60 protein-coding genes, 1 tRNA gene and 1 other RNA gene (1 of these 62 cut by a window edge) are annotated in these 53989 nt (G+C 65.0%); 18 read left to right on the forward strand and 44 right to left on the reverse strand.

Translation table 11 applies throughout. The features are described from left to right. From RSW2DRAFT_RS02830 to RSW2DRAFT_RS02850, 5 genes are all read right to left on the reverse strand, one after another. On the reverse strand, positions 1-900 hold a 900-nt coding region (locus RSW2DRAFT_RS02830; protein WP_008027865.1), incomplete at its 3' end, for an SPFH domain-containing protein. Between the two features lie 27 nt (positions 901-927). Further along, positions 928-1881 carry a DUF2927 domain-containing protein gene (locus RSW2DRAFT_RS02835; RefSeq protein WP_008027866.1) on the reverse strand — a complete coding sequence of 318 codons (954 nt, stop codon included), beginning with the start codon at positions 1879-1881 and terminating at the stop codon, positions 928-930. 14 nt (positions 1882-1895) lie between these two features. Beyond that, the gene (locus RSW2DRAFT_RS02840) at positions 1896-3137 is read right to left on the reverse strand and encodes a toxic anion resistance protein (protein ID WP_008027868.1); all 1242 of its coding nucleotides are present in this window, start codon (positions 3135-3137) and stop codon (positions 1896-1898) included. 37 nt (positions 3138-3174) lie between these two features. Beyond that, positions 3175-4086: a 5-bromo-4-chloroindolyl phosphate hydrolysis family protein gene (locus RSW2DRAFT_RS02845; RefSeq protein ID WP_008027870.1), complete on the reverse strand. Its 912-nt coding sequence runs from the start codon at positions 4084-4086 to the stop codon at positions 3175-3177. A gap of 176 nt (positions 4087-4262) precedes the next feature. Next, the gene (locus RSW2DRAFT_RS02850; RefSeq protein WP_008027871.1) at positions 4263-5339 is read right to left on the reverse strand and encodes a pseudouridine synthase; all 1077 of its coding nucleotides are present in this window, start codon (positions 5337-5339) and stop codon (positions 4263-4265) included. 143 nt (positions 5340-5482) lie between these two features. Between RSW2DRAFT_RS02850 and RSW2DRAFT_RS02855 the strand changes: the two genes are divergently transcribed. Then, positions 5483-5938, forward strand: coding sequence for a nucleoside deaminase (locus tag RSW2DRAFT_RS02855; RefSeq protein WP_040671497.1), 456 nt, complete (start codon positions 5483-5485; stop codon positions 5936-5938). A 3-nt stretch (positions 5939-5941) separates the two neighbouring features. Here RSW2DRAFT_RS02855 and RSW2DRAFT_RS02860 read toward each other — a convergent pair whose 3' ends face one another. Then, a complete protein-coding gene (locus RSW2DRAFT_RS02860; RefSeq protein ID WP_008027876.1) occupies positions 5942-6805 on the reverse strand; it encodes a LysR family transcriptional regulator in 864 nt (287 codons plus the stop codon). 146 nt (positions 6806-6951) lie between these two features. On the opposite strand from RSW2DRAFT_RS02860, the gene RSW2DRAFT_RS02865 reads away from it, so the two are divergent. Next, on the forward strand, positions 6952-7191 hold the full coding sequence (locus tag RSW2DRAFT_RS02865) for a DUF1127 domain-containing protein (RefSeq protein WP_008027878.1): 240 nt from the start codon (positions 6952-6954) through the stop codon (positions 7189-7191). Between the two features lie 129 nt (positions 7192-7320). Next, a complete protein-coding gene (locus RSW2DRAFT_RS02870; protein ID WP_008027880.1) occupies positions 7321-8061 on the forward strand; it encodes a Bax inhibitor-1/YccA family protein in 741 nt (246 codons plus the stop codon). A 156-nt stretch (positions 8062-8217) separates the two neighbouring features. Here the strand turns inward: RSW2DRAFT_RS02870 and rpmG are convergent, their stop codons facing one another. The 7 genes from rpmG to gatC form a co-directional block, all read right to left on the reverse strand. Continuing rightward, positions 8218-8385, reverse strand: a complete 168-nt coding sequence (rpmG, locus tag RSW2DRAFT_RS02875) for a 50S ribosomal protein L33 (RefSeq protein ID WP_008027883.1) — start codon at positions 8383-8385, stop codon at positions 8218-8220. A gap of 121 nt (positions 8386-8506) precedes the next feature. Beyond that, the gene (locus RSW2DRAFT_RS17765; RefSeq protein WP_198008065.1) at positions 8507-9376 is read right to left on the reverse strand and encodes a class I SAM-dependent methyltransferase; all 870 of its coding nucleotides are present in this window, start codon (positions 9374-9376) and stop codon (positions 8507-8509) included. A 139-nt stretch (positions 9377-9515) separates the two neighbouring features. Then, positions 9516-9925: RNase P RNA component class A (gene rnpB, locus RSW2DRAFT_RS17105), an RNA gene on the reverse strand. Positions 9926-9937: 12 nt separating this feature from the next. After that, a complete protein-coding gene (locus tag RSW2DRAFT_RS02885) occupies positions 9938-10582 on the reverse strand; it encodes an N-acetylmuramoyl-L-alanine amidase (protein ID WP_008027886.1) in 645 nt (214 codons plus the stop codon). A 63-nt stretch (positions 10583-10645) separates the two neighbouring features. Beyond that, positions 10646-11389: a hypothetical protein gene (locus RSW2DRAFT_RS02890; protein WP_008027888.1), complete on the reverse strand. Its 744-nt coding sequence runs from the start codon at positions 11387-11389 to the stop codon at positions 10646-10648. Between the two features lie 33 nt (positions 11390-11422). Then, complete coding sequence (gene gatA, locus RSW2DRAFT_RS02895; protein WP_156790620.1) at positions 11423-12901, reverse strand: Asp-tRNA(Asn)/Glu-tRNA(Gln) amidotransferase subunit GatA; 1479 nt, start codon at positions 12899-12901, stop codon at positions 11423-11425. Next, positions 12901-13188 carry an Asp-tRNA(Asn)/Glu-tRNA(Gln) amidotransferase subunit GatC gene (gatC, locus tag RSW2DRAFT_RS02900; protein ID WP_008027892.1) on the reverse strand — a complete coding sequence of 96 codons (288 nt, stop codon included), beginning with the start codon at positions 13186-13188 and terminating at the stop codon, positions 12901-12903. Before gatC ends, gatA begins: the two co-directional genes overlap by 1 nt. 251 nt (positions 13189-13439) lie before the next feature. On the opposite strand from gatC, the gene RSW2DRAFT_RS02905 reads away from it, so the two are divergent. Continuing rightward, entirely contained in the window at positions 13440-14135 is a 696-nt protein-coding gene (locus RSW2DRAFT_RS02905; protein ID WP_008027895.1) for a metal-dependent hydrolase, read from the forward strand. Positions 14136-14274: 139 nt separating this feature from the next. Here the strand turns inward: RSW2DRAFT_RS02905 and RSW2DRAFT_RS02910 are convergent, their stop codons facing one another. Further along, positions 14275-15237: an NADPH:quinone oxidoreductase family protein gene (locus RSW2DRAFT_RS02910; RefSeq protein WP_008027896.1), complete on the reverse strand. Its 963-nt coding sequence runs from the start codon at positions 15235-15237 to the stop codon at positions 14275-14277. Here RSW2DRAFT_RS02910 and RSW2DRAFT_RS17770 point away from each other — a divergent pair. The 5 genes from RSW2DRAFT_RS17770 (at position 15223) to RSW2DRAFT_RS02930 (ending at position 18666) form a co-directional block, all read left to right on the forward strand. Further along, entirely contained in the window at positions 15223-15612 is a 390-nt protein-coding gene (locus RSW2DRAFT_RS17770; protein ID WP_198008066.1) for a hypothetical protein, read from the forward strand. The genes RSW2DRAFT_RS02910 and RSW2DRAFT_RS17770 overlap by 15 nt on opposite strands. Continuing rightward, positions 15609-15971, forward strand: coding sequence for a helix-turn-helix domain-containing protein (locus RSW2DRAFT_RS02915; RefSeq protein ID WP_008027899.1), 363 nt, complete (start codon positions 15609-15611; stop codon positions 15969-15971). Before RSW2DRAFT_RS17770 ends, RSW2DRAFT_RS02915 begins: the two co-directional genes overlap by 4 nt. Before the next feature lie 59 nt (positions 15972-16030). Further along, positions 16031-16831, forward strand: coding sequence for an inositol monophosphatase family protein (locus tag RSW2DRAFT_RS02920; protein WP_008027901.1), 801 nt, complete (start codon positions 16031-16033; stop codon positions 16829-16831). A 104-nt stretch (positions 16832-16935) separates the two neighbouring features. Beyond that, entirely contained in the window at positions 16936-18273 is a 1338-nt protein-coding gene (locus RSW2DRAFT_RS02925) for an 8-oxoguanine deaminase (RefSeq protein WP_040671516.1), read from the forward strand. Between the two features lie 69 nt (positions 18274-18342). Next, the gene (locus RSW2DRAFT_RS02930) at positions 18343-18666 is read left to right on the forward strand and encodes a ribonuclease E inhibitor RraB (protein WP_008027905.1); all 324 of its coding nucleotides are present in this window, start codon (positions 18343-18345) and stop codon (positions 18664-18666) included. Between the two features lie 42 nt (positions 18667-18708). On the opposite strand, the gene RSW2DRAFT_RS02935 is transcribed toward RSW2DRAFT_RS02930, so the two are convergent. The 5 genes from RSW2DRAFT_RS02935 to guaD form a co-directional block, all read right to left on the reverse strand. Beyond that, positions 18709-19266, reverse strand: coding sequence for an outer membrane beta-barrel protein (locus tag RSW2DRAFT_RS02935; RefSeq protein ID WP_008027907.1), 558 nt, complete (start codon positions 19264-19266; stop codon positions 18709-18711). 158 nt (positions 19267-19424) lie between these two features. After that, a complete protein-coding gene (locus tag RSW2DRAFT_RS02940) occupies positions 19425-19991 on the reverse strand; it encodes an outer membrane beta-barrel protein (RefSeq protein WP_008027909.1) in 567 nt (188 codons plus the stop codon). A 158-nt stretch (positions 19992-20149) separates the two neighbouring features. Then, a complete protein-coding gene (locus tag RSW2DRAFT_RS02945) occupies positions 20150-20716 on the reverse strand; it encodes an outer membrane beta-barrel protein (RefSeq protein WP_008027911.1) in 567 nt (188 codons plus the stop codon). A 136-nt stretch (positions 20717-20852) separates the two neighbouring features. Continuing rightward, positions 20853-21311, reverse strand: coding sequence for a hypothetical protein (locus RSW2DRAFT_RS02950; RefSeq protein WP_008027913.1), 459 nt, complete (start codon positions 21309-21311; stop codon positions 20853-20855). An 86-nt stretch (positions 21312-21397) separates the two neighbouring features. Beyond that, positions 21398-22675: a guanine deaminase gene (gene guaD / locus RSW2DRAFT_RS02955; protein WP_008027915.1), complete on the reverse strand. Its 1278-nt coding sequence runs from the start codon at positions 22673-22675 to the stop codon at positions 21398-21400. 124 nt (positions 22676-22799) lie between these two features. Here guaD and mgtE point away from each other — a divergent pair, with 124 nt between their 5' ends. Next, on the forward strand, positions 22800-24179 hold the full coding sequence (gene mgtE / locus RSW2DRAFT_RS02960) for a magnesium transporter (protein WP_008027918.1): 1380 nt from the start codon (positions 22800-22802) through the stop codon (positions 24177-24179). Next, positions 24176-24736 carry a 5-formyltetrahydrofolate cyclo-ligase gene (locus tag RSW2DRAFT_RS02965; RefSeq protein WP_008027920.1) on the forward strand — a complete coding sequence of 187 codons (561 nt, stop codon included), beginning with the start codon at positions 24176-24178 and terminating at the stop codon, positions 24734-24736. Before mgtE ends, RSW2DRAFT_RS02965 begins: the two co-directional genes overlap by 4 nt. 38 nt (positions 24737-24774) lie before the next feature. Here RSW2DRAFT_RS02965 and RSW2DRAFT_RS02970 read toward each other — a convergent pair whose 3' ends face one another. From RSW2DRAFT_RS02970 to RSW2DRAFT_RS03040, 15 genes are all read right to left on the reverse strand, one after another. Further along, a complete protein-coding gene (locus RSW2DRAFT_RS02970; protein WP_008027922.1) occupies positions 24775-26103 on the reverse strand; it encodes a hypothetical protein in 1329 nt (442 codons plus the stop codon). Positions 26104-26178: 75 nt separating this feature from the next. Then, entirely contained in the window at positions 26179-26679 is a 501-nt protein-coding gene (locus RSW2DRAFT_RS02975) for a prepilin peptidase (protein WP_008027924.1), read from the reverse strand. 1 nt (position 26680) lies between these two features. Beyond that, positions 26681-27538, reverse strand: coding sequence for a tetratricopeptide repeat protein (locus tag RSW2DRAFT_RS02980; protein WP_008027925.1), 858 nt, complete (start codon positions 27536-27538; stop codon positions 26681-26683). Positions 27539-27574: 36 nt separating this feature from the next. After that, entirely contained in the window at positions 27575-28141 is a 567-nt protein-coding gene (locus RSW2DRAFT_RS02985) for a tetratricopeptide repeat protein (protein WP_008027927.1), read from the reverse strand. A gap of 12 nt (positions 28142-28153) precedes the next feature. After that, positions 28154-29134 carry a type II secretion system F family protein gene (locus RSW2DRAFT_RS02990; protein WP_008027929.1) on the reverse strand — a complete coding sequence of 327 codons (981 nt, stop codon included), beginning with the start codon at positions 29132-29134 and terminating at the stop codon, positions 28154-28156. A gap of 7 nt (positions 29135-29141) precedes the next feature. Then, entirely contained in the window at positions 29142-30110 is a 969-nt protein-coding gene (locus RSW2DRAFT_RS02995; protein ID WP_008027930.1) for a type II secretion system F family protein, read from the reverse strand. Positions 30111-30118: 8 nt separating this feature from the next. Then, a complete protein-coding gene (locus RSW2DRAFT_RS03000; RefSeq protein ID WP_008027931.1) occupies positions 30119-31576 on the reverse strand; it encodes a CpaF family protein in 1458 nt (485 codons plus the stop codon). A gap of 20 nt (positions 31577-31596) precedes the next feature. Beyond that, entirely contained in the window at positions 31597-32880 is a 1284-nt protein-coding gene (locus RSW2DRAFT_RS03005; RefSeq protein ID WP_008027932.1) for an AAA family ATPase, read from the reverse strand. A gap of 252 nt (positions 32881-33132) precedes the next feature. Further along, positions 33133-33762 (reverse strand): OmpA family protein, encoded by a 630-nt coding sequence (locus tag RSW2DRAFT_RS03010; RefSeq protein WP_232209640.1) that lies wholly within the window; start codon positions 33760-33762, stop codon positions 33133-33135. Between the two features lie 15 nt (positions 33763-33777). Next, positions 33778-35190, reverse strand: a complete 1413-nt coding sequence (locus tag RSW2DRAFT_RS03015) for a type II and III secretion system protein family protein (RefSeq protein ID WP_008027934.1) — start codon at positions 35188-35190, stop codon at positions 33778-33780. Between the two features lie 210 nt (positions 35191-35400). Beyond that, positions 35401-36255 carry a Flp pilus assembly protein CpaB gene (gene cpaB / locus RSW2DRAFT_RS03020; protein WP_008027936.1) on the reverse strand — a complete coding sequence of 285 codons (855 nt, stop codon included), beginning with the start codon at positions 36253-36255 and terminating at the stop codon, positions 35401-35403. 177 nt (positions 36256-36432) lie between these two features. Further along, on the reverse strand, positions 36433-36612 hold the full coding sequence (locus RSW2DRAFT_RS03025) for a hypothetical protein (RefSeq protein ID WP_008027937.1): 180 nt from the start codon (positions 36610-36612) through the stop codon (positions 36433-36435). A gap of 127 nt (positions 36613-36739) precedes the next feature. Beyond that, positions 36740-36934, reverse strand: a complete 195-nt coding sequence (locus RSW2DRAFT_RS03030; protein WP_008027939.1) for a Flp family type IVb pilin — start codon at positions 36932-36934, stop codon at positions 36740-36742. A 322-nt stretch (positions 36935-37256) separates the two neighbouring features. Beyond that, complete coding sequence (locus tag RSW2DRAFT_RS03035) at positions 37257-37451, reverse strand: Flp family type IVb pilin (protein ID WP_008027940.1); 195 nt, start codon at positions 37449-37451, stop codon at positions 37257-37259. 346 nt (positions 37452-37797) lie between these two features. Further along, entirely contained in the window at positions 37798-37998 is a 201-nt protein-coding gene (locus RSW2DRAFT_RS03040; protein ID WP_040671500.1) for a Flp family type IVb pilin, read from the reverse strand. 364 nt (positions 37999-38362) lie between these two features. On the opposite strand from RSW2DRAFT_RS03040, the gene RSW2DRAFT_RS03045 reads away from it, so the two are divergent. Then, the gene (locus RSW2DRAFT_RS03045; protein ID WP_008027942.1) at positions 38363-39226 is read left to right on the forward strand and encodes a lytic transglycosylase domain-containing protein; all 864 of its coding nucleotides are present in this window, start codon (positions 38363-38365) and stop codon (positions 39224-39226) included. Between the two features lie 143 nt (positions 39227-39369). Here RSW2DRAFT_RS03045 and RSW2DRAFT_RS03050 read toward each other — a convergent pair whose 3' ends face one another. The 4 genes from RSW2DRAFT_RS03050 to RSW2DRAFT_RS03065 are packed head-to-tail and all read right to left on the reverse strand — an operon-like array spanning position 39370 to position 42575. Further along, on the reverse strand, positions 39370-39999 hold the full coding sequence (locus RSW2DRAFT_RS03050) for a 3-oxoacid CoA-transferase subunit B (RefSeq protein WP_008027943.1): 630 nt from the start codon (positions 39997-39999) through the stop codon (positions 39370-39372). A 2-nt stretch (positions 40000-40001) separates the two neighbouring features. Further along, a complete protein-coding gene (locus RSW2DRAFT_RS03055; RefSeq protein WP_008027944.1) occupies positions 40002-40814 on the reverse strand; it encodes a hypothetical protein in 813 nt (270 codons plus the stop codon). Beyond that, on the reverse strand, positions 40811-41839 hold the full coding sequence (locus tag RSW2DRAFT_RS03060) for a GSCFA domain-containing protein (RefSeq protein WP_008027945.1): 1029 nt from the start codon (positions 41837-41839) through the stop codon (positions 40811-40813). The genes RSW2DRAFT_RS03055 and RSW2DRAFT_RS03060 overlap by 4 nt, the downstream gene beginning before the upstream one ends. Before the next feature lie 37 nt (positions 41840-41876). After that, entirely contained in the window at positions 41877-42575 is a 699-nt protein-coding gene (locus RSW2DRAFT_RS03065) for a CoA transferase subunit A (protein ID WP_008027946.1), read from the reverse strand. A 134-nt stretch (positions 42576-42709) separates the two neighbouring features. Here RSW2DRAFT_RS03065 and RSW2DRAFT_RS03070 point away from each other — a divergent pair. Then, a tRNA-Leu gene (locus RSW2DRAFT_RS03070) sits at positions 42710-42794 on the forward strand. A 12-nt stretch (positions 42795-42806) separates the two neighbouring features. Here RSW2DRAFT_RS03070 and RSW2DRAFT_RS03075 read toward each other — a convergent pair. The 4 genes from RSW2DRAFT_RS03075 to RSW2DRAFT_RS03085 all read right to left on the reverse strand — a co-directional run bounded on the left by RSW2DRAFT_RS03075 (position 42807) and on the right by RSW2DRAFT_RS03085 (position 45977). After that, positions 42807-44204, reverse strand: a complete 1398-nt coding sequence (locus RSW2DRAFT_RS03075; RefSeq protein ID WP_008027947.1) for a PucC family protein — start codon at positions 44202-44204, stop codon at positions 42807-42809. Between the two features lie 226 nt (positions 44205-44430). Then, positions 44431-44634 carry a light-harvesting protein gene (locus RSW2DRAFT_RS03080; RefSeq protein WP_008027954.1) on the reverse strand — a complete coding sequence of 68 codons (204 nt, stop codon included), beginning with the start codon at positions 44632-44634 and terminating at the stop codon, positions 44431-44433. A 12-nt stretch (positions 44635-44646) separates the two neighbouring features. Continuing rightward, positions 44647-44802 carry a light-harvesting antenna LH1, beta subunit gene (pufB, locus tag RSW2DRAFT_RS17355; RefSeq protein WP_083800638.1) on the reverse strand — a complete coding sequence of 52 codons (156 nt, stop codon included), beginning with the start codon at positions 44800-44802 and terminating at the stop codon, positions 44647-44649. A 698-nt stretch (positions 44803-45500) separates the two neighbouring features. Next, on the reverse strand, positions 45501-45977 hold the full coding sequence (locus RSW2DRAFT_RS03085) for an Lrp/AsnC family transcriptional regulator (RefSeq protein WP_008027956.1): 477 nt from the start codon (positions 45975-45977) through the stop codon (positions 45501-45503). Between the two features lie 105 nt (positions 45978-46082). Between RSW2DRAFT_RS03085 and putA the strand changes: the two genes are divergently transcribed. Both putA and RSW2DRAFT_RS03095 read left to right on the forward strand, forming a co-directional pair. Then, positions 46083-49526, forward strand: a complete 3444-nt coding sequence (gene putA / locus RSW2DRAFT_RS03090) for a bifunctional proline dehydrogenase/L-glutamate gamma-semialdehyde dehydrogenase PutA (protein ID WP_008027957.1) — start codon at positions 46083-46085, stop codon at positions 49524-49526. 42 nt (positions 49527-49568) lie between these two features. Then, positions 49569-50312: a rhomboid family intramembrane serine protease gene (locus RSW2DRAFT_RS03095; RefSeq protein ID WP_008027958.1), complete on the forward strand. Its 744-nt coding sequence runs from the start codon at positions 49569-49571 to the stop codon at positions 50310-50312. 53 nt (positions 50313-50365) lie between these two features. Here the strand turns inward: RSW2DRAFT_RS03095 and RSW2DRAFT_RS03100 are convergent, their stop codons facing one another. Both RSW2DRAFT_RS03100 and RSW2DRAFT_RS03105 read right to left on the reverse strand, forming a co-directional pair. After that, positions 50366-51151, reverse strand: coding sequence for an inositol monophosphatase family protein (locus RSW2DRAFT_RS03100; RefSeq protein ID WP_008027959.1), 786 nt, complete (start codon positions 51149-51151; stop codon positions 50366-50368). Positions 51152-51220: 69 nt separating this feature from the next. Beyond that, the gene (locus RSW2DRAFT_RS03105) at positions 51221-52126 is read right to left on the reverse strand and encodes a LysR family transcriptional regulator (RefSeq protein ID WP_008027960.1); all 906 of its coding nucleotides are present in this window, start codon (positions 52124-52126) and stop codon (positions 51221-51223) included. An 89-nt stretch (positions 52127-52215) separates the two neighbouring features. Between RSW2DRAFT_RS03105 and metF the strand changes: the two genes are divergently transcribed. From metF to RSW2DRAFT_RS03120, 3 genes are all read left to right on the forward strand, one after another. Then, on the forward strand, positions 52216-53082 hold the full coding sequence (gene metF / locus RSW2DRAFT_RS03110) for a methylenetetrahydrofolate reductase [NAD(P)H] (protein WP_008027962.1): 867 nt from the start codon (positions 52216-52218) through the stop codon (positions 53080-53082). Between the two features lie 152 nt (positions 53083-53234). Next, entirely contained in the window at positions 53235-53681 is a 447-nt protein-coding gene (aroQ, locus tag RSW2DRAFT_RS03115) for a type II 3-dehydroquinate dehydratase (RefSeq protein WP_008027963.1), read from the forward strand. Further along, positions 53678-53989: the beginning of an aldolase/citrate lyase family protein gene (locus RSW2DRAFT_RS03120; RefSeq protein WP_008027965.1), read on the forward strand. Its footprint extends 456 nt past the window's final position; only the first 312 of its 768 coding nucleotides appear in the window; the start codon lies at positions 53678-53680; its stop codon lies beyond the right edge, outside the window. Before aroQ ends, RSW2DRAFT_RS03120 begins: the two co-directional genes overlap by 4 nt.

Below are 53989 nucleotides of genomic sequence, written 5' to 3' on the forward strand. Positions count from 1 at the left end.
GGCGGCAGGGGCTGCGGCGGCGGGGGCTGCGGCGGCGGGGGCGGCGCCCCAGGGCCCGACCTGCATCTGCTGCGCCATGCCCAGCCCGACCGCGGCGCCGATGCCCGCACTCATCGCCCCGCCCGCGCCCGAGGCCGGATTGCCCAGCGCCTCGGCAGCGTTGAACTGGGTGTATTTGGTCAGATCGCCCGCCAGCCCGACCGAGGTGCGCTTGTCCAGCACCTTTTCGACCTCTTCGGGCAGCGAGATGTTCTCGATGTAGAATTCCGGCAGCGTCAGGCCGTAGTCGGCAATCTTCGGCGCAATCGCCGTGGTGACGATCTTGCCCAGATCGGCGGTGTTTGCCGCCATGTCCAGCACCGGGATGCCCGAGGAGGCCAGCACCCGGCTAAGCTCCTGCATGATCACGTTGCGGATCTGGAAGCTGATCTCGTCGGCGGTGAACTCGCCATCGGTGCCGACGATCTCGCGCATGAATACTGCCGGATCGGTGACGCGCATCGAATAGGTGCCAAAGGCGCGCAGCCGCACCGGGCCGAATTCCGGGTCGCGGCAGATGATCGGGTTCTTGGTGCCCCATTTCAGATCGTTGAAGCGGGTGGTGTTGATGAAATAAATCTCGGACTTGAAGGGCGACTGAAAGCCGTGGTCCCAGTGCTGCAGGCTGGTCATGATCGGCAGGTTGTTGGTTTCCAGCAGATACAGGCCGGGGCCGAACACGTCGGCCAACTGGCCTTCATGCACGAACACCGCCGACTGGCCCTCGCGCACCGTCAGCTTGGCGCCGTATTTGATCTCGTGGCCCTCGCGTTCGAAACGCCAGACCATGGTGTCGCGGGTGTCATCGACCCAATGGATGACGTCGATGAACTGGCCGGTGAGGAAATCGAGGATACCCATGAAAGACTCCTGTGCGGAATTGTGGCCTTAACTTGCCCCGGCCATCAGCATCGAGGCAAGCGAGAAGATGATCGGGCGCGCTTCGGGTTCGGACATGCCGGGGCGCAGCGACGGGCTGTAAAGCAGGCGCAGCATCAGCTCGTCCTGCCGGGTCAGCAAGGCATATTCCTCGTCGTCGTTGAAGATCGAGGGCCGGGCGGTCGGGCTGTCGTTGGCCAGACCCAGGCCTTGGGCGATTTCCTCGTGCATGCACGAAAGCCGCAGCAGATCGGGGTGTTCGGCGCGGATCACCGCGAAGGCGCGGGTGTAGGCGGCAGAGTTGCCCTTGGACAGCGCATAGACGATGCAATAGGTCGAGCGCGGCAGATTGGTCAGCCCGGCCACATCCATCGGTGCCAGATCGGGCAGGGTGGCGGCAATCACCGGGCCAAGGGCGCGGCGTTCATCCTCGTTGACGATGTAGATCTGGAAATTGCTGGCACTGTCGGCCAGCGCGATCGGGTGGCCGGTCAGCCGCGCCATCCGCGCCAGATAGGAGGACACCTGGGCGGTGTCGATCGCCCGGCGTTCCGGCGGCACCGAGGCGCCGAAATGCAGACCGACCCGCACCGGCACCTCCCAGCGGCGCAGGCGGCTGACGGTTTCGCGCGCCACCAGCCCGGCACCGCTGTGCTGGTATTCGTCGAACAGCGCCACGCGGATGAAGTTTTCCGCCAGCATCCGGTCGGTGAACGGCGCATCCTGCCCGCCGCCATCGGTGCGCATCAAGCCCTGCGCCAGCAGGTCGGATTGCACATTGGCATAGTAAGCCCGCATCGCCTGACTTTCCGCCGAGGCCACCGGTGGCGGCGCGTCGATGCGCGGCGGCGGTGCCATCGGGCGTTGCATCACCGGCGTCGGCGCGCAGGCCGCCAGGGCCATCAGCGCCAGCGCAACCATGTGACCCTTGCGGGCAGAGATGCGGCGCTGGCAGTGGCTCATGCGGTGGTCTTTCCTCAGTTTGTCGTGGCCTCTGCAGCCTCGTCCGCCATTTCGGGGCGGGCCCGGGCCGCGGCCAGGGTGTCGCGCAGTTCGGTCTCCATCTTCTGCAACTCGATCTCGGCGGCTGCCCGCTTGGCCTTGCCCGCATCGGCAATCGCCAGGCTTTCATTGATGGTGGCCACCAGCGTGGCGTTGGCCTTCTTCACCGCTTCGATATCAAACACGCCGCGTTCCATTTCGGCGCGCACGATGCGGTTGCTTTGTTGCAGGTTCTCGGCGTTGGCAGTCAGCAGTTCGTTGGTCAGATCGTTTGCGGCCTTGATCGATTCCGCCGCCTCGCGCGACCGCTGGATGGTGACGGCCTGCGCCAGTTGGGTTTCCCACAACGGCACGGTGTTGACCAGAGTGGAGTTGATCTTGGTGACCAGGCTCTTGTCGTTTTCCTGCACCAGCCGGATCGAGGGCAGGGATTGCATCGTCACCTGCCGCGTCAGCTTTAGGTCATGCACCCGGCGCTCCAGATCGTCGCGGGCCGAGCGCAGGTCGCGCAGGGCCTGCGCCCGCATTACCTGCTGGGCGGCGGCGGTGCGGGCCAGATTGCGTTCCTCGGCCGGGATGACGTTGGTATCCAGATCGGCCAGCTTGGCCTCGCCCGCCGCGATGTAAAGCGCCAGTTCATCGTAGAACGCCAGGGTCTTGCCATAGAGGTTGTCCAGCGACTTGATGTCGATCAGCAGCTTGTGCTGGTGCATGTCCAGTTCGGCGGTGACCTTGTCGATCTGGGTCTGCACCTGTTCGAACCGGGCGATGAACTTGGCGATCGGCGCGGGCGAGCCCATGAACTTTTCCCACCAGCTTTGCTGGCGCCGCACGTCCAGTTCGGTGATCGAGAAGCCGCGGATGGTGGTCACGATATCGCGCAGGCTGTCGCCTGCGGGGCCGACATCCTTGTTCTGCACGCCTTGCAGCATTTCCTGGCTGATCACCTGCAATTCGGCCTGTGCCGAAGAGCCGAAAGAGATGATCGACTGGGTGTTGGCCATGTCGATCTCGGCCATGCGCTTGCGGATATCGTCGGCCAGCGGCTTGGGCGCCTCGGCCAGCGGCACGATCTCGGACACCGGCTCGGGCAGGAGGGTGTCGGTGACTTGCTGCAATTCGGCCAAGGTGGCGCTGGCCGCGGTTTCAACGGCGGCGACGGTTTCGGCGGCAGCTTCGGCAACGGTTTCAGCGACGGGTTGGGTGACTTCGGTCATGGCATTCACTCTCAATTGGGCGTCATGGCAGGACGCGTTATGCGGAGGTTTTGTCTTGCGGGTTTTCGAACTGCAGGCGCTCGCGCAGCACCTGAATTTCCACGTCCAGATTGGCGTGGTTGTTGCTCAGCAACGCTTTGGTGCGGCTGGCGAAATTGGTTTCAAGGTCGATCAGCAGCGCCTCGAAATCGGCGCGGGTGGTCGGGTTGCGGGTCTGGGAATAAAGCGTCGCGAACTTCTCGGTCGCGTCGCGCGCGCCCATCAGATAGACCGACAGATACTTGCGCGCCGCCGTCAGGTCGCCGGGGTCGTTCTCGACGGTGCGGAACAGGTTGCGGGCGATGGCGGCAAACCGCTCGACGCTGGTCTCCAGCCCACGGTCGCCGGCGCGCTTGATCGCGTCTTTCATGGCGGAAAGGTATTTCTCGGCCTCGTCCACCGCACGGGCCACCCGCTCGGTCTGAAAGCTGTCGATGCCCGCCATGCCCTTGTTGGCCAGCGGGTCGGGGCCGAAGGCGAAAAGATGCAGCGCCCCGCCGATCAGGCCAAACAGGATCGGGTAGATCAGGCCCTGCGCCGCCATCAGCCCGCCCAGCGCCAGCGCCACGCCGGTCAGGATCGAGCCCACGATCTTGCGCGGCATCGCCGGGCGGCGGGCAACGGCGCGGGAGTCGTAGGCCTCATGTGCCAGTATGCCCTCGCGGGTCAGCCAGGCCGCCAGCATCAGCAGGGCGGCGGCAGCAAGGCCCAGCACCAGACCGGCAGGTTCGCCGCTGAAGGCCTTGAACAGAAACACGAAAGGCGCTGCAAACAGCAGGTTCGATTTCGCCCCCGCCTTGGTGGGCCGGGCGCCGTCAAAGGCGTTGCGGCCCGATTTCGGGGTCTGCTGCGGCTGATCCTTGCCGACCGAGCCGTCCGGGCTGTGCTTGCCGCCGTAACGCTGCGCCATCATGCGCCTCCCAGGGTGGCGACATAGAGGATCAGCGCCAGAAGCAGGAAGAACGCCAGATTTTGCAGGCTGGTTCCGGACATGCGGCCTCTGACTTAGCTCTGTTCAACTCGAGGAAGACTATAAGCCAAGGGCTTGGCTGTGGCCAGAGGCAGGGTCGGTGGAAATTGCCGCAGTCATTCCCCCTTGCGCGGACCGGCGGGGGGCCGCCTGCCGGGGCTGCGCGGGGCGGGTTTGGCGCCCTCGTTGCGGCTGGTGGCTTTGGGGCCGGGGCCGGATTTGCCGCCCGGTTGCGCCTTGGCCCAGCCGGGGCCGGGTTTCACCGGCTTGGCGCGGGCCACCGGGGCTTCGGCAGCAGGTTTGGCCACGCCGCGCGAGGGTTTGGCGCCGGGTTTGGCGCCGGGTTTGGCTGGTGTGCGGGGGGCCAGCGTCCGTGTGGCGGGTTTCTTCGGCGCGGGCTTGCCCGAGGTGCTCAATTCCTCGTCCTCGGCGCGCGGATCGAAGCCCAACTGGTCGCGCAGCACCTTGCCGCGCACTTCCGCCACCTCGCCCGGTTGCAGATCGCCCAGCCGGAACGGGCCATAGGAGATGCGGATCAGCCGGTTCACCGTCAGGTTCAGCGCGAACATCGCCCGCCTGATCTCGCGGTTCTTGCCTTCGCGCAACCCGACGGTCAGCCAGGCATTGGCGCCCTGTATCCGGTCGATCACCACCAGCATCGGCTGGAACCGCTCGCCTTCGACGGTGATCCCGGCGCGCAAGGGTTCCAGGTCGGGGTCGGTCGGGTTGCCCTTGATCCGCACGCGGTATTTGCGCAGCCAGCCGGTCGAGGGCAGTTCCAGCCGCCGTTTCAACTCGCCATCGTTGGTCAGCAGCAGCAGACCTTCGGAGTTCAGGTCAAGCCGCCCCACCGCCATCACCCGCGGCAGGTCTTCGGGCATCTGGTCATAGATGGTCTCGCGGCCCTTTTCGTCATTGTCCGAGGTCACCAGACCCTCGGGCTTGTAGTAAAGCCACAGCCGCGCCGGTTCGGGGGCGGCGACGGGTTTGCCATCGACGGTGATGCGGTCCTTTGCGGTGACGTTCAGCGCCGGGCTGGTGATGACCTTGCCGTTGACGGCAACTTGCCCCAGTTCGATCATCCGCTCGGCCTCGCGCCGCGAGGCGATGCCGGCGCGGGACAGCACCTTGGCGATGCGGTCGCCTTCGGGCAGTGCGGGTTTCGGGGCTGGTTTTTTCGGGCTCTCGGTCATGGCGCATCCCTGCGGCTGAAGGGTCGGCGCGGGGGCGGCGACCGCCGGGGGCTTTGCACCCCCGGACCCCCGCAGGATATTTGAGCAAAGGTGAAGGAGCAAGGAGGCTTGTTTTGGCTGATGTTGCGGGGCATCACCGGGGCATGAGCGGGTTTCGCAGTCATATGGCGGCGGCGCTAGGGGAAGCGCGGGCGGCGGGTTTGCGGGGCGAGGTTCCCGTGGGCGCGGTGGTGGTGTCGCCTTCAGGCGTGGTGGTGGCCGTGGCGGGCAACCGGGTGCGCGAGTTGTGCGACCCGACGGCCCATGCCGAGGTGCTGGCGATCCGGGCGGCCTGTGCGGCGGCGGGCAGCGAGCGGCTGGTCGGGCATGATCTTTATGTGACGCTGGAGCCGTGCCCGATGTGTGCCGCGGCCATCTCGCTGGCGCGGATCGGGCGGCTTTACTATGGCGCCGCCGATCCGAAATCGGGCGGGGTGGCGCAGGGGACGCGGGTTTTCAGCCATCCGCAATGCCACCATGTGCCCGAGATTTACGACGGAATTGGTGCAGAACAGGCGGCAGACCTGCTGCGGGACTTCTTTGCCGACCGGCGTGGCTGAGGGTCAGACGGCACTCTGTCGGGCATAGGCGCCCCGGATCAACCCGGCCAGCGCCGTCACCGCCGGGCTGTGCGCCGGATCGGCCACATAAAGATTGACCTTCTGCCGCGCCAGATCGGGCAGGCTGCCGCCGTGCTGCACCCGCTCGACATAGGGCGGCTCGGACCCCGCCAGCACGGTATGCACCGCAAGGTCGGCACTGACGCAGGCCTCGATGGCGCGGGTGCTGTCGCTTTCCACCGCCATTTCCCAGCCGATGCCGGCAGCATCCAGCGCCGCCTGCACCCCCTGGCGAAAGATGCAGTCGCGCGCGAAGGCCAGCCGCAGCGGCCGGGTTTTCCAGGCATGGCCGCCCGCCGCCCCGATCCAGACCAGCGGCAGTTCCACCAGCGTCTCGCCGCCCATACCGACCCCGTCTTCGGTGGTCAGGATGATGTCACATTCACCCCGCCCGAACTGTGCAAGCAAGGTCTTGGTGAAGGACGACAGCAGCGTCACCTTCATCTTGGGGTAATCGACGTTGAATCGGTGCAGCACCTGCGGGATCACCGGATAGACGATGTCATGCGGCACGCCCAGCACCACCTCGCCCTCGAAAGCGTCATGGGTCAGCCGCCCGAAAGCCTCGTCGTTCAGGGCCAGCATCCGCCGGGCATAGCCCAGAAGTTGCTCGCCCGCCGCCGTCAGCGCCATCCGCCGACCCGATCGGTCCAGCACCTCAAGCTGCAGGGAATCCTCCAACCGCTTGATCTGCATGGAAACCGCCGATTGCGTCAGGTTCAGGAACCCCGCCGCCCGCGTCACCCCGCCGGCATCGGCCACCGCCACGAAAGACCGCAGCGTCGTCAGATCAAGATTGCGCGTCATATCACTTTCCTTGATGCCAGAGGTCAAAACCATTCACTTTCCAAATGTCTCCGATTCGGGCAGTATGATCAAGCAAATTGATGGCAACACGCCACCAGATCACCATGGTTAATGCCTCCGGGCTGATACCTCCGAAAGGAAAGCCGATGTTCGCCTCGCTTCACACCGCACACCGGGTTACCGACCGGCTGCAAACCACCACCCATGCCGGGATGCTCGGCCACCTGATGCAGAACCTGCGCCAGGCCGCCGCCCTGCGCCACCAACGCCACACTCTGGCCGAACTGGACGACGCCACGCTGGCCGACATCGGCCTGACCCGCGACCAGGCGCTGGCCGAGGCGGCGCGGCCGCTGTGGGACGTGCCCGCCACCTGGCGGCGCTGAGACAGTTTGCCCTCTTCAAGCTTTTCCGCCGGAAATCCTTGAAATCGGCAGCCATGCCCCCGATATTGGCAGCACAGGGCGGGTCTGAGCTTCAGGTCCGCCCAACGCAACACCAACGGAGGCTTACTGATGGCTGAATATGACACGATCCGTTCGGTCGGCGCAGGCGCCCGTGCTGCCCAGATCGACGCGGGGCTTCGCGCCCACATGAACAAGGTCTATGGGCTGATGTCCGTGGGCATGCTGCTGACCGGCGGCGTGGCTTGGGCCGTCGGCACCAGTGACACGCTGCTGTCGATCCTGCGCAACCCGGAAACGATGCAGCCCAACCTGCTGGGCTGGATCGTGATGTTCGCGCCGCTGATCATGGTCTTTGCCTTTGGCGCGCTGATCAACCGGCTGTCGGTGGCGGCGGCGCAGCTGTTCTTCTACGCCTATGCCGCGGTGATGGGCCTGTCGCTGGCCTGGATTTTCGCGGTGTTCACCGGCGTGTCGATCGCGCAGACCTTCCTTGTGACCTCGATCGCCTTCGCGGGGCTGTCGCTTTATGGCTACACCACCAAGCGCAACCTGTCCGCGATGGGCACCTTCCTGATGATGGGCCTGATCGGGCTCTTGGTGGCGATGGTGGTCAACATCTTCGTCGCCTCGTCGGCGCTGGCTTTTGCCATCTCGGTGATCGGCGTGCTGATCTTTGCGGCGTTGACCGCCTATGACACCCAGACCATCAAGAACACCTACCTGCAACACGCGCAGGCCGGCGATCAGGAATGGCTGGGCAAGGCCGCGATCATGGGTGCCTTGCAGCTGTACCTCGACTTCATCAACATGTTCATGTTCCTGCTGCAATTCATGGGCAACCGCGAATAACCGACAGCTTCGGAACAGATGCAAAGGGCCGGTGGCAACACCGGCCCTTTTGCTTTGCGCCGCTCCTCCGCCCCGCCGGGGCGTCCTCGCTGACCCCCATAATGCAAAAGGCCGCCCCCGAGGGTGCGGCCCGTCTGGTCGGCGTGGAGGCAGATCCTACTTGATCTTGCCTTCCTTGTATTCGACATGCTCGCGCTTGACGGGGTCGTATTTCTTCACGACCATCTTTTCGGTCATGGTGCGGGCGTTCTTCTTGGTGACATAGAAGTGCCCGGTGCCTGCCGTCGAGTTCAGACGGATCTTGATCGTCGCCGGTTTGGCCATGGTCGTATCTCCTGAAGCCGGGAAACCAGCGTTCCCCGCGAAATCCTTGAAGCCCGCGTTTTACCCATGCGGCCGCCCGAGTCAACAGCAAAAGCACCGCACGGGGGCTGCGGTGATCAGGTCATCCGGTGGAGGTGCCGGCCTTTGCGGTCGCGGCCTTGGCCTTGGGCGCGGCTTTGGCCTTGACCGTGGCTTTGGGGGCCGGTTTGGCCTTGGCTTCTGCCTTTGGTCTGGCTTCTGCCTTCGGTGCCGGGGCGGGCTTCGGCTTGGCGGCGGCCTTTGGTCTGGCCGTTTTGGCGGCTGCGGGAACCTGCGCTTCGGCTGTCACGGCGCTGCGGGTAAAGACCACGACGCGGCAGGGGTAGTCGGCTTCGGTGCTGCGGTCCAGCACGCCGCTGACCTGCCCCAGATCGCCGCAGGATTCCGCCAGTATCCGCATCAGCCCGGCTTCGGTGGCGCCAAAGGGGTCCAGCGCATTGGTGGTGCGCGGCTGGTGCCCGGCCGAGTGGTCCAGCAGCAAGACCCCGCCCGGCTTCAGGCTCTCGACCCAGGCGCGAAACGCCTTGCCGGGGTCATAGGCATGGTCCCACGAGTTGGAATAGACGAAATCGGCCTTGCCAGCCCAGGCGGGATTGGGCTCGTGGAAATCCCATTGCACGGTGTTGGGAAACTGCGTGGCGGTTTCGGAAATATCGGTGCCGATCACCTCGGCGCCTTTCAGCACGCGGCGAAACCACGCCTGTTCCTTGCCGCGCCGCACCCCGTGGCACAGCCCGAAGCCGACCTGCCCAAGCGCCTCGGTCAGGTGGCGGGCCAGAAAGAAGATATGGCTTTTCTTGACATATTGCGCGCCGAGCTTGGCCTTGTTGCCCGCCTCTTGCACTTTGCGATAGGTGTCATAGTCGGGGTAGGAGAACAGCACGTAATCCTCGCCCTCCTGCCGACTGGCGGTTGCCAGTTGCTCGGCGTCGCTGACAGCGCGCCTGAACATGCCTTTTGCCATGGAAATCTGCCCCTTTTGCCCGCCATTGCGGGTTTTGGCGAAACGATACCGCATCCGCGCGGCGATGCAACCGGGATCGCCGGGCTTGGGCTGTGAAACCGGGCTGGTGGACAAAGCGGCGGGCCAGATGCGCGGATGGCCTGTAAGCCGGATTTTGTTCCAGGACTTGCGTCCCTTCGATGACCATTCCTCTGGCCCCGCCGTTACCGGCGGGATCTAGCTGCCAACCCGGGCCTCTGGGCTGAAGCGTCCCTGTGGCGGTATCTTCGGGCTTGCACCCGATGACCAGCCCACGCGAGGCCCCTATTCGGCATTGCTCCGGGTGGGGCTTGCCGTGCCAGTTCTGTTGCCAGACCTGCGGTGGGCTCTTACCCCGCCGTTTCACCATCACCCCGGACCTTGCGGCCGATGGGGCAGACTGTTCTCTGTGGCGCTTTCCCTCGGGTTGCCCCGGCCGGGCGTTACCCGGCACCCTTGCCTCATGGAGTCCGGACTTTCCTCGCAGGGTTGCCCCCACGCGGTCATCCGGCCATCCGCGCGAGCCGGGGCTTACGCCGGGCGGGGGGTCACGTCAACGGGAAAGCGGTCGGCCAGATCGGTGGCCATCGCCAGATCGACGCTGTCCAGCGGCCCACGCGCCCAGGGGCGGAACCGCAGCCGGAAGGCGGCCAGCAGGGTTTCGGGGGCCAGATCAGGGTAGCCAAAGCCGCGCAGGGCGGCATGGAAGGCCGCCGTATCCACCATGGAGGGCAAGTCTTCCAGATCGACCTGCGGCCAGACCGACAGCCCGGCCCGTGCCAGCCGGTGCCAGTCGAACCGCGGCCCCGGATCACCCTTGCGCCCCGGCGCCATGTCGGAATGGCCGATCAGCCGCTGTGGCGCGATCTGCCAGCGGCCCATCACATCGGCCAGCAAGGCCTCCAGCGCCAGCATCTGCGGCGCGGCAAAGGGTTGGCTGCCGGAATTGGCCAGCTCGATGCCGATGGAGCGCGAGTTCACGTCGCTGACGCTGCCCCAGGCCCCGGCCCCGGCGTGCCAGGCCCGCAACTCCTCGGGAACCAGTGCCAGCACCTCACCGTTTTCGGCAATCAGGTAATGCGCCGAGACCTCGGTGGCCGCGTCGCAAAGCCGGTCGCGGGCTTCGGCGCAACTTGGCATCGCGGTGTAGTGCAGCACCACCAGATCGGGCAGCACCCCATCCCGCCTTGGCCCGCAATTGGGCGAGGGGTATTCAGCGTAAAGCGGCACCGCCCGGCCTTAGTTCAACGCGGCGCGGAACGGTCGCGGATCCCATGAGCAGGCATAACCGTCGCCATCCGGGTCGATGCCCTTGCGGTCCTTTTCCGGCCCGCCTGAGGCCAGGAATTCCTCTTGCGCCTTGTCGGGCGATCCGAATCGGGCACAGGTCTTTTCGGGGTTGTTCAGTTGCAGCGCCGAGCGCTTGTACATCGGCGTGCCAACCGGATGGCTGGTGGACAGCGCGAATTGCACGATGCTGGGGCCAGTATCGCCCACCCGTTCGGGCAGGGCGGTGGGCTGGATCACCTGATACTGGGCGCGGTTGCGCGCCAGCCGCTCGGCATCGGACTGGATGGTTTCGCGCGAGGAAACGGCGCTGAAATCCTGCTCGTCAGAGATCGCCGCCGAACCTGGCGTCACCTCGCCGGACTGTTGCTGGATGCCCATCGGTGCATCGCCGCGCGGCCGGTCTGCCGCCAGCGGTCCGGCCCCGGGTTGCGCGATGGCGCCATAACCGGCGGCCGGTTGTGCCGGAAGGGGCGTGCCCATCGGGCTGCCTTCCGCCGCATTGATCGCCTCGCCCATGCGTTGGGTGGAAAACTCCGGCGTCGCCGGCGCGACCGAGGTGCCATTGGCCAAAGCCGCCTCGCGCTGGCGCAGGTAGGTCGGGTAATCCTGGAACCCGGCACCGGAATCCGGCACCGTGGTGGGGCCGCAGGCGGCAAGGCCAAGGGCCACGAGCATGACAGAGGGCAGACGCATCAAGGTTATCCTGCAAAGCATTTCAGTGGCGCCTTACCACCATTTTTCCGGCTTGGCCACAAAGCCCGCCGCCCGCTCCAGCACATAGGCGTGATTGAGCAAATCCCCTTCCTCCCACGGCCGCCCGATCAGTTGCAGCCCCAGGGGCAGCCCCTGCGCGTCCAGCCCCACCGGCACCGCGATGCCCGGCAGCCCCGCGAGGTTCACCGTCACGGTGAACACATCGTTCAGATACATCTCGACCGGGCTGGCATTGGCCATCTCGCCCAGCCCGAAGGCGGCAGACGGCGTGGCGGGGGTCAGGATCGCATCGACGCCCGCCGCAAAGGCCTGCTCGAAATCGCGCTTGATCAGGGCACGCACCTTGCGGGCGCGGTTGTAATAGGCGTCATAGAACCCCGCCGACAGCACATAGGTGCCGATCATCACCCGGCGCTGCACTTCGGCGCCAAAGCCCTCGGCGCGGGTCTTTTCATACATCTCGGTAATGCCGTCACCCGCCGCCAGCTTGGCGCGGTGGCCATAGCGCACCCCGTCATAGCGCGCGAGGTTGGAAGACGCCTCGGCAGGCGCCACCACATAGTAGGTCGGCAGCGCATACTTGGTATGCGGCAGCGAGATATCGACGATCTCGGCCCCGGCATCGCGCAGCATCGCCGTCCCCGCCGCCCACAGCTTTTCGATCTCGGCAGGCATGCCGTCCATACGGTATTCGCGCGGGATGCCGATCCGTCTGCCACGAATGTCGCCGGTCAGCGCCGCCTCGAAATCCGGCACCGCCAGATCGGCGCTGGTGCTGTCCTTGGGGTCATGCCCCGCCATGCAGCCCAGCATGATCGCGGCATCGCGCACCGTCTTGGTCATCGGCCCGGCCTGATCCAGGCTGGAGGCAAAGGCCACGATACCCCAGCGGCTGACGCGCCCGTAAGTCGGCTTGATCCCGACAATGCCGGTAAAGGCCGCAGGCTGGCGGATCGAGCCGCCGGTATCGGTGCCGGTCGCCGCCAGACACAGGTCTGCCGCCACCGCCGCCGCCGAGCCGCCCGAAGACCCGCCCGGCGTCAACTCGCGGTCATCGCAGCGCCAGGGGTTGACCACCGGGCCATAGCACGAGGTCTCGTTACTGGACCCCATGGCAAACTCGTCCATGTTCAGCTTGCCCAGCATCACCGCGCCCGCACCGAAAAGTTGCGCGGTCACGGTAGATTCGTATTCCGGCTTGAAGCCCTTCAGGATGTTCGAAGCCGCCTGCGACGCAACCCCTTTGGTGCAGAACAGATCCTTGATCCCCAGCGGAATGCCACAGAGCGACGGCGCATTCCCCGCCGCCAGCCGCGCATCCGCCGCCCGCGCCTGTTCCAGCGCAATCTCGGGCGTCTTGTGCACAAAGGCCCCCAGCCCGTCGCCCGCGTCGATGGCGGTCAGACAGGCCATGGTCAGATCGACCGCCGTCAGATCGCCCTTGCGCAAGGCATCGCGGGCCGCCGCAATCGTCAGCTTGTTCGCGCCCATCATTCCACCACCTTCGGCACCGCAAAGAACCCCTCGCGCGCATCCGGCGCATTGGCCAGAATCTGCGCCTGGATATTGCCATCCGTCACCACATCGGCCCGCCGCACCAGCCGCATCGGCGTGACTGATGTCATCGGCTCGATGCCGGTCACATCGACCTCACCCAACTGCTCCATGAAGTTCAGTATCCCCGACAACTCGCCGGCAAGGGCGGCCAGATCGTCCTCCTCCACCCGGATGCGCGCCAGATGCGCCACCCGCCGCGCGGTATCAATGTCGATGGCCATGGCCAAACCCTTTCAGGACTGTTTCGCCCCGTTTAGCCGCGCGCCCAAGCCTGTGCAAGCATCTGCCCGGGCAAAGCTTCTACATTGATCCCGGCGCTCCGCGCGTTCGGGCCTGAAACGCTCCACTGGAGCATTTCCGGGACGGCCCTCACCCCCGCCGGAGGCCCGATCGGCGGTCCCTTGCCCAGCCGGTTAGCGATTGCGCCCATTCCGGTGTAGCCTGCCCCGAACCCGACCCGAAGGAGACCGCAATGCTCATCACCTGGCTCGGCCATTCCGGCTTTCGCATCGAGATCGAACAGGCCACCCTGCTGATCGACCCCTGGCTGACCGGCAACCCGATGTTCCCCGCCGCCCGCCGCGCCGAGGCCTTGCAGGGCGCCACCCACATCCTGCTGACCCACGGCCACGGCGACCATGCCGGTGACGCGCTGGCATTGGCTAAGGAACTGAACATCCCGCTGGTCGGCATTTACGACCTGATCACCTGGTATGAAACCCGCGACGGCGTGCAGGGCATCGGCTTCAACAAGGGCGGCACCGTCACCTTAAACGGCGCGCAGGTCACCATGGTCAACGCCAGCCACTCCTCCTCGGTCAGCAGCGATGCCGGCCCGGTCTATGCCGGGCACGAGGCGGGCTACATGATCGCGGGCGAGGGGCATACGCTGTATCTGTCGGGCGATACCGACATCATGGCCGACATGGGCTGGATGGCCGAGTATCACCAGCCCGACATCGGCATCCTGTCGGCAGGCGGGCATTTCACCATGGACATGAAACGCGCCGCTTACGCTGCCAACAGATATTTCAACTTCAAGACCGTGATCCCCTGCCACTACCGCACCTTCCCGCTGCTGGCGCAGGATGCATCCGAGTTGCGTGCAGGCCTGCCGCCCGGCGTGGCGCTGATCGAGCCGCAGGTGCTGGAGCCGATCCGGTTCTGAGGCGAAAAAGCCGGGGGGCTGTCTGCCCCCCCCAGCCCGGCCACGGGCCGGGCGTTCGTCGCTGAAAACCTTCCACGGATCGGTTTTCCGGGCGCGCCTCACCCCCGAGGATATTTTCACAAAGGTGAATAAAAGGGGGTCAGGGCATGGTCACCACCACCTTGCCGGTGGTCTGGCGGCTGCGCAAAAGCTCCAGCGCCTCGGGGGCACGGGCGAAGGGCAGGGTGGCGCCGATATGCGGGGCCAGGCTGCCCTCGGCAAACCATTGAAACAAGGTGGCGAGGCTTTGGGTCAGCACCTCGGGGCGGAACTTCAGATAGCCGCCCCAATAGAGGCCGATCACCGACAGGTTTTTCACCAGCAGCAGATTGGCCGGGATCTGCGGCACCTTGCCCGAGGCAAAGCCGATGCTCAGCAACCGGCCTTCGGGCTTGCAGGCGCGCAGGGCGTCCAGGAACGCATCGCCGCCTACCGCATCATAGACCACATCGACGCCGCCCAGTGATTTCAGGGCGGCGCGCAGGTCGGGGGCGCCGCTGTCGATCAGCAGATCGGCGCCTGCGGCCTTGGCCACCGCCAGCCGGTCGGCACCACGGGCACTGGCGATCACCCGCGCGCCCATCCGCTTGCCGATCTCGACCGCCGTCAGGCCGACGCCACCGGCCGCGCCCAGCACCAAGAGCGTCTCGCCCGGTTGCAGGCGGGCGCGGTGGTCCAGCGCCAGATGGCTGGTGCCATAGGCGATCTGAAAGGCGGCGGCCTGGGCAAAGCTCATGGCCTCGGGCAGCGGGATGCAGCGGTCGGCGGCAAAGCAGCCATGCGTCGCCAGCCCCCCCTGACCAGCAAACACCGCGACCCGCGTGCCGATGGCGGGGCCTGGGGTGTCGGGGCCAAGCGCCTCGACCGTGCCCGCAAGCTCCATGCCCAGGGTGAAGGGCAGGGCGGGGCAATCCTGATATTTGCCCTCCAGCATCAACAGATCGGCGAAATTCAGCCCACAGGCGGCGATCCGCAAGGCCACCTCGCCCGGTCCGGGTTGCCGTAACGGCAGGTTGCGCAATCGCGGCGGTTGATCAAAGGCATCAAGTTGCAGGGCGTCCATCGGCTTCCTCGACAGTGGGTTTCACCGGGTTTATACACGGACCAGCGCAAAAAATATTTGCTTTTGTGGCCGGAATGGTGGAAAATCTTTTCAAAATGGGAATTTGATTGCATAAACGTTGCAAAACGCAATGCAAAGTGCAAAACCCTTTTTACGCGAGTCCACGTTTACCAAAGCGCCCTTGGGGCGAAAATCGCCCGCCTGCGTGGAATACTTGTTCGCCTGTATAATTGGACATATCCAAAAAGACAGGTTTTGGTGGCAAAAACCCGCCCCATGAAAAAAACTTCATTAACAAAGGAAAAATGCGATTTTGGCATGGAAATTGCTTATGTAAAGGCAAGACACGATGTAACCGAGTGGAGATTTGAATGAAACACCCCGTGGACGCGCATGTTGGCAAGCGTATCCGTCACCGCCGCTGGATGGTGGGCATGACGCAGCAGCAACTGGCCGACCGTGTCGGTATCAAGTTCCAGCAGATTCAGAAGTATGAGACGGGCATGAACCGCGTCAGCGCCTCGCGGCTGTGGGACATTGCCGAAACGCTGGGTGTGGCGATCAGTTTCTTCTTCGAGGGCATCGACGAATCCCGCGAAGCCAGCAAGACCATGGACGGCGATTTTCTGGCCGACAAGGAAGCGCTGGAACTGGTGCGGTCGTATTATTCGATCCCCGAAGCCCAACGTCGCCGCCTGTTTGATCTGGCGCGGGTGCTGAGCGACGCCGCCTGACCTGACTTGACCGGGGCGCTGCGATTGGGTAGCGCCCGAGGGGCAGGCAGGGGGCAATGATGGCAGCAATTTCTGAAGCAGAGCAGCGCGAGCTGATCGCGGTGGCGGCCGAACTGGCCGATGCCGCACGGCAGGCGACGCTGCTGCATTTCCGCGCGCCGGGGCTGGATGCCGAGAACAAGGAAACCGACCGCTTCGATCCGGTGACGGTGGCGGACCGGCTGTCCGAACAGCGCATGCGCGAGATTCTGGCGCGACGTCGGCCGCAGGATGGCATCCTGGGCGAAGAAATGGGCCGCACGGCGGGCAGCAGCGGTCTGACCTGGGTGCTGGACCCGATCGACGGCACCCGCTCCTATCTGGCGGGCACGCCGACCTGGGGGGTGCTGATCTCGGTCGCTGACGAAACCGGGCCGGTCTATGGCCTGATCGACCAGCCCTATATTGGTGAACGGTTCGAGGGCGGCTTTGGCCGGGCCGAAATGGTCGGGCCGCATTGGCGCCGCGCGCTGAAGACCCGGTCGGCGCGGCCGCTGTCCGAATGTATTCTGATGAGCACATTTCCCGAAGTCGGCACGCCGGAAGAAGGTGCCGCCTTTCGCCGTCTGGTGCCGCAGTGCCGCCTGACCCGCTATGGCACCGACTGCTATGCCTACGCGCTGATCGCCGCGGGCCATATTGATCTGGTGGTCGAGGCGGGCTTGCAGGCCTATGACGTGCAGGCGCCGATTGCGGTGATCGAGGCGGCGGGCGGCATTGTCACCGACTGGCAGGGCAGGCCTGCGCCGCAGGGCGGGCGGATTCTGGCGGCGGCCAATGCTGCGGTGCATGCGGCGGCTTTGGCGGTTTTGAACGGCTGAGCCATTCACCTTTGCTCAAATATCCCCCGCGGAGCGTATTAACTTGCAGCGGGTGCCTCCGGCGGGGATATTTTCGCGAAGATGAATGTGGGGGCGGTGTGATGATATCCGAGATTCTGATCCGCGGTGCGGCGGCGGTGGTCACCATGGACCCGGCGCGGCGCGAGATTGCGGGCGGCGATGTGCTGATCCGCGGCGGGGTGATTGCGGCGGTGGGGCAGGGGCTGGCCACCGCGGGCCGGGTGATCGAGGCGCGGGGTTGTGTGGTCACCCCCGGCTTGGTCAACACCCATCATCATTTGTATCAAAGCCTGACGCGGGCGGTGCCGGGCGGGCAGGATGCCTTGCTGTTCGGCTGGCTGAAAACGCTTTACCCGATCTGGGCGCGGTTCGGGCCGGAGGAGATGTTCGTCTCATCTCAGGTCGGGCTGGCGGAACTGGCGCTGTCGGGCTGCTCGATGACCTCGGACCACCTGTATCTGTTCCCCAACGGCGCGCGGCTGGATGACACCATCGCTGCGGCGCGCGAGGTGGGCTTGCGGTTTCATCCGACCCGCGGCGCGATGAGCATTGGCGAAAGCGATGGCGGGTTGCCGCCGGATGCCTTGGTGGAAGGCGAGGCGGCGATATTGGACGACTGCATCCGGGTGGTGGATGAGTTCCACGACGCGTCCGAGGGGGCGATGCTGCGGGTAGGGCTGGCGCCGTGTTCGCCGTTCTCGGTGTCGCGCGATCTGATGCGCGAGGCGGCGCTGCTGGCGCGCGACAAGCGGGTGATGCTGCACACCCATCTGGCGGAAAATGACGAGGATGTGGCCTATAGCCTGGCGAAGTTCGGCTGCCGTCCGGGGCAATATGCCGAAGACCTCGGCTGGACTGGCGACGATGTCTGGCACGCCCATTGCGTCAAGCTGGACGCGGGCGAGATTGGCCTCTTCGCCCGCTCCGGCACGGGCGTCGCGCATTGTCCCTGCTCGAACTGCCGGCTCGGCTCGGGCATTGCGCCGCTTCGGGCGATGCGGGATGCCGGGGTCAAGGTTGGTCTGGGGGTGGATGGCTCGGCCTCCAACGATGCGGGCAACCTTATCGGAGAGGCGCGGCAGGCGATGCTGTTGCAGCGGGTCAGCCTTGGCGCCGATGCGATGAGCGCGCGCGAAGCGCTGGAGGTGGCGACACTGGGCGGCGCGCGGGTGCTGGGGCGCGGCGATTGCGGCGCGCTGGAGCCGGGCAAGCGGGCGGATGTGGCGATCTGGGATGTCTCGGGTATCGAGGCGGCGGGGGCCTGGGATCCGGTGGCGGCGCTGATCCTGTGCGGGCCGCGGGCGGTGCGCGATCTGATCGTCGAGGGGCGGCAGGTGGTGGGCGACGGCCAGTTGCTGACGCTGGACCTGGCCGCCGTGCTGGCGCGGCAGAACCTCCTCGCGCGGCGGTTGATGGGCTGACGCATCGCCCCTTGTGCCGGGCGCCGCAATTCGGGATGCTGGTGCAGCAATCATTCGAACGGAGGACGCATGTCCCACGATTACAACGCCCAGCGCGCCGAAACCTTCGAAACCTTCGAGACCATGGGCAAGGAGATCACCCTGCCCAAGCGCGCGGTGGTCGATTTCCAGTTCTACCCCGAGGAAATCGAGGCCGACTGGGACGGGCTGGAGGCCGCCCTGCGCGAGAAGGGTTTCACCACCACCCGCTATGAGGACGAAGAAACCCTGGACGCCAGCATCGGCCCGATCGAGGTGACGCCCGACTCGATCTGGAAATGGGAGAAGCTTGCCACCGAAGTGGCGCTGAAGTTCGATTTCAACCCCGATGGCTGGGGCATGGTGGAGGACTGACAGGCCAGGGGGCAGCCGGAAAAAGGCTGCCCCGGCCTTGTCCTAGAAGGCGAAGCTGAAGCCGACGATCACGCTGGTATTGTCGTAGTCTTGCGAGACGCCGTGGATCATCGCGTCCGCGAACGAGGACTGGTATTTCACCGCGGTGAACAGGTTGCCCGCGCCCATCTTGTAACGCAGGCCAAGTTCAAGTTGGCCACCCGCCACGGTATCGCTGCCGCCAAACGGTGCCGGGGCGACATACTTGAGGTTGATCGCACCAAGGCCAGCACCAACATAGGCCTCGGCGGCACCGCCCAGCGGGAAGGCATAGCGGGCATTGAGCATCAGCGAGGTGCTGTCCAGACCCGTGGTGAAGCCGGTGTAATCCACCGATGTGGCCATCAGGTCGAGACCGACCTCAAGCCCCTGCACCCACGAGGTGTTGTAAACGCCGACACCAAAGGTGGTGCCCTGATCGGTATCCCAGTTGCCGGGCCCGTAGCTGAGCGTATTTTCAAGCGATGCGCCGCCATAGATCTCGGCGCTCCAGTTCTGGGCGGCGGCGATGCCGGTCGAGGCGGCAAGGATAACGGCTGTGGTTGCGAGAATTTTTTTCATTTTGCGGACTCCTTCGAATGAATGGAACGCAGGTTATGAACCTGCTTCACAATACACCCGTTGCCAGGCCCAAGGAACCTCATTCGCGGCAATTCACCGATGTTTGTCACAGGGGCCACGGCGGCAAACCGCCACAGCCCCCGGTCGCCGGTCCGGCGTCAGAAGTTGAAGGCGTAGCCGACGATCACGCTGGTGTTGTGGAATTCCTGGGTTACGGCCTTGATCCTGGCATCCTCGAACGCAGCCTGATACTTGACCGCCCCGAACAGGTTGCCCGCTGCCAGTCTGTAGCGCATGCCCAGCTCCACCTGGCCACCGGCCACCACATCGCTGCCGGTATAGGCCGGGAACATGGACGCACCATCGTAGTGCACGTTGATCGCGCCCAGACCAGCCCCGACATAAGCCTCGGCCGCGCCGCCCAGCGGGAAAGCATAGCGGGCATTGAGCATCAGCGAGGTGCTGTCGACGCTGTCAATATCGACGGTATAGCCGACATTGGTGTACATGACGTCGATCCCGAGCGCCAAGCCCTGCACCCAGCCGGTGTTATAGACGCCAAAACCAAGGGTCGTGCCCTGATCGGTGTCGTAAGAGATGCCACCATATTTCAGCGTGTTTTGCAACGAAGCGCCGCCATAGATTTCGGCGCTCCAGTTCTGGGCGGCAGCGATGCCGGTCGAGGCGGCAAGGATAACGGCTGTGGTTGCGAGAATTTTTTTCATTTTGCGGACTCCTTCGAATGAATGGAACGCAGGCTATGAACCTGCTTCACGATACACCCGTTGCCGGGCCCGCGGAACCTCATTCGCCGCAAATTACCGATTTTGCTCAAAGGGGCCGCAGCGGCAAACCGCCACAGCCCCCGGTCGCCGGTCCGGCGTCAGAAGTTGAAGGCGTAGCCGACGATCACGCTGGTGTTGTGGAATTCCTGGGTTTCGCGCTTGATCCTGGCATCCTCGAAAGCAGCCTGATACTTGACCGCCGCGAACAGGTTGCCCGCCGCCATTTTGTAGCGCATGCCCAGTTCCAACTGGCCACCGGCCACCACATCGCTGCCGGTAAAGGCCGGGTAAGCCGACGCACCGTCGTAGTGCACGTTGATCGCGCCCAGACCGGCCCCGACATAGGCCTCGGTCGCGCCGCCCAGCGGGAAGGCATAGCGGGCGTTCAGCATCAGCGAGGTGCTGTCAACACTGGTCGGATACCCGATATAGCCGACATTGGTGTACATGACGTCGAGCCCGAGCGCCAAGCCCTGCACCCAGCCGGTGTTATAGACACCAAAACCAAGGGTCGTGCCCTGATCGGTGTCGAAAGACATGATGCCGTATTTCAGCTTGTCTTGCAGCGACACCCCGCCGTAAATCTCGGCGCTCCAGTTCTGGGCGGCGGCGATGCCGGTGCTGGCGGCAAGGATGAACGCGGCAGTCGCAAACAACTTCTTCATCTGACTCTCCAGATATTAAGGCCAATCCGGTCCTGAGGATCGGCAGTTCGACTATAATGATGCGCATCCTAGTCGTATTTTCGACAAAAGAGAACACGCGGCCCGGAAAAGCCCGTTCCAGTTGCTGTGCCGCATATCAGCCGCGGCGGCTGCCGGGGTCGATCAGCGACAGCACCACCAGCACGGCAGCAGCACCGACATAGACGTAAAGCCCGGGTTCGATGTAGGGCTGTACCGCTTTCAGGATCGCCTGCCAGTCGCCGGTGGTCGGCAACGGCAGGCCGTAGGTCTGCGCCTTGGTCATCGCGCCATTGGCGACATAGCCGATCACCCCCAGCGGCGCCGCCCCCGTCAGCAGCGCAAGCACCCGCGGGGCCAGCCCGAACAGCGCCACCAGCGCCAGAAACCCCGCCAGCGCGAAGGTGGCAAGGAAAGACAACAGCAGGCTGTAGCCGTCCTTGCCCTCGGCGCCGGTCATCTGGCCCAGCAGGTCGTTGGGGGTAAAGCCCTGGCCGGTGGGCAGCGCCAGCCACGGCAGCCAGAAGCTGATGGCGATGGCGGCGGCAAGCAGGGTGACAAGCGGAGTGAAGCGCATGGCGATGGGCCTTTCGCGGAAGGGTCGCGGCCACCCTAGGCGCGGGGACGGGCTGGCGTAAAGCACCATTGCTGTCGCAGGGGCGGCTACCCCCGCCGCTGGCCCGCCACCCAGACCGCCCGCACCGCCCGGTCATCGCCCAGCATGATGGTGGGAAAGATTGCCTGCCAGATATCGCCCGCCCGTGCCGTGGCCTGGGCAATGGCGGGGGTCGAGGCAAGGTCGATCGCCACCAGATCGGCCTCCATCCCCGGTGCGATATTGCCGATCTGGTGGCCTGCGTGCAGCGCCCGGGCCGAACCCACCGTCGCCAGCCACCACAGTTGCGCCGGATGCAGCGCCGCCCCCCGCAGTTGCGCCACCTCATAGGCCGCAGCCATAGTGCGCAGCATCGAAAACGACGACCCGCCACCGGTGTCGGTGGCAAGGCCGATCCGATGCCCCGCAGCCTGCAACCCCGCCATGTCGAACAACCCCGAGCCGATGAAAGTGTTCGAGGTCGGGCAATGGATCAGGCTGGCATCCACCGCGCGCAGCCGGTCCTTCTCGCGCGGGGTCAGGTGGATGGCGTGGCCATATATCCCGCGTGGCCCCAGCAGGCCGAAGGCCTCGTAGCTGTCCAGATAATCCCGTGCCTTGGGGAACAACTGCCGCACCCAGGCAATCTCGTCATGCTGCTCGCTCAGATGCGTCTGCATCAGGCAGTCGGGATGCTCGGTCCACAGCGCCCCCAAGGCCGCCAGTTGATCGGGGCTGGAGGTGGGCGAGAACCGCGGCGTGATGACATAGCCCAGCCGGTCCACCCCGTGCCACTTTGCCAGCAGCGCCTTGCTGTCGTCATAGGCGCTTTGCGCGGTATCCCGCAGCCCCTCGGGGGCGTTGCGGTCCATGCAGGTCTTGCCGGCCCAGACCCTTTGCCCGCGCGCTTGCGCCTCGGTCATGTAAGCCTCGACCGAGGCCGGATGGATGGTGCAATAGCTGGCCACCGAGGTGGTGCCGCAGGCCAGCGTCAGATCGAGATGCCGTGCCGCCAGCGCCCGCGCATATTCGGGGTCGGCAAAGCGCATCTCCTCGGGGAAGGTATAGCTGTTCAGCCAGTCGATCAGCCGCTTGCCCCAACTGGCGATGATCGCGGTCTGCGGATAATGCGCATGGGCGTCGATGAACCCGGCCGAGATCAGCGCCGACCCATGATCCGTCACCCGCGCCTGCGGATAGGCCGCCCGCAACGCCGCCGCCGCCCCCACGGCGCGGATCATCCCGGCCTCGACCAGCACCGCCTCGTCCAGCCTTGCCGCCTGCGCTCCGTCACGAAACGGGTCGCCGGGAAAGGACAACACCTGCCCCAATATCAGCTCTGCCATCCGCCATTCCCCTGCCTGTTGCCGCCAGCCTAGCCGCATTTGCCGCCCGGGTAAATTTCCCTCAGGCCCTGTCGTTCCGCCGCGGCTTGCCCTAAGGTTTTGCCAAACCGAAAGGGGCGGCGGCATGGCGGAATTCGAAGCTCAGACCGAAGTGCGCGAGGACGACCCGCTGGAGGCGCGCCGCGTCGCCGCCGTACTGGATGCCGTTGAAGCGGGCGATGTGGCGCGGCTGACCGACCTGCTGGAACCCTTGCACGCCGCCGACATTGCCGACCTGCTGGAACAGATCAGTTCCGCCGACCGCCGCGACCTGTTGCGGCTGTGGTCGGGCGAGATCGACGGCGAGATTCTGTCGGAAATCGACGAATCGATCCGCGAAGAGGTGATCGACAGCCTGCCGCGCGACGTGCTGACCGATGCGGTGCGCGAACTGGATACCGACGATGTCGTCGATATTCTGGAAGACCTGGAGGAGCCGCAACAGGCGCTGATCCTGAACTCGCTGGAATCGGTGGACCGGGTGGCGGTGGAACAGGCGATGGCCTTCCCCGAAGGCTCGGCCGGCCGCCTGATGCAGCGCGAAGTCGTGGTGGCCCCCGATCACTGGACCGTGGGCGAGGCGATCAGCTTTCTGCGCGATGCGCCCTATCTGCCCGACCAGTTCTATCATGTGATCCTGGTCGATCCGCGGATGAAACCGCAGGGCTATGTGACCCTTGGCCGCCTGCTGTCGTCGCGCCATGACGTGCCGCTGCGCGAGATTGTCGAGGACAGTTTCCGCACCGTCAGCGCCACCGATGACGAGGCCGACGTGGCCTATATCTTCAACCAGTATCACCTGATCTCCTGCCCGGTGGTCGATGCCAATGACCGGCTGGTGGGGGTGATCACCATCGACGACGCGATGAACGTGCTGGACGAGGAACACGAGGAGGACATGTTGCGCCTTGCCGGGGTGGGCGAGGAAAGTGCCATCTCCGACCGGGTTTACGAGACCACCCGGCAACGCCTGCCCTGGCTGTTCATCAACCTGCTGACCGCGATCCTGGCCAGCATGGTGATCTCGCAATTCTCCGACACCATTGCGCAACTGGTGGCGCTGGCGGTGCTGATGCCGATCGTGGCCTCGATGGGCGGAAATGCGGGCACCCAGGCGCTGACGGTGGCGGTGCGGGCACTGGCCACCCGCGATCTGACCGGCTCGAACGTCTGGCGGGTGATCGGGCGGGAAACCGTGGTCGGGTTGGTGAACGGGCTGTTCTTTGCCGCGGTGATGGGGGCGGTGGGCTGGTTCTGGTTCGGCGATGCCCGGCTGGGGGCGGTGCTGGCGGCGGCGATGGTGGTCAACCTCTTGGTGGCGGGCATGGCGGGCATCATGGTGCCGGTGCTGATGGACAAGGCCGGGGTCGATCCGGCGCTGGCGTCGGGCACGTTTGTGACCACAGTGACCGATGTGGTGGGGTTCTTCGCCTTCCTCGGGCTGGCCACGCTGTTCCTGCTATGACCCTTGCCGCTGAAAAAGCCGCCACCCGCACCGCCGCCTTCGCCACCCGCAAGGCCGCCTTCGCCGCGGGGCAGGGCCAGGCGGCCGAGTTGCTGGCCGACTGGCTGGCGCCGCATGCGGGCAAGGTTCTGGCCGGCTACATGGCGATGCGCACCGAGATCGACCCCACCGCCGCCATGGCCGCCCACCGCGGCCCGGTCTGCGTGCCGGTGATCGCAGGCCCCGCCCAGCCCTTGAAATTCCGCGAATGGACCCCCGGCTGCGAAATGATCCCCGGCGAATTCGGCGCCCTGATCCCCGCCGAAGGTGCCTGGCTGGACCCACAAGTGCTGATCGTGCCACTGCTGGCCTTCGACGCGCGGGGTTATCGCCTCGGCTACGGCGGCGGCTTCTACGACCGATCGCTGCAAGGCTTGCGCGCCCGCCACCCGGTGCTGGCCACAGGTTTCGCCTTCGCCGCCCAACAAATCCCGCAAGTCCCCATCGACGCCACCGACCAGCGGCTCGACGCCATCCTCACCGAATCCGGCCCGGTTCGGCTTTCATCTGTTCTCTAAATATCCCGGGGTCCGGGGCAGAGCCCCGGCTGCTTGCCTCAATGCGCAATCGCCTCGTCGCGTACGAACATGTTGGCCCAGGCCCTGTCGATCAGCTCGGGGGTCATCTGATACGGCAAGCCCTCGAACTCGCAGATCGCGATCATCTGGTCGATCAGGAAGATCGGCTGATAGTTGGCATACAGGTTGTCGATGGTCGGATACTTCACCTTCAAAAGGTGCAGCAACGCCCGCTCGTCCAGCGGCATCTTGCGCTTGCGCGCCATCATCGCGAAAATCTTCAGGAAATTCTCCTGATCCGGCCCGTCGATCTTGATCTTGAAGAAGATCCGCCGCAACGCGGCCCCGTCGAAAATCTCGTTGGGGTGGAAGTTGGTGGAAAAGATCACCAGCGTGTCAAACGGCACGGTGAACTTCTCGCCCGATTGCAGCGTCAGGATATCGCGGCTTTCTTCCAGCGGCACGATCCAGCGGTTGACCAGCTTCTGCGGCGGCTCGGCCTGACGGCCAAGGTCGTCCACGATGAAGATGCCGCCGGTCGATTTCAACTGCAACGGCGCCTGATAGGTGCGCGCGGTGGGGTTGTAGGTCAGGTCGAGCATTTCAAGGCTGAGTTCGCCGCCGGTGATCACCGAAGGCCGCTCGCAATAGACATAGCGGTTGTCGAACCGGTTCGAGGTGCGGCGCAGGCTGGAGGGGTCGTCCACCGCCTCCTCGGCCTTGGAATGGACGATCGGGTCATAGACCGTGATCACCTGACCCGAGTATTCCAGCGCGCGGGGCACATAGATCTTGTCACCCAGCGCGTCGCGGATGCCGTTGGAAATGCTGGATTTACCGTTGCCGGGCGGGCCATACATCAGGATCGACCGACCGGAGGTCACCGCAGGGCCAAGGTTCTGGATCAGGTCTTCGGGCAGGATCAGATGCCCCATCCCCGACAGCAATTGCTTGCGCGACAGCTTCATGTTGCGCACCGACTGGCGCTTGACCTGTTCCTTGTAGGCCTCCAGCGGGATCGGCAGCGCGCCGTAATATTCCGATTGCGCCAGCGCATCCAGCGCGCGGGCCTTGCCGGCATCGGTCAACTGATAGCCCATCTCGTTGCCCGAGGTGGCGTGCAGCGTGCCCGTCGCCTCCAGCAGCCGCTGGCTGCGGGCCAGATCGACCAGTTCCTGCGTCGCCGGGATCATCAGGCAGATCGCCTTGCTGATTTCCGACACCAGGTCCAGGTTCATCCGGAACATGGTCTTCAGCAGGATGTCGCGCATCATCACCATCGACAGCCCGGTTTCGGCCATGGTGCGCGGCGCAATCGGTGCCAGCACGTTGGGCGTAACCAGATCGGGCGGGGTTTGAACGTTCATCGGCGTCACCTCGGGCATATATGCAGGGCCGGGCACGAAGGGATCGGCGCGGCGGTCAGCAGCCAGTGAAGCAGGTCAGTGCAGCAAAATTGCGGCGAAAAGATAGAAAACCAGCGTCGCTGACAGCGCCAGCCCCATCGGAAACTTGGCATGGGTCCAGCTTTCCCAATCCGGCGTCATCCGCCGCACCGCGGGCAGCGCGCGCATGGCGCGGTGGCCGACAAACGCGGCAATCAGGCAGGCCGAGAACAGCAGCAGCACAAACCGCAGATCGCCGCCCACGAAGAACGGCGCCATGGCGGCGGCGAATTTGGCATCACCGGCCCCCACCATCTTCAGGATGGTGACCACGAAGCCGACGCCCAGCACGATGGCCCCCAAGGCCCAGCCCCAGCCCCAGGTTTTCAGCCCCAGCGCGCCGAACGCCACCAGCCCGCCGCCGACGACCAGATAAACCGCCGCCAACGCCAGCACCGCCTTGTTGGGAATTTTCATGAACTTCATGTCCGACCAGGCCACCCAGACGGCGATCGGCAGAACGAAGGGCAGCAGGGTCAGCGCGACGGTCGGGGTCATCTCAGTTGGTCACATTCGCATCAAGGGCAGCCAGGCTGCGCGCGGCGGCCTCGAAATGCTGCGGGTGAGTATCGACGGCTTCGTGCAGCAGACCCTTGCCCACCGTCACGTCGCCCTGCTTGATCGCGGTCAGCGCCAGCGTGTAAAGCAGTTCCGCCCGCTCGGTCTGGGTCATCTCCAGCACCGGCATGTCGTATTTGCGCTGCGCCCCGCGGGCCAGGATCAGGTTGTTCTTGGCGGTGAACAGGGTGCTGTCAAAGGTGATCGCCTCCAGAAACAGCTTTTCCGCCCCGGCATAGTCCGAGCGCGTCAGTTTGGAATACCCCCAGTTGTTCAGCACGCCTGCCGGTTTGGTGGTCAGACCGGCGGCGATTTCATAGAAACTGTCGGCCTTCTTCCAGTCTTTCTTGCTGTCGGCCACCATCGCTTCCAGCCGGTAACGCTCGTAGGTCTCGTGCGTCGGCGGCACCTGGTTCAGCTCTGCCTCGGCGCGTTTCCAGTCGTTGGTGCGGATCAGCGCATCGGCCAGCGCCACCCGGTCGTCACTTGTGCCCTCGGGCGAGGCCACGACCGTGGTCCAGACCGCCACCGCCTCGGAGGCCTTGCCCGCCTTGACCAGCGATTTCGCCAGATTGCGCTTCAGGTCGATCCGGTCCGGGTTGGCGGCCGAGGTCTTGGTGAAATAGGCCACGGCCTCGTTCGGATCGCCCACCGTCAGCATGATGTCGCTGAGGTTGGATTCGTCGATCACATTGACGCTTTGCATGGCACGCGCGGCGGCGGCGTCGCGGTTGCCGCCACAGGCGCTTAGCGCCACCGTGCCGCAAAGGCACAGGGCAATCATTCCGGGGTGGCGCATTTTGCGTCCTTTTACTGCTCGTCACGAACCCGTCGGTTACAGCGAGGACAGCAGGTCATATTGTCCCTGCCCACGACGAACCAGCGAGAAACTATGGGTAGCCTCGGGTTCTGTATAACCGGAATTTTCCGATTGCGCGATAGCCAGCCGCAGATTTTCGCGGATCGAGTCCGTTTCGCCACTGTCCAGCGCGAAAGCCTGCTGAAACACCACCCGCGCCTCGGCCGGCTTGCCGCGTTCCATCAGCACCACACCAAGGTTGTTCTGGGCGGGCACAAAGCTGGGGTCCAGCTCGACCGCGCGGCGCAAAAGCTGTTCGGCCTGGCCCAGGCGGCCCAGATGCAGGTTGGCCGAGCCCAGCGCCGACAGCACATCGACGTTCATGCCCTGTTCGGCCGCGGAACGCAGATAGGCCCGCAGCGCCAGCTCGTATTCGCCCGCCGCCATCAGCCGGTGGCCCACCAGCAATCCGTCCACCCCCTGGCCATGCGCGTCCGAGCCGGGCGGCGCGTTGCGGGCAGCATCGGCAGCCGAAAGGCCGCCCGTCGATTGACAGGCGGCCAGAAGGGAAAAGCACAGCAGGCAAACAACGGCACGCGTCATGCGGTTCTGGTCTCAGTTGCTGGTCGCTGACAGCGTGACAGCAATATTGTGGATCGACGGGCCGATCAGGATGATCAGCAACGGCGGCAGAGTGAACAGCATTGTGCCCAGTGTCAGCTTGGTCGGCAAGGTGTTTGCCTTCTCTTCGGCCCGCATCACGCGTTTGTCACGCATTTCCGCCGAATACACCCGCAATGCCTCGGCAATCGAGGTGCCGAAGGTGGCCGATTGCACCAGCGTCGTCACGAAAGACGCCACATCAGCGATGCCCACCCGTTCGGACATGTCGCGCATCACCGTGGTGCGTTCCTTGCCGGCCTTGATTTCCTGCGCCACCATGTCGAATTCGTCGGCCAGCGCCGGATAGCCGGCCCGGCTTTCGCGCGCCACCCGGATGATCGACTGGTCCATCGACTGCCCGGCCTCGACGCAGACCAGCATCATGTCCAGCGCGTCGGGAAAGCCGCTGACGATCTCGGCCTGGCGCTTCTTGACCCGGCTGTTGACCCAGTATTGCGGCAGGTAATAGCCCACAGCCCCCGGTCCGATGGTGGACAGGATCATGGTCTGGGTGCTGACCGTGCCCTGGGCCGACATGAACAGCGTGTAGATCACCCCCAGCACCAGAAGGCCGATGCCCAGCACCAGTTGCGCAAAGTGGAACATCCGCACCGAATTCTTGGCGCGATAGCCTGCGCGCAGCATCTTCAGCCGCGAGGCGGAAAGCTCGGCTTCGTCCTGCGGTTCCAGAAAGTTGGCGAATTTCTGCAGCTTGTCGGCCTTGTCGCCCAGCCGCAATGCTGCTCCGGGGGTGGCTGCGGTGCCGGTGGTTCGCTGCGCCTTCAGCTTCTCGAACGGCTCGGGCTTTTTCTTCAAAAGCGTCGGCAGCACCGCCAGCATCAGCAGCAGACCCAGGCCCCCCACCACCACGAGCGGCCCCAGCGGCCCAATGGTCTCGATCAGTATCGTGTTGATCTTGCCTAGAATTTCCATGATTTCATCAAACCTTGATATTGACCATCATCTTCATGAAGATGACGTTGATCGTCAGGAACACCCCCACCACCAGCGCCGCCGGAACGAAGGCCGAGGTTTCCTTGACCTTGTCGAAATAGTCGGGCTTCAGCATCAGGATCATCACCAGCGCGCCGATCGGGAAGGCCGACAGGAACATGCCCGACCATTTGGCCTCGGCGGTGATGGCTTTCACCCGGCGGAACAGCTTGAAGCGGGCGCGGATCACCTTGGCCAGACCTTCGAGGATCTCGGCCAGGTTGCCGCCCGATTGCTGCTGGATGGTCACGGCCACCGACAGAAAGCGCAGATCCTGGTTGTCCATCCGCTCGGCAAAGGCTTTCAGGCTTTCGGTGACGTCACGCCCGTAAGCCGCCTCGTCACCGATGATGCCGAATTCGGTGCCCAAGGGGTCGGCCACTTCCTTGGAAACAATGGCGATGGCCGAGGCGAAGGGGTGGCCCACCCGCAGGCTGCGCACCATCAGTTCCACCGCGTCGGGAAGCTGCTCCTCCATCAGCGCGATGCGCTTCTTGGCCTTGCCGTTGACCCAGACATAGACCCCGCCGATGCCCATGGCGATGGCCACCAGAATCCGCACCTGCGTTGGCGCCTGCGTGCCGATGGTCAGGCCCAGATAGCTGAACACCGCCAGCAGCCCCATGATGCCGATCAGCGCCAGCGGCGAGAAGGCGATGTTGGCCTTTTGCGCCTTTTCCGCCAGGATCGAATACAAGGGGATGCCGCGCGCCTTCAGGTGCTGCGACATTTCCTTGCGCAACTGTTCCAGCACCTGTTCGCGGTTGGAGTTCTTTTCCAGCAGCGCCAGACGGCGGCTGACCCGGCTGTTCAGGCTGATCGACTTGCCGAACACCGTCAGATAGATACCCTCGACCAGCATCACCACGGCGACGAAGATCAGGATGTAGATGATGGGGGCTGCACTCAGTTCCATGATGATCCTCAGGCGATGGGTTCGTAAAGCGAGGCGGGCAGGTCATAGCCCCACGAGCGGAAGCGTTCCGAGAAGTGCGAGCGCACCCCGGTGGCGTTGAAGCGGCCGATGATCTTGCCATCGGGCGCCATGCCAAGCCGCTCGTAGCGGAAGATTTCCTGCATCGAGATCACCTCGCCCTCCATGCCGGTGATTTCGGTGATCGAGGTCATCCGGCGCGAGCCGTCCTGCAGGCGGCTGGCCTGCACGATCAGGTTGACGGCGGCGGCGATCTGGCTGCGCACCGCCTTCAGCGGCATCTCGATGCCGGCCATGGCGACCATGTTTTCAAGTCGGCTGATACCGTCGCGCGCCGAGTTGGCGTGGATCGTGGTCATCGAGCCGTCGTGGCCGGTGTTCATCGCCTGCAACATGTCGATGACCTCTTCGCCGCGGGTTTCACCGACGATGATCCGGTCAGGCCGCATCCGCAGGGCGTTGCGCAAGCAGTCGCGCTGGGTCACAGCACCCTTGCCTTCGACGTTCGGGGGGCGGCTTTCCATCCGGCCCACATGCACCTGTTGCAGTTGCAATTCGGCGGTGTCTTCGATGGTCAGCACCCGTTCGCTGTTGTCGATGAACGACGACAGCGCGTTCAGCGTGGTGGTTTTCCCCGAACCCGTGCCGCCCGACACGATGATGTTCAGCCGGGTCGAAACCGCGGCCTGCAGATAGGCGGCCATTTCCTCGGTGAAGGCACCAAAGCGCACAAGGTCTTGAATCCCCAGCTTTTCCTTCTTGAATTTCCGGATGGACACCAGACTGCCATCCACCGCGACGGGGGGCACCATGGCGTTGAAACGGCTGCCGTCGGCGAGCCGCGCGTCAACGTAGGGGTTGGATTCATCGACCCGGCGGCCCACGGCGGACACGATCTTGTCGATGATCCGCAGCAGGTGGCGCTCGTCCTTGAAGGTGATGTCGGTCAGTTCCAGCTTGCCGCCGCGTTCCACGAAGATGCGGTTGGGGCCGTTCACCAGAATGTCGTTGACCGATTCATCCTTCAGCAGCGGCTCCAGCGGGCCAAGGCCCATCACCTCGTCGTAAAGCTCCTGGTTCAGGGTGGTGCGGTCGTCCTTGTTCAGCGCGACGCTCATCTCGTCCAGCGCTTCCGAGACGATGGCGGCGATCTCGACCTTCAGGCTGGCCTCGGACGCGGTTTCCAGCGCGGCCAGGTTCAGGCTTTCCAGCAGGCGCTTGTGCAGTTCCACCTTCAACTCGGCCAGCCGGTCGCGGCGTTTCTTTTCCTTGTCGGCAGCAACGGCTTCGGCCGCCGGGCGCTGCGGCGCGGTGCCCATGCTGCTGCGCGGCTGCATCAGCGGCTTGGCCACCGACGACGGCGCATGGCCCGCGGCCGAGGCGGCCCCGACCGGTGCCATCGGTGCCGGGCGTCCGGCTGCATCTGGTTTCTTGAAACGTGAAAACATCGTTAAGCCCCCTTGGTCACTCAGCCCTTGCCGGACTCGACCGCCTTGTTCAGTTCAAACAGCGAGGTCGCCAGCTTGGCGATTTCCTTGCGCAGCGGATTTTTCGCGGCGTTTTCAGCCAGCGGCAGGCCGTGGTCATTGGCCTGTGTCACCTGCACGCCGCCATCGGGCAGTTGCAGCTCGATGGTGATATCCAGGCTTTCGGCCATCCGCTTCACCCGGCCCTTGGCCGACAGATCGGTGAATTTCGGCGCCCGGTTCAGCACATAGCGCAGCTTTTCATGCGGCAGCGCCTCGGCTTTCAGCGCCCGCACCAGCCGCAGCACGTTCTGCGCCGAGCGCAGGTCAAGCTCCAGCAGCGCGAAATACACATGCGCGCGGTTCAGCACGGTCTCGGTCCAGCTGATGATGGTCGAGGGCATGTCGATCACCACGAAATCGAAATTGGCCTGCGCCATGTCGATGATCCGGCCGATGTCGTCGGGCTGCACGATATCCAGCGGCAGCATGTCGGCAGGGGCGGTGAACACCGAAAGCCGGTCGTTGAAGGTCAGCATGGCCTGCAGGAACGCATCGCTGTCGGTGTGGGCGGTGTCGGACAGGATCTCGAACACCGCTTCCTTGCGCGGCAGGTCCAGATAGGTCGAGGTGGCCCCGAACTGGAAATCCAGATCAATCAGGCAAACCCGCGTCGCCTTGGTCTTGTCGGCAATCGCCAGCTCCCAGGCGAGGTTGGTGGCGAAGGTGCTGGCACCGACGCCGCCGGCCAGCCCATGCACCGGCAACACCACGCCGTTGCGGTCGCCCTTGGCCTTGAAGGCGGGGGCGTGGTGGTCGCCCTCCTCGTCATCGCGCGGCGCAAAGTTCGGTGCGGCCTGGGCGGTGGGGGCAGGGGCGGGCTTGCGGATCTTCTCGATGGTTTCGTGCAGCGCGCCTTCGGGCAGCGGGTAGGGCAGGAAATCGTCGGCCCCCAGCCGCAAAAGCTGGTGCAGCGCGATCGGGCTGACCTGATCTGCGATCAGCACCACCTTGATGTCGCGGCCCTTGGCGGTCTTGATGATGTCGGTGATCCGGCTCAGATCGGCCTCGTCCTGCGCATCCACCGCCACCGCCACGAATTGCAGCGTTGCCGCATCGGGCTGGCCAAGGAAGGTCAGGGCGTCTTCAAACGACAGGTCGCCCCAGCTTTCGCCAAGCTCGATTTCCATGTCGTCGATCAGCAGATCGAAATTCTGCACGTCGCGCGAAATCGTGCACGCCACGATGGGTGCGGGGTCCGGCGATAGATTAGCCACGCTGCTCATTGCCTCTCGTCCTTCCAGTGACAGGCCTTCGGGCTGTCATTGCCGCCTGGGGACCCGCGTTCCGCGGCCTTTGGCGACGATCAAACCCGGAAACCTGTGCGCAGCCTTTTGGCGCGCGGTTGTTCCCATTGGAGTGAAGATGGTGGACAATGTGGGCGAGAATGGGGCTAAAAGATCGTTATTCTTTGATTTTAGCACTTCTCGAAACGGACGGGGCGGAATGTTTCGGCCCCGTCCGAGAGTTCGGGCGGCTTAGCTGCCCGGGTTGGTCTGGGTCACGATCTGCTTGTTGCTGGGATGCGGACGCGCCGCCAGCTCAAGGTAGTTGCGCATGATGACGGCAGCGTATTTGCCGTTCAGGATCAGCGGGTGGTTCTGCACAAAGCCCGAGACCTCGGTCACAGTGCGGCGGTTGCGCACTTCGGGGCCAAGGGTATCGACCACCGGCCGGGTTTCGCCATAAGACACCATCGCCTCCAGCCGCGAACGGCTGATGCCACGGCTGTTCAGGTAAGACACCACCGCGCGGGCGCGTTTCAGCCCCAGCGCGTGGTTGTAGCCGTTCGAGCCAACGCGGTCGGCGTGGCCGTAAACCCGGAAGCGCACTTCGGGGAACTGCCGGATCCAGTTGGCCTGCTGGTCAAGGGCGGCCTGCGCCGCACCGTCCAGCACTGCCGAGTTGAACTCGAAATTCACCGTCGTCGGCACTTCGGCGGCAAATCGGCCGCCCAGCGCCACGGCATAATCCAGCTGACCCGACTGGATCAGCGTGTTGTTCATGGTGGCGTTGCCGAAATCGCCACCTTCGGTGTTGATCCCCAACTCGCCGTTGGCGCAGGCGGTCAGCAAAAGAAGTGCCGCCCCGACTGCCATGTGACGCATTTGCCCCCGCATCGCCTACTCCATCACATAGCCATAAGAGCCACTGAAATCCTGCCGCGCCACTTCACCGGTCGCACCGCGGGCACCGCTGGTCTTGCCAAACAGGAACAACTCGCGTTCCGTCGGGATGCGGATCCGGTCGGTGGGCAGGGCCAGCGCCTCGCCCCGGGTCGGGGTCACCAGATGCGGCGTCACGATGATCACCAGCTCGCTTTGCGCCCGCTGGTATTCGGCGCTGCGGAACAGCGCGCCCAGGATCGGAATGTCGCCCAGCCACGGCACCTGGCCGTTCAGGTCGCGGAAGTCGTCCTGCAACAGCCCGGCGATGGCAAAGCTTTCGCCGTCGCGCATCTCGACCGTGGTCGAGGTTTCGCGGCGTTTGAAGGCGTTCAGGGTGAAGCCCGCGTTCTGCACTGTCACCGTGCTGTCGATCGAGGACACCGCGGCGTTGATCGTCAGGTTGATGATGTCGCCATCGACCACCACGGGGGTGAAGTTCATCTCGACCCCGAAGGGCTTGTATTCGACCGAGATCGACCCCGAGCCATCGGCCACCGGGATCGGATATTCGCCACCGGCCAGGAACTTGGCCTCTTGCCCCGACAGCGCGGTCAGGTTCGGTTCGGCCAGCGTGCGCACGACGCCTTTGGATTCAAGCGCTTCCAGCAGCACGGCAAATTGCAGCGATCCGGCGGAAAAGCCGATGGTGGCCACGCCTTCGCTGTTGTCTGCCCCGGATTGGCTGGTGCCGGCGAACACGCCATCGCGGGTGCCGCCCGCGGTGAACTGGCCAGAGCCGGCGTTCACCCCGACATTGCCACCGCCGGTCGAGCCGTTGATTGCCAGCGAGGCCGACAGGTTCTTGGCCACCGAGCGCTGCATTTCGGCAAAGCGCACCTTCAGCATGACCTGCTGGGTGCCACCGACGCTCATCAGGTTCGACACCCGTTCGGGCGCATAGCGTTCGGCCAGATCCAGCGCGCGGTCCAGCTTGGCGGTCGAGGAGACGGTGCCCGACAGCACGATGCCGTCATTGGCGGTGCGCACCTCGATCAGTTCGCCGGGCAGGATCTGGCGCAGCCGCTCCTTGAATTCGGCGACATCGGGGCTGACCTGCACCTCGACGTTGGAAATCAGCCGCCCGTCCGGCCCCAGCAGGGTCAGCGTGGTGCGGCCCGGCGCCTTGCCCAGCACATAGATCGACTTGTCCGACAGGGTCGAGATATCGGCAATGCCGGGGTTGGCGATCGAAAGTTCGGCAAAGGGCACATCACTTTCAACCACGACCGCCCGGTTCAGCGGCACCTCCAGCGCGCGGGAGGCAGAACCTTCCATCACCCGCAGGGATTGCGCCGCAACGGGGGACAGCGCCGTGGTCGCCAGGGCAAGACCCAGCAATCCGGCTGTCCAGAAATTACGCATAAACATGTGACCTGCCTTTCCGATCACGCCTCTCGGCGGGTCTTGACTGCCCGCTCCGTCATCTACCTTGCCGGAAACCTTATTTTTAAGCAAGAATCAAATGCTTGAGGGGTGCAGCTACTGTGGATAACTTGCAACAGATGCAAGGAATGGAAAAAAGCGCAGGGCGCGGCCCCTTGATCAGGTGACCGCGCCCCGAATCTGTCCCCGAGCCGTTCAGTTTGTGCAAGGGATCGGGATATCCACCACATCGGCGCCCTTGCGGGTCTTGACGCTGCACACCCGCTCTGCGACCGGCACCTCGGCGGCGGCTTGCTGCTCGATGCCCAGCAGGCTGCGGCTGTCCACCTCGACCAGACCGGCGACGCTGGCATCGTTGGCCCCCACCAGCGACAGCGCAAGCTTGCCGGTGGCCTGAGCCTGCGCCAGCCGCGCCACTTCTTCGGGCGAGGCCTCGACGGTAACGGTGGCGGCAACCACAGCAGAACCCGAGCGGTCGTCATTGGCCATCTGATCGACGGCGATGATCTTGATGGTGGATTCGATCAGCCGCGTCATCTCGCCGCCGACGCCGGCATCATTGGCGGTGCCGGTCCAATAGACATCGACATTGTCGCCCGGATGCAGGAAGCCCGACACGCCCGAGGTGGCATCGACCTTGATGGCAAAGGCGCGCATGCCCTTGGCCAGACGTGCGGTCAGACCGGCATCCTGGCCCGGCTCGGTGACCTTGACGGCCAGCAGCGGCTCGAATTTCTCCATCTGGCGCAGCACGAAACGCTGGCCGACGGCATTGGCCGGGAACAGCAGTGCCTCATCGGTGAAGATGGTCTCGGGCAGGGCGTTCTGCGGCCAGTAGATTTTCTGCACATCTTCCTTGGTCAGCGGGTCGCCATAGTTCAGCGGCTTGTTGACCACATAAACCTCGACCAGCGGCCCGGCCTTGGCGCGGGCGGCGCGTTCCTGCGCCAGTTCCGCCTGGGTCTGGCTGATGAACCCCTGCGCCATATAGACGGCAAACCCCGCAAGCGCGAGGCCGACCACAAGAACCAATCCGAACACCATACGCATGGCTTTACCTCAATCTTTCAGCAGTTTCATGGCGAGACGCCGGTGGCATGCTGCCAGTCGGGGTCGCAGGTCCGAGTATTGTTTACAAATGTGGCGATTTCGGGGATCAACTGCGGCGTTTGTTTAGAGATTTGCAACGGTCGCGCCAGCAGGATGCATCGGGCGACCGCGGCGGGATCATTGAATCTGAACGGCGTTCAACTCGGCGGCAATGCTGGCGCTGGCTTGCGTGGTTGCGGGGGCAACCGACATCATGATCGTCAGGCCCATGCCGACGACGCCGGCGGTCAGCACGACCCAGTCCACCATCACGGCACCACTTTCATCGTCCATCAGGGTTTTCAGGCGGGTAAGCATCGGGAACTCCATATTTCACGTGGGATCAGGGAAGCGGCGGCGGCAGGTCGTTCGGGGTCTGCAGCAGCCTTTGGGAAAAGGCCGCACTCCGGGGGAAGCGCGGCCTTTGTCTGCCAGGATCGTCAGATCAGTTCAGCGTCAGGCCGGCGGCCACATCGGTGTTGACAGCAGCGCCGATGGCGGTGGCTTGGGTTTTGATGGCGCCGCCAACGGTGGTCATCACCACCAGGCCCAGGCCGACGATGGCTGCGGTCAGCACGACCCAGTCAACGGTCACGGCGCCGGATTCGTCATTCGCGAAAGATTTGAAGTGGTTCAGCATGATGTTCGTCCTTGTCTCTGTGTTGCGTTGTGTTGCGTTTGCTCAGGTCATCCGCTGCGGGTTTTTGCGTTCCGGGCCTTGTTCCGGTTGGCTTTCCGTCTCGGCATGGGCTGATATAGCCGGGCAATCGTGGCGGCATTGCGGAGGAGATCAGGCCATTTGGAGAATGTGAACGAAGGCTGAAGATTTTTTCGGCGGGGCGTTGTGTCGGGGGGGGGACACCAGGATCAGCTGGCCGCAGCCAGGGGCGGGTGCCGGGCCTGAAATGCCAAGCGGCCGCGCTTCTTGCGAAGCGCGGCCGCTGTGTTTGGTGGCGACCAGATCAGTTCAGGCTCAGGCCCGAGCCGACGTCCGAGGTCACTTCGGTGGCGATGGCGGTGGCTTGCGTCTTGATGGCGCCGCCAACGGTGGTCATCACCACCAGGCCCAGGCCAACGATGGCGGCGGTCAGCACGACCCAGTCAACGGTCACGGCGCCGGATTCGTCATTCGCGAAAGATTTGAAGTGGTTCAGCATGGTTTTCGTCCTTGTCTGTGTTGCGTTTGCTTAGGCTCTTCGCCGCGGGTCTTTGCGTTCCGGCCTCTGCTCCGGTTGGCTTTCCGTCTCGGCATGGGCTGATATAGCCGGGCAATCGTGGCGGCATTTGGGAAGCGATTGGGCATTTTTGGAAAAATGCAGATCGGCAGATAAAACTTAATAAATAATTGAAATTTCAAGGAAAAAATATTTCCAATTGCGTGGGGTGGCTTGGTGGGCCTGGCAAAATGGCCCGGAATGTGGCGCGGGGAACCGGTCAGGCGCAGACAAAGGAAAAGGCCGCGCTTCTTGCGAAGCGCGGCCTCTTTCTCGGAGATGGTTCGGATCAGTTCGAAGACAGACCGGTGCCGACGTCGGCGGTCACGGCAGCGCCGATCGCGGTCGCTTGGGTTTTGATGGCGCCGCCAACGGTGGTCATAACCACCAGGCCCAGGCCGACGATGGCTGCGGTCAGCACGACCCAGTCAACGGTCACGGCGCCGGATTCGTCATTCGCGAAAGATTTGAAGTGGTTCAGCATGTTCATGGTCCTTGTTTCTGTTGCGTTTGCTCAGGTCATCCGCTGCGGGTTGTCGCGTTCCGGCCTCTGCTCCGGTTGGCTTTCCGTCTCGGCATGGGTTCATATGGCCCTCAAATCGTGGCGGCATTTGGGTAGCGGCAGGGCATTTTCGGAAAAATGCGCCCTGCCGCAGAAAATCCGCTAAGGCCTTAAAGAATAATGAAAACAATTTGCCGCATGGCGGGGGGCTGCTTTGGTGGCGGCGGCAAGGTCTGGCAAAAATGCCCGATTGTGGCGCCTATGCCACGATTGACAGGGCAAATCACTGGCGCGAAAGCTGATTCTTTGCGACACTAGGCTCAAGAACAACAAAAGAGCAGGCAGCCGCAAAATGCGGATATGGGCAGGAATCATCCTTGCCGGGCTGGTGGTCGCCGGGTCCGAAGGGGCGCGGGCCGAGGCGTTGCCGTTTCAGGACGACTTCACCTTTCGTCGCATCAAGGCGCCGGGGCCTGGGGCGGGCAAGCGCATCACCGTGCAGATCGACCCGGCGGAACAGGCCCGCCGCATGGCGGTGCCCGACCGTCCCGATCCCGAACCCCAGCCGCCGCAAGCCGATGTTGCCGACGCCGCACTGGCCCCAACGGCGCCGGTCGCCTCGTCCTATGGCTGGTTCTGGGACACCGTGCCGACGGCGCAAGGTGCTGTGGCGGGGCGGTTCACCCTGGCGATGGCCACCCTGAGCCAGGGGCCGGGCGGCAAGGCGGTGGCAGCCCCCCGCATGCAGCACATGCAGGAGATTGCGGCCAGCTATGGCACCGATATCCTGAAGGCGACGCTGGGCACCAAGGTGTCACCGGCGCTGGTGCTGGCGGTGATCGGCATCGAAAGTGCGGGCCGGGTCGATGCGGTCAGCTCGGCCGGTGCGCAGGGGCTGATGCAACTGATCCCCGATACGGCGGCGCGATTCGGCGTGACCGACAGCAAGAATGCGGGCCAGAACATCAAGGGCGGCGTGGCTTACCTTGACTGGTTGATGAAGGAGTTCGACGGCGATCCGCTGATGGTGCTGGCGGCCTACAACGCGGGCGAGGGGGCTGTGAAGGCCAATGCCGGCGTGCCGCCCTATGCCGAAACCCGCGATTATGTGCCCAAAGTGCTGGCGGCCTGGCAGGTGGCGCAGGGTCTGTGCCTGACGCCGCCGGAGCTGGTGTCGGACCCTTGCGTATTCAAGGTGATCTCAAGCGGCGGATAGGAAGGGGGCTGTCTGCCCCCCTCGGCGCGCGGCCCAGCCCGGCCACGGGCCGGGCGTTCGGCGCTGAAAACCTTCCACTGGAAGGTTTTCCGGGCGCGCCTCACCCCCGAGGATGTTTTCGAACAGATGAATACCAGTGGCGGTCAGCCGACGATGGTGGCTTCGGTGGCGGCGCGCAGCTCGGCCTCGGTGACGCCATCTGCGATTTCGACGATGTGCAGGCCTTTGTGCCCGACATCCAGCACCCCGAGGTTGGTGATGATGCGGTCCACCACGCCCTTGCCGGTCAGCGGCAGCGTGCAGGCGTGCAGCACCTTCGATTCGCCGTGTTTGGAGGTGTGGTCCATCACCACCACCACCCGGCCGACGCCCGCCACCAGATCCATCGCGCCGCCCATGCCCTTGACCAGTTTGCCGGGGATCATCCAGTTGGCCAGATCGCCGGTCTCGGACACTTCCATCGCGCCGAGGATTGCCATGGCGATCTTGCCGCCGCGGATCATCGCAAAGCTTTGGGCGCTGTCGAAGAACGCGGTCTGCGGCAGTTCGGTGATGGTCTGTTTGCCGGCGTTAATCAGGTCGGGGTCTTCCTCGCCTGCGAAAGGGAAGGGGCCCATGCCCAACATGCCGTTTTCCGATTGCAGGGTGACGTTGACCCCCTCGGGGATGTAATTGGCCACCAGCGTCGGGATGCCGATGCCGAGGTTGACATACATGCCGTCGCGCAGTTCCTGTGCGGCGCGGGCGGCCATCTGATTGCGGTCCCAGGGCATCGTCAAACCTCCGTGTCGGATTGCGGGATGGGTGCCGGGGAAGGTCCACGGCGGATAAGGTCGTGCAGCGCCGTCAGGCACAGCGTGCCATAGGCGGCGTTCATGTGGGCGTGGTCGCCGCGCAGGTGTTCCTGACCCGGAACCACGCCGCCGCCCGTCGCCAGAAACCTGGCCTCGGTCAGGCCGCTGGGGCGCAGGCTTTGCGGCGGCTGCCGCAGCAGGGTGATGCCGACCCCGGCCAGATCGGCCCTGAGGTGGTCAAAGAAGATGTCAAAGGCGGCAAGTGCGCCATCCGGGGCCGCGGCCAGCCGCTGCCAACTGGCGAAATCGGCGTTGCTGGAGCCGAGGCAGGTCTCGCAGGTGGCGGCCTGCGCCAGAAAGATCGGCGCGGCCCCCGGCCAATGCCGCCATTCCGGGCCGGGCCGCAAGGCGCGCGCCAGTGCGGCACAGATCGCGTCGAACAGATCGCGGCTGAGCAGGGTGGGCGCGCCGGTCAAGCGCAGCCCGTCGATGTCGCAGGTGGCGATCAGTTGGGCGATGGCGCCGGGGTTCCAGCCGAACGCCGAAAGCACCACCTGATCCACCCCGGAAAGGTCGATCTGCAACGCGCCGTTCAGCTTTTGCACGATCTCGGCATGGCGGCCGCGCTGGGGGGCGGGCAGGCCGTAAACCCGGTTCGGTTGCAGCGCGAACTGGCGAAAGTTGCGTTGGGGGGCGGCAAAGAACGTCATGTCAAGGCCGGGCAGCGGGGTAGCATCCCAGGCGGCCTTCAGCGCCGCGACATGCGAATTGCCGATGATCGCCACTTTGGTCATCGGGCGAAAGCCTCCAGCAGGGCGTCTTCGCAGCGCGGGTCTTCGCCGGGGTCGGCGGCTTGCGCAGCGGTGGGATGCAGGCCGTGGCCATTCAGAAACAGCTCCATCGCCGCCGCAACCCCCAGTTCCGAGACCGACCGCTGGTTGGCCTCGAAATACGCGCCACGGCTGTTTTGCGAGGTGATCAGTTCGTAGGACGGGAAATAGTCGATCTCGGGGTGGCGCTGAACCAGCATGCCGCAGACCGCGCGCAGCACCGATTTGGAATAGCAGGTGGCGACTTCGACGTGCTGGCCGCTGGCGGTGGCGGTCAGGGGCACCGGCGAGACGGTGATCACCAGCTTCACCCGGCGGTTGACCTTGCGCAACGCCTTGAGAAAGCTTTCGAAATCCCGCAGAACCTCCAGCGCGTTGAAGTTGCGGAAACTGTAAAGCGCCGGGTCATGGGTGCCGGCAATGGTGCCCGGTGCGGTCGGGAACACCGTGCCGGAGGCGGTATGCACCCAGGCTTCGGTCAGCCCGAAAGTGAAAACCAACAGATCGGCGGCACGAAAGGCGGCCTGCACCCGGGTCAGGTGATGCGCGCGGTGGCGCAGCACCGCCTCGGCGCTGGCATGGCCCCTGGGGTCAACGCCGGGGCGCTGGGCGTCGAAGAACCGGCCGTCGCGCTGCCAGACCCGGTCTTGCGGGATATGCGTGCCCTCGGCCTCGCGCCAAAGCTGCAACAATTGCGCGGCGGTGTAGATATTGCCGTAGCGCGCCGAATAAAGCCCGTAGCCGTGGTCATGCGCCAGCGCCTCGGGCACGGTGGCGGGCAGGGGTTCGGCGTCGATCACCCGCAGACCGGCCTGGCGCAGCGACCGCCCGATGTGCTGGGCAAAGCAACTGCCCGCAGTCGCCACCTGCATGCGCGGGGTGACGGCAAAGCGCGGGGTGTAAAGCGCACCGGGGTCCAGCGGCGCCCGCTCGGCCACACCGCTGCGCCAATAGGACCGCGCCGGCAGGTTCTCGTAAGGTGATGCCATTGCTTGCCCCCCGTGCCCCCGTGTCCTCTTGCCCGCGTCAGCCGCGCGGCCGGGTGGTACGGTTCTCGATGCGCTTCTCGTGCTGGCCCTGGATGATGCGGTGCACATAGATGCCGGGCAGGTGGATGGAGTCGGGGTCCAGCGCGCCCAGCGGCACGATCTCTTCGACCTCGACCACGCAGACCTTGCCGCAGGTGGCGGCGGGCGGGTTGAAGTTGCGGGCGGTCTTGCGGAACACGAGGTTCCCCGAGGGGTCGGCCTTCCAGGCCTTGACGATCGACAGGTCCGCCACGATGCCACGTTCCAGAATATAGGTCGCACCGTCGAAATCGTGATGCTCCTTGCCCTCTGCGATCACCGTGCCGACGCCGGTCTTGGTATAGAAGCCGGGAATACCGGCGCCACCGGCACGCATCCGCTCGGCCAGGGTGCCTTGCGGGTTGAACTCCAGCTCCAGCTCGCCCGACAGGTATTGGCGCATGAATTCGGCGTTTTCGCCAACGTAGGAGGAGATCATCTTCTTGACCTGCCGGGTTTCCAGCAGCACGCCAAGGCCGAAACCATCGACCCCGGCGTTGTTCGAGGCCACGGTCAGGTTCTTGGTGCCCGCATCATGAATCGCCGCGATCAGCAGTTCGGGGATGCCGCACAGCCCAAAGCCACCGCTGGCGATCAGCATGCCGTCAAACAACAACCCGTCCAGTGCTGCCGCCGCACTGGGGTAGATTTTCTTCATTTGGCGATCCCCCGCAAATTCGTTGCTGCAGTTGTGGCGAAGCGCTGGCCCCAAGTCAATTGCCGCGCTGCGGCAGAGAGCCTGCCAGAAGTTGCTTGAGGGCAGGGGGCGCAGGCCCTATGAAAAGCGGGCGTGGCCGCTTGCTGGAACTGGTAGACAGACCCGACTTAAAATCGGAGGCCCTCGGGCGTGTGGGTTCAAGTCCCACAGTGGCCACCATCGCCGACGGCGTTACTGCCGTTCCGCCGCCAGGGCGCGGTTCCAGACCATCGGCAGCACCACCCCCAGCGCCAGCGCCAGAAACGCAATCTCCAGCACGAAAACCACCAGATAAGGCGTGGCAGCGGCCAGCCCTTCACCGCCCACCGGCAGCGCGCGCACCACGTCGCGGATGATCCCGGCGCTGGCGATGCCGATCCCGGCGGCGGTGGCCTGCACCGCGCCCCAGGCGCCCAGCGCCAGCCCGACCTGTTCCTTCGGCGCCATCCGCATCGTCGCGGTCAGCGTGCCGTGGCTGAACAGCCCACCGCCGAACCCCACCACCAGCGTGCCCAGAATGAACACCGTGGTCGAGGTCATCTCCGAGGCGCCGACAATCGCGCCGAACCCCGGCACCCCGATCAACGCCCCCCACATCGCCATCCGCAGCGGATCATAACCGCGCGACAGCACGCGCGAGGCCAGTGCAAAGCCGAACAGCCCGCCGCCGGCGAAGGTGGCGGTCAGCCGGGTGGTCTCGGCCACCGTCATCTGCAGCACCTGGCCGCCGTAGGGTTCCAGCAGCACGTCGGCCATGCCGAATCCCAGCGTGCCCAAGCCGATCACGACCAGCCCGCGCAAGGCGTTGTGGGTGGTGATGAAGGCGCGCCAGTGGTCGGAAAACTCTGGTGCCACCTCGGGGCGCACATTGCGCGCGCGGTTGCGCGGCTCCTGCTTCCACATCGCCACGGTGTTCAGGATCAGCGTCACCACCGCCGCGCCCTGCACCACCTGGATCAACCGCGCCGGGAAATAGGGCGTCAGCAGCCAGCCGAAGGCAAAGGCCGAAATGATCATGCCCACCAGCAGCATCACATACATCAGCCCGACGACTTTCGGCTGATCCTCGCGCGGGGCCAGATCGGTGGCCAGCGCCAGACCCGTGGTCTGCACCGTATGTACCCCGGCCCCCACCAGCAAGAACGCCGCCGCGGCGGAAACCTGGCCGATCCACGCCGGGTATCCGGCGGCATAATCCTTGCCCGACAGCACGATCAGCGCCAGCGGCATGATGGCAAAGCCACCCCACTGCAACAGCGTGCCCTGCCAGATATAAGGCGTGCGCCGCCATCCCAGCGCGGACACATGGGTGTCGGACTTGAAGCCGATCAGCGCCCGGAACGGCGCGAACAGCACCGGCAGCGACAGCATGATGCCGACCAGCGCCGCGGGAACTTCCAGCTCGACGATCATCACCCGGTTCAGCGTGCCAACCAGCAGCACCAGCGCCATGCCGACCGACACCTGAAACAGCGCCAGCCGCAAAAGCCGCCCCAACGGCAGATTGTCCGAGGCGGCATCGGCAAACGGCAACCACTTGGTTCCGGCCGAGGCGATGCTGCGGGTGGCCCATTCGCTGAAACGACTCATGGGCAAGGCTCCCGTTCTGGGCCGCCGCCGCCGCTTGGGGCGTCAGCAGGCCGGTATTGTCATTGGTCCGATGGCCCGGCAGGGCTGCGGCGCGGCGGTGAATGGCGCGGTGAAAGCCGCGCCCTCACAGCGACACGCAGGCCGGGATCCTAAGATCCCGGCCTGCGAAATGTCGTGTCATCGGCAGAGGGCATGGGTTCTGTTCGAACCGATACCCTCACACAGATCAGCCGCTAACAGCAGGCGCCGCAACAACGGGCGCAGCCGCAGCCGCCGGGTTCAGCGAGGCACCCGAGTAGTAGGGGGCCAGCCACGTGGTGTTGTTGAACAGCATCACGTGAACGAAGACGGAGGCAATTGCCACGCCAGCCAGGAAGGCCGGAATGCCAACGGTCGGTTTGACGACCAGCCAGACTTTACCATAGGTCATGTCAAATCTCCCTTAGCCGAGCCACGGCGTGGCAACGGCCGCCAGAAGGTGAGCCACCACGGCGATGGCACCAAAAACACGAGTGCCTGCGATGAGGGCAGCATGCACCTCTTCGGCTTCGGCGACGGTCAGACCAGTCGGCCAGACCTTGTTCGGATCGCTACTCAATTGTCGTCTCCCCTTTATGGTCTACAACATTTGCGTGAAGGGCCTACACGCTGGCTTAGTTAACGATCAGGTCTGACACAGGGCGTTAGGTAGGTTGCCCGAGATATCAAGGCCTGCTTCGTTAAAAAAACAATGTCATAGTTGCGTGACACAAGCAATGTCCATCTGGCGTTACAGTGGCCTCTGGGGTGCGATGTATTGGCTCAGGTCAGCGCACCTCTGCACGGTAAAACCTATTGTTCTGATACATGTTTTTCCCGCCCGGTTGATTCGGTGGGGCAAGCGGCAAGCCCCGTCTGCCGCCCTGGCCTGGCCGGTTTTGCGGCAATTGGGCGAAAGCGCGCCGACCCATCTGCTGCCATCCGGCCGAAGCCGTTGCGCTGGCAGGTTTTTTCCGTTCGGGCCGGTGTCAGAAAAATTGACGTTAGGGCAAGATGTCAGCACCCGTGGCCGCACGGGGCGGCAGTCATATTGCGGATTCTACCCCAGGGCGACCGAGTCGTATGCAGCCGCATACTTTCGCCGTGCGCGAATTCCGTCCGATTCCACACCCGCCAAAATGCCCCCGCAGCGGTTTCTGCCGCAAAATCCGGCGGGATCAGCTGCCCGATGCCGGGCGGGGTGAACCTCTGCCCTGACACCGCAGCGCCGCCCCCCGGCCGCACGGATTCGCCCGCAGTCTGCGTCCCGACTCGGGCCTATCCCGCCAGATCGGCGGCATCGAAGCTGCCATCCTTCACCGCCTCCATCGCCACATAGGTCGAGGTCGAGGCGACATGCGGCAGCGCCGACAGCTTTTCCCCCAGCACCCGGCGGTAGGCCTGAATGTCGCCGGTGCGCACCTTCAAGAGATAGTCGAAGCGGCTGGCGATCATGTGGCAGGCCTCAACCTCCGGAATCAGCCGCACCGCGCGGTTGAAGGCCTGCAACGCCGCCTCGCGGGTATCCGACAGCCGCACTTCGACAAAGGCCACATGCGCCAGCCCCAGCCGGATCGGGTCCAGCACCGCGCGATAGCCGGTAATCACGCCGTCTGCCTCCAGCCGCTTGATCCGCGCCTGCACCGGCGATTTCGACAGGCCGATGCGGCGGGCAAGGTCGGTGGCCGATATCCGCCCCTCGCCCGCCAGCACGCGCAGAATCGCCAGATCATAGCTGTCCAGATCGTTTTGCATCGCCATTCCCGCCAAATGCAGCCGAATCGGCTGCTGATCGGCCAATACTAAGGCAAACAGCCCGCCGATTTCCGGTTATCCTGCCCGAAATCAGGGAGTATCGCCATGTCAGACCTTTCCACCGGCCCTTGGGCGATCATTTCCCGCCAAAGCCTGCGCGACGAGGCGGCGCTGGTCACCGACCTGATCGTCGAAGCCGGGCTTGACGCCGCCGCCCGCGCCCGCATCACCGCCGCTGGCGCCGATCTGGTCCGCCGCATCCGCGCCAGCGCCAAGCCGGGGCTGATGGAGGTCTTCCTTGCCGAATACGGGCTTTCGACCGAGGAAGGCATCGCGCTGATGTGTCTGGCCGAGGCGCTGCTGCGGGTGCCCGACGCCCCTACCATGGACGCGCTGATCGAAGACAAGATCGCGCCGTCGGACTGGGGCCGCCACCTGGGCAAATCCGCCTCCAGCCTGGTCAACGCCTCGACCTGGGCGCTGATGCTGACCGGCAAGGTGCTGGAAGACCGCGAGCCGGGCGTGGTCGGCCATCTGCGCAACGCCGTGAAACGGCTGGGCGAGCCGGTGATCCGCAAGGCGGTGGCGCGCGCCATGAAGGAAATGGGCCGCCAGTTCGTGCTGGGCGAGACCATCACGGCGGCGATGGAGCGTGCCACCGAACTGGAGGCCAAGGGCTACACCTATAGTTATGACATGCTGGGCGAGGCCGCGCGCACCGAAAGTGACGCCCGGCGCTACCATCTGGCCTATTCCCGCGCCATCACCGCGATTGCTTCTGCCTGCAAAAGCCACGACATCCGCGCCAACCCCGGCATTTCGGTGAAGCTCTCGGCGCTGCATCCGCGCTACGAGGTGGCCAAGCGCGAACGGGTGCTGGCCGAACTGGTGCCGCGGGTCAAGGCGCTGGCGGGGCTCGCCCGTGCTGCGGGCCTTGGCTTCAACATCGACGCCGAAGAGGCCGACCGGCTGGCGCTGTCCTGCGAGGTGATCGAGGCGGTTCTCAGTGACCCCAGCCTGGCCGGATGGGACGGTTTCGGCGTGGTGGTGCAAGCCTACGGCCGCCGCGCGGGGGCGGTGATCGACTGGCTTTACGCCCTGAGCAAGCGGCTTGACCGCCGCATCATGGTGCGGCTGGTGAAGGGCGCCTATTGGGATGCCGAGGTGAAGCGGGCGCAGGTGCTGGGGCTGGCCAGCTTTCCGGTGTTCACCCGCAAGCAGGCCACGGACGTGAGCTATATTGCCAATGCCCGCAAGCTGCTGGGGATGACCGACCGGATCTATCCGCAATTCGCCACCCACAATGCCCATACCGTTGCCGCGATTCTGGAGATGGCTTCCGACACCTCCACCTTCGAATTCCAGCGCCTGCATGGCATGGGCGAGCGGCTGCACGATCTGGTGCTGGCCGATGCCGGAACCCGCTGCCGCATCTATGCCCCCGTTGGCGCGCACCGCGATCTGCTGGCCTATCTGGTGCGGCGGCTGCTGGAAAACGGCGCCAACTCCAGCTTCGTCAACCAGATCGTCGATGAAGACGTGGCCCCCGAAACCGTCGCCGCCTGTCCGCTGACCGCGATGGAACAGATACAACCCAAAGCCAGCCCGGCCCTGCCCACCGGCCCCGAATTGTTCGGTAGCCGCCGCAACTCGCGCGGGTTCGACCTGACCGACGCCGCCGATCTGGCGCGGATCGAGGCTGCCCGGGCGCCGCATGCCGAAACCATCTTCGATGCCGGCCCAAGGCTGGCCGGTCCGGTTGCCGAAGCGGCCTCGCTGGCGATCCTGAACCCCGCCACCGGCGCGCTGGTCGGGCATGTGCAACCGGCCAGCGACGCGGATGTGCAGACGGCCCTCGCCAAGGCGCAAGCTTGGGATGCCCCCGCCGCCGACCGCGCCACCATCCTGCGCGCCGCCGCCGACCTCTATGAAGCCGAATTCGGCCCGATCTACGCGCTGCTGGCCCGCGAAGCCGGAAAAACCCTGTCGGATGCGGTGGGCGAATTGCGCGAGGCGGTGGATTTCCTGCGCTACTATGCTGACGCAGCGGGTTCGCTCATCGCCCCCGCAAGGGGCCTCTTCGCCTGCATCTCGCCCTGGAATTTCCCGCTGGCAATCTTTACCGGCCAGATTGCCGCCGCCTTGGCCGCAGGCAACGCCGTGCTGGCCAAACCGGCCGAGCAAACCCCGCTGATCGCCGCCTTCGCCGTGGACCTGCTGCTGCGCGCCGGGGTTCCCGCCAGCGCCCTGCAACTGCTGCCGGGTGACGGTTCAACGGTCGGTGCCGCCCTGACCCGCGACCCACGGGTGAACGGCATCTGCTTTACCGGCTCCACCGAGACCGCGCTGAAAATCCGCCGCTCGATGGCCGATCACCTTGACCCCACCGCGCCGCTGATCGCTGAAACCGGCGGGCTGAATGCCATGCTGGTGGACAGCACGGCGCTGCCGGAACAGGCGGTGCGCGATATTCTGGCGTCAAGCTTCCAGTCCGCCGGGCAACGCTGCTCGGCCCTGCGCTGCCTTTATCTGCAAGAGGACGTGGCCGAGACCATCCAGCACATGCTGTTCGGCGCGATGGACGATCTGACGCCGGGCGACCCCTGGGATCTGGCCACCGATACCGGCCCGGTGATCGACGCCGCAGCGCAGGCCGATATTGCGGCCTATATAGAAGTGGCAAAAGCCGAGGGCAGGGTGCTGAAAACTCTTGCCGCCCCCAAGGCGGGCCATTTCATCGCCCCGACGGTGATCCGCATCGACGGCATTGCGCAGATGCCGCGCGAAATCTTCGGCCCGGTGCTGCATATCGTCCCCTTCAAGGCGTCGGAAATCGACGCGGTGATTGCCGCCGTCAACGCCACCGGTTATGGCCTGACCTTCGGGTTGCATTCCCGCATCGACGACCGGGTGCAGCGGCTGGTCGAGGCGCTGCGGGTCGGCAATACCTACGTCAACCGCAACCAGATCGGCGCGGTGGTCGGCAGCCAGCCGTTCGGCGGCGAGGGGCTTTCCGGCACCGGCCCGAAAGCGGGCGGGCCGCAGTATCTGCCCCGCTTCTGCGCCACCCCGGCCCCGCTTGCCATGCCGGATACCACCACGCCCGAAACAATAGTGGCCGCCACCCTGCACACCACCCGCACGCCGCCGACCGCCCTGCATACCGCCGACCTGCCCGGCCCCACCGGCGAATCCAACCGGCTGTCCAGCTACCCCCGCCCGCCGCTGCTGTGCCTCGGCCCCGGCACCAAAGCCGCCGAGGCGCAGGCGCAAGCTGTGCGGGCGTTGGGCGGCACCGCGATCCTCGCCCCCGGTCTGGACCCCGCGGCGTTGACAAGGCTCAATGGCTTCTCGGGCGCCCTGCACTGGGGCGACGCCAGCTCTGCCCGGCCCCATGCGCAGGCCCTTGCCAGCCGCCACGGCCCGATCCTGCCGCTGATCGGTGGCCTGCCCGACACCGCCCATGTCACGCTGGAGCGTCACGTCTGCATCGACACCACCGCCTCGGGCGGCAATGCGCAACTGCTGGTGCAGGCCGCCCGGGCCTGATGCCGACTTGACGTCACCTTGCGGATCGGAAACCCTGCACCCATGTTTCCGATCCGCGACCATAACCCCTCGGGGCGCACGCCCTATGTCACCTACGCGCTGCTCATCGCCAATATCGCGGTGTTCCTGGGCTATTGGCTGACGCTGCCCGACGAGCGGGCGATCAACGGCTTCTTCATGACCTGGGGGCTGGTGCCCGCCGCTGTGACCGAAGGCGGGGTCTGGCATGGCGTGCTGACCTCGATGTTCCTGCATGGCGGCTGGGCGCACCTTGCGGGCAACATGCTGTTTTTGTGGATCTTCGGTGACAATCTGGAAGACATCATGGGGCATGTGCGGTTTGCGCTGTTCTACATCGGCGCGGGGTTGGCGGCGGCGGCGATGCAGGTGGCGGCAGACCCGCACAGCCTGATCCCGATGGTTGGCGCCTCGGGCGCCATCGCGGGCGTGATGGGCGGCTACCTTTTGCTGTTCCCGCGGGCGCGGGTCGATGTGATGGTGATCTTCATCGTGTTCTTCAAGGTGTTCGCGGTGCCCGCCTGGGCGATGCTGGGCCTGTGGTTCGGCCTGCAGCTTTTCAGCAGCCTTGCCACGCCCACCGATATGGGCGGCGTCGCCTATTGGGCGCATACCGGCGGCTTTCTGGCGGGCCTCGTGCTGACGCTGCCGTTCTGGCTGTCGCGCGGCGGGCCGGCGTTCTGGAGCCGCACCCACGGCCTGCCGCCGCACCCCGAGACCAGCTATCCGCTGGCCCGCTCGCGTATCCCCAAGGTGCCGCGCAAGTAACGCGCCGGTTTCTTCCGGACCTGAATACGCAAAGAGGCTGGTTCCGCCTGTGGTCAGCCGCGAATGATCTTGCGGAACTCCTCGAACAGCGCCGGGTTGGCGCAGATCACCGCGCCCTTTTCCAGCGGATCGTCACCCTCGCGGATGCCCGACACCATGCCGCCCGCCTCGCGCACCAGCAACGTGCCGGCGGCGATGTCCCAGGGGTAAATCCCGCGCTCCCAGTAGCCGTCAAACCGCCCGGCCGCCACATAGGCCAGATCCAGCGCCGCCGAGCCCCAGCGCCGCATCCCGGCACAGACCGGCATCAGCCGTGCCAGATCCTGCAGGGTGGCGGGCAGGGTGCCACGGCCACCAAACGGCACGCCGGTGGCAAAGATCGCCTCGATCATCTGCCGCCGCCCCGAAACCCGCAAACGGCTTTCGTTCATCCAGGCCCCGGCGCCCTTTTCGGCCCAATACATCTCGTCCTTGGCGGCGTCGAACACCACGGCGCTGACAATCTCGCCCTTGTGCTCCAGCGCGATGGAAACCGACCAATGCGGCAACCCGTGCAGGAAATTGGTGGTGCCATCCAGCGGATCGACGATCCAGCGCCGGGTCGGATCGACGCCGGGGGTCTCGCCGGTTTCCTCGCCCAGCCAGCCATAGGTCGGGCGCGCCGCCATCAGGTCGTCCTTGATGATCCGTTCGGCCTCGCGGTCGGCCTTGGTGACGAAATCGCCCGGACCCTTGGAGGAAACCTGCAGGTTTTCCACCTCGCGGAAGTCCTTGACCAGCGCCCGCCCGGCCTTGCGGGCCGCCTTGATCATCAGGTTGAGGTTGGCACTGCCTTGCATCGCTGTCTCCATATCATCAGGGGCGGCTATACGCGCGGGCGACCCGGTTGTGAAGGGGGCAGGGCGGCGCTAGCCGCGCTGCAACTTCACCGGCTCGCTGCGGCCCAGCTTCAGAAAATGCGCCATGAAGGGCTTGGTGGCGTCTTCCTCGCGGGTGGCGGCATAAAGGCGGCGGCTGATCACCCCCGGCCCCAGCGGGCGGGTGATGTAGTCGGCATTGCCGCGCACCCCGCGCAGCACCCAGTCGGGCAGCACCGACACGCCGCGGTTGGCCGCCACCAGCATCAGGATCACCGCCGTCAGTTCCACCTGCCGCTGGCCGCGCGGCTCGACCTTGGCGGGCGTCAGCAGTTCGGTGAACACATCCAGCTTGTCGCGCGCAACCGGATAGGTGATCAGCATCTGCTCGCGGAAATCTTCCGCCTCGATCATGGGTTTGGCCGCCAGCGGGTTCGACGCCGCCGCCACAAAGGTCGGCTGATAATCGAACAGCGGGTTGAAGATCACCCCCTCCAACCGCACCGGATCGGAGGAGATCACCAGATCAACCTCCTCGCGCATCAGCGCCGGAAGCGCCTCGAAGGCCAGCCCGGCGCGGATATCGACATCGACCTCGGGCCAGGCGTGGCGGAACTGCTCCAGCACCGGGAACAGCCAGTCGAAACAGGCGTGACATTCGATGGCGATGTGCAGCCGCCCGGTCTTGCCCGAGCGCAAGGCGCGGAACTCATCCTCCAGCGCGTCGATCTCGGGCAGGATGCGCTCGGCCAATCGCAGCATCCGCTGGCCCGCCGCCGAGAGTTTCAAGGGTTTCGACCGCCGCGCGAACAACTCGATCCCCGCCTGATCCTCCAGCCCCTTCACCTGATGCGACAGCGCCGATTGCGTCATGTTCAGCATGTCGGCAGCCCGCGCCAGCCCGCCCGCCTGCTGGATGGCGCGGATGGTGCGCAGGTGGCGCAGTTCCAGGTGCATGAGCGAACCTCATAAAGATGATGCGAATTATGAATTTGTCTCACATGGGCCGATCTGGCACAAGGGGGGCAACCTAGGAGATACCGCTGATGACCACGCCGCGCATTTCGCTTGAATTCTTCCCGCCGCAAACGCTGGAGGCCTCGTTCCGGCTGTGGGAGACGGTGAATGTGCTGGCGCCGCTGAAGCCGACGTTTGCTTCCGTGACCTATGGCGCCGGGGGCACCACCCGCAAGCTGACGCATGAAGCGGTGACCACCATTGGCCGCAACTACGGGCTGAATGTGGCGGCACACCTGACCTGCGTCGATGCCACCCGCGCCGAAACCCTTGAAATCGCGGCAGCTTATGCCGAGGCGGGGGTGACCGAAATCGTGGCGCTGCGCGGCGATGCCCCGAAAGGCGCCGCCCGTTTCACCCCGCATCCCGAAGGTTTCGCCAATTCGGTGGAGCTGATCGAGGCGCTGGCGGCCACTGGCAATTTCACCCTGCGGGTCGGCGCCTACCCCGAGCCGCACCCCGATTCGGCCGATAGCGCCGCCGATGTGGCTTACCTCAAGCGCAAGATCGACGCCGGGGCTTCCTCGGCCATCACCCAGTTCTTTTTCGAACCGGAAACCTTCCTGCGTTTCCGCGACGCCTGCGCCAAGGCGGGGATCGTAGCGCCCATCATCCCCGGCATCCTGCCGATCGAGAACTGGGCCGGGGCGCGCAAGTTTGCCGCCCGCTGCGGCATGCAGGTGCCGCAGTGGCTGGACGATGCCTATGCCGTGGCCAAGCGCGACGGCCGCGAAGACCTGCTGTCGGTGGCGCTGTGCACCGAGATGTGTGACACGCTGATCGGCGAGGGCGTGCGCGATCTGCACTTCTACACCCTGAACCGGCCGCACCTGACCCGCGACATCTGTCACGCGCTGGGCGTGGCGCCGGATGTGGCGCTGGAAAACGTCGCCTGAGCCGCTCATCGGTCCCTGCGGTCCTTCTTCGCTGATCGCCAGTCGCAAGGCGAGGAGGGACCGCAGGGACGGACGAGCGCTCGCTTGCGCATGGGCTTGTTCACCCGGCAGGATCGGCTATCGTCAGGCCAGACCCTGCAAGGAAAAAGCCCGTGACCAAGCCCGTCTATATCCTGAACGGCCCCAACCTGAACCTGCTGGGCCTGCGCCAGCCGGAGATTTATGGCCGCGAGACCCTGTCCGATGTGGCCGAATCCTGTGCTGCGCTGGCCGAAGACCTTGGCCTGACCATCCGCTTTCACCAGTCCAACCACGAGGGCGCGCTGATCGACTGGATCCACGAGGCCCGCACCTCGGGCGCCGGGGTCATCATCAACCCGGCGGCGCTGACCCACACTTCGGTCGCGATCCTTGATGCGCTGCTGGCCTTCGATGGGCCGGTGCTGGAGGTGCACATCTCGAACGTCCACAAGCGCGAGGCGTTTCGGCACCATTCCTTTGTCAGTGGCCGGGCCGAGGGGGTGATTGCCGGGTTTGGCACCGAAGGCTATCTGCTGGCACTGCGGCGGATGGCGACCCTGTTGAAAGCCGCAAAATGACCCTGCCGATCAATGCCTTCAAGCGGGCGCTGGCCGAGGGGCGGCAGCAGATCGGCCTGTGGAACTCGATCCCCGGTCCCGTGGTGGCCGAGGCGATTGCGGGCTGCGGTTTCGACTGGGTGGTGATCGACACCGAACACGCGCTGACCGATGTGCCCGACACGCTGGCGATGATGCAGGCGATGGCGCCCTATCCGGTGTCTGCCGTGGTGCGCCCGGCCAGCAATGACGTGGTGCTGATCAAGCGGCTTTTGGACCTTGGGGCGCAGACGCTGATCATTCCCTATGTGCAGTCGGCCGACGAGGCG

It is taken from the genome of Rhodobacter ferrooxidans (assembly GCF_000176015.1).
In the GTDB taxonomy this organism is placed as follows: Bacteria; Pseudomonadota; Alphaproteobacteria; order Rhodobacterales; family Rhodobacteraceae; genus Pseudorhodobacter_B; species Pseudorhodobacter_B ferrooxidans.

Bases quoted from the DNA above. Each gene is read 5' to 3' on its own strand.
- RSW2DRAFT_RS03100 (WP_008027959.1), bottom strand. From the start codon at position 51,151: ATGCAAGGCAGTGCCAACCTCAACCTGATGATCAAGGCGGCCCGCAAG.
- RSW2DRAFT_RS02905 (WP_008027895.1), top strand. From the start codon at position 13,440: ATGCTCATCACCTGGCTCGGCCATTCCGGCTTTCGCATCGAGATCGAA.
- RSW2DRAFT_RS02850 (WP_008027871.1), bottom strand. From the start codon at position 5,339: ATGACCGAGAGCCCGAAAAAACCAGCCCCGAAACCCGCACTGCCCGAA.
- gatA (WP_156790620.1), bottom strand. From the start codon at position 12,901: ATGGGCGCGAACAAGCTGACGATTGCGGCGGCCCGCGATGCCTTGCGC.
- rpmG (WP_008027883.1), bottom strand. From the start codon at position 8,385: ATGGCCAAACCGGCGACGATCAAGATCCGTCTGAACTCGACGGCAGGC.
- RSW2DRAFT_RS03040 (WP_040671500.1), bottom strand. From the start codon at position 37,998: ATGAACATGCTGAACCACTTCAAATCTTTCGCGAATGACGAATCCGGC.
- RSW2DRAFT_RS02980 (WP_008027925.1), bottom strand. From the start codon at position 27,538: ATGCGCCACCCCGGAATGATTGCCCTGTGCCTTTGCGGCACGGTGGCG.
- RSW2DRAFT_RS02970 (WP_008027922.1), bottom strand. From the start codon at position 26,103: ATGAACGTTCAAACCCCGCCCGATCTGGTTACGCCCAACGTGCTGGCA.
- RSW2DRAFT_RS02840 (WP_008027868.1), bottom strand. From the start codon at position 3,137: ATGACCGAAGTCACCCAACCCGTCGCTGAAACCGTTGCCGAAGCTGCC.
- cpaB (WP_008027936.1), bottom strand. From the start codon at position 36,255: ATGCGTATGGTGTTCGGATTGGTTCTTGTGGTCGGCCTCGCGCTTGCG.
- RSW2DRAFT_RS03010 (WP_232209640.1), bottom strand. From the start codon at position 33,762: ATGCGTCACATGGCAGTCGGGGCGGCACTTCTTTTGCTGACCGCCTGC.
- RSW2DRAFT_RS02985 (WP_008027927.1), bottom strand. From the start codon at position 28,141: ATGACGCGTGCCGTTGTTTGCCTGCTGTGCTTTTCCCTTCTGGCCGCC.
- RSW2DRAFT_RS03060 (WP_008027945.1), bottom strand. From the start codon at position 41,839: ATGGCATCACCTTACGAGAACCTGCCGGCGCGGTCCTATTGGCGCAGC.
- RSW2DRAFT_RS03030 (WP_008027939.1), bottom strand. From the start codon at position 36,934: ATGCTGAACCACTTCAAATCTTTCGCGAATGACGAATCCGGCGCCGTG.
- RSW2DRAFT_RS02990 (WP_008027929.1), bottom strand. From the start codon at position 29,134: ATGGAAATTCTAGGCAAGATCAACACGATACTGATCGAGACCATTGGG.
- RSW2DRAFT_RS03045 (WP_008027942.1), top strand. From the start codon at position 38,363: ATGCGGATATGGGCAGGAATCATCCTTGCCGGGCTGGTGGTCGCCGGG.
- RSW2DRAFT_RS03085 (WP_008027956.1), bottom strand. From the start codon at position 45,977: ATGCAAAACGATCTGGACAGCTATGATCTGGCGATTCTGCGCGTGCTG.
- RSW2DRAFT_RS02870 (WP_008027880.1), top strand. From the start codon at position 7,321: ATGGCTGAATATGACACGATCCGTTCGGTCGGCGCAGGCGCCCGTGCT.
- RSW2DRAFT_RS03055 (WP_008027944.1), bottom strand. From the start codon at position 40,814: ATGACCAAAGTGGCGATCATCGGCAATTCGCATGTCGCGGCGCTGAAG.
- RSW2DRAFT_RS02920 (WP_008027901.1), top strand. From the start codon at position 16,031: ATGGCAGCAATTTCTGAAGCAGAGCAGCGCGAGCTGATCGCGGTGGCG.
- RSW2DRAFT_RS03025 (WP_008027937.1), bottom strand. From the start codon at position 36,612: ATGCTTACCCGCCTGAAAACCCTGATGGACGATGAAAGTGGTGCCGTG.
- RSW2DRAFT_RS02930 (WP_008027905.1), top strand. From the start codon at position 18,343: ATGTCCCACGATTACAACGCCCAGCGCGCCGAAACCTTCGAAACCTTC.
- mgtE (WP_008027918.1), top strand. From the start codon at position 22,800: ATGGCGGAATTCGAAGCTCAGACCGAAGTGCGCGAGGACGACCCGCTG.
- guaD (WP_008027915.1), bottom strand. From the start codon at position 22,675: ATGGCAGAGCTGATATTGGGGCAGGTGTTGTCCTTTCCCGGCGACCCG.
- RSW2DRAFT_RS03015 (WP_008027934.1), bottom strand. From the start codon at position 35,190: ATGTTTATGCGTAATTTCTGGACAGCCGGATTGCTGGGTCTTGCCCTG.
- RSW2DRAFT_RS03105 (WP_008027960.1), bottom strand. From the start codon at position 52,126: ATGCACCTGGAACTGCGCCACCTGCGCACCATCCGCGCCATCCAGCAG.
- RSW2DRAFT_RS03050 (WP_008027943.1), bottom strand. From the start codon at position 39,999: ATGCCCTGGGACCGCAATCAGATGGCCGCCCGCGCCGCACAGGAACTG.
- RSW2DRAFT_RS02845 (WP_008027870.1), bottom strand. From the start codon at position 4,086: ATGGCGCAGCGTTACGGCGGCAAGCACAGCCCGGACGGCTCGGTCGGC.
- RSW2DRAFT_RS02965 (WP_008027920.1), top strand. From the start codon at position 24,176: ATGACCCTTGCCGCTGAAAAAGCCGCCACCCGCACCGCCGCCTTCGCC.
- RSW2DRAFT_RS02940 (WP_008027909.1), bottom strand. From the start codon at position 19,991: ATGAAAAAAATTCTCGCAACCACAGCCGTTATCCTTGCCGCCTCGACC.
- RSW2DRAFT_RS02855 (WP_040671497.1), top strand. From the start codon at position 5,483: ATGAGCGGGTTTCGCAGTCATATGGCGGCGGCGCTAGGGGAAGCGCGG.
- RSW2DRAFT_RS02995 (WP_008027930.1), bottom strand. From the start codon at position 30,110: ATGGAACTGAGTGCAGCCCCCATCATCTACATCCTGATCTTCGTCGCC.
- RSW2DRAFT_RS02835 (WP_008027866.1), bottom strand. From the start codon at position 1,881: ATGAGCCACTGCCAGCGCCGCATCTCTGCCCGCAAGGGTCACATGGTT.
- RSW2DRAFT_RS03065 (WP_008027946.1), bottom strand. From the start codon at position 42,575: ATGAAGAAAATCTACCCCAGTGCGGCGGCAGCACTGGACGGGTTGTTG.
- RSW2DRAFT_RS02935 (WP_008027907.1), bottom strand. From the start codon at position 19,266: ATGAAAAAAATTCTCGCAACCACAGCCGTTATCCTTGCCGCCTCGACC.
- RSW2DRAFT_RS02890 (WP_008027888.1), bottom strand. From the start codon at position 11,389: ATGCGTCTGCCCTCTGTCATGCTCGTGGCCCTTGGCCTTGCCGCCTGC.
- RSW2DRAFT_RS03035 (WP_008027940.1), bottom strand. From the start codon at position 37,451: ATGCTGAACCACTTCAAATCTTTCGCGAATGACGAATCCGGCGCCGTG.
- RSW2DRAFT_RS03075 (WP_008027947.1), bottom strand. From the start codon at position 44,204: ATGAGTCGTTTCAGCGAATGGGCCACCCGCAGCATCGCCTCGGCCGGA.
- RSW2DRAFT_RS02865 (WP_008027878.1), top strand. From the start codon at position 6,952: ATGTTCGCCTCGCTTCACACCGCACACCGGGTTACCGACCGGCTGCAA.
- RSW2DRAFT_RS02860 (WP_008027876.1), bottom strand. From the start codon at position 6,805: ATGACGCGCAATCTTGATCTGACGACGCTGCGGTCTTTCGTGGCGGTG.
- RSW2DRAFT_RS02915 (WP_008027899.1), top strand. From the start codon at position 15,609: ATGAAACACCCCGTGGACGCGCATGTTGGCAAGCGTATCCGTCACCGC.
- RSW2DRAFT_RS02950 (WP_008027913.1), bottom strand. From the start codon at position 21,311: ATGCGCTTCACTCCGCTTGTCACCCTGCTTGCCGCCGCCATCGCCATC.
- RSW2DRAFT_RS03095 (WP_008027958.1), top strand. From the start codon at position 49,569: ATGTTTCCGATCCGCGACCATAACCCCTCGGGGCGCACGCCCTATGTC.
- metF (WP_008027962.1), top strand. From the start codon at position 52,216: ATGACCACGCCGCGCATTTCGCTTGAATTCTTCCCGCCGCAAACGCTG.
- gatC (WP_008027892.1), bottom strand. From the start codon at position 13,188: ATGGCCATCGACATTGATACCGCGCGGCGGGTGGCGCATCTGGCGCGC.
- RSW2DRAFT_RS02945 (WP_008027911.1), bottom strand. From the start codon at position 20,716: ATGAAGAAGTTGTTTGCGACTGCCGCGTTCATCCTTGCCGCCAGCACC.
- RSW2DRAFT_RS03000 (WP_008027931.1), bottom strand. From the start codon at position 31,576: ATGTTTTCACGTTTCAAGAAACCAGATGCAGCCGGACGCCCGGCACCG.
- RSW2DRAFT_RS02975 (WP_008027924.1), bottom strand. From the start codon at position 26,679: ATGACCCCGACCGTCGCGCTGACCCTGCTGCCCTTCGTTCTGCCGATC.
- RSW2DRAFT_RS02910 (WP_008027896.1), bottom strand. From the start codon at position 15,237: ATGGACGCCCTGCAACTTGATGCCTTTGATCAACCGCCGCGATTGCGC.
- putA (WP_008027957.1), top strand. From the start codon at position 46,083: ATGTCAGACCTTTCCACCGGCCCTTGGGCGATCATTTCCCGCCAAAGC.
- RSW2DRAFT_RS17765 (WP_198008065.1), bottom strand. From the start codon at position 9,376: ATGTTCAGGCGCGCTGTCAGCGACGCCGAGCAACTGGCAACCGCCAGT.
- RSW2DRAFT_RS03005 (WP_008027932.1), bottom strand. From the start codon at position 32,880: ATGAGCAGCGTGGCTAATCTATCGCCGGACCCCGCACCCATCGTGGCG.
- RSW2DRAFT_RS03080 (WP_008027954.1), bottom strand. From the start codon at position 44,634: ATGACCTATGGTAAAGTCTGGCTGGTCGTCAAACCGACCGTTGGCATT.